This window comes from Legionella genomosp. 1, from assembly GCF_900640215.1.
Classification (GTDB): domain Bacteria; phylum Pseudomonadota; class Gammaproteobacteria; order Legionellales; family Legionellaceae; genus Legionella_C; species Legionella_C quinlivanii_A.
On sequence record NZ_CAAAJH010000019.1, the window covers coordinates 1 to 51,568 of the forward strand.

Below are 51,568 nucleotides of genomic sequence, written 5' to 3' on the forward strand. Positions count from 1 at the left end.
GAGCGTAATGAGTGACCTGCAACAGCAATATCACTCATTTATTGAATCTGGCGCTTTGAGTTGTTCAAAATAATGACAGGATCACTCAGCGCCTTCGCGGGAATGACAAGATTTTCGTAACTTAATTTGAGAGAGAGGTTTAAAACCAGGCTCTTAATTTCCAAATGGTTTTAAGCCCCATATTCTCTGCGATAATCTTCAAGGCTCTTCAACTCGACACCCATCTGTTTTTTCTTAAGGTAATCTACCAGGTCATGAAAGTTGATCACTGAGACTACTCTTATCCCCTGCTTTTCAATTTCCTGAAGAGTGGATATTTCTCCCTTTCCCCTCTCACAGCGATCAAGTGCAATAATTACAGTCTCCAGGCTGCCGCCATGTGCGTTAATGAGTGCCTGTGATTCTCGAAACGCGGTACCGGCAGTGATGACATCATCAACCATTATTACCGGACCATTTAATGGGGCGCCAATTAATTGACCGCCTTCACCGTGATCTTTAACTTCCTTTCGGTTAAAGGTCACGGTGGCGTTCACATTTTTTTCAGAGAGGGCGATAGCAGTGGATGTCGCAAGAGGGAGGCCTTTATAGGCGGGGCCAAATAGCTGACGGCAGTCAATGTCTTCTTCAATCAGTCTATTAGCATAGAACTGGCCTAAAGTACGAAGAGTTGCACCATGATAAAATAGCCCGGCGTTAAAAAAATAGGGGCTAAGCCGGCCGGATTTTAATGTAAAACTGCCAAACTTCAATACTCCGCAGCTTAAGGCAAACTCAATAAAGTGGTCTTTGGAAAAATTATCTATTGTGTTCAAAAAAAAGTCTCCGCCAATGTTTTTAAAAAAAATCCTTAACAATCAATAAAAAACTGTTATGCTAAGACAAGCCAAATTGCTTTTATATCAAGTAGTATTCTAGCTTAAATGGCTCACACAAGATATTTATTCTAAGCTATAAATGTGGTATGTCTATTATAGAAGTAGACAGATATGACAGAAAGGGGATTGTGATGTCGCAAAGAGAAAGTGGAACTGTAAAATGGTTCAATGAGAAAAAAGGATTTGGCTTTATTGTTAATCAAAATGGTGACGACATATTTGTTCATTATAAAGATATACAAGGCGCAGGATTCAAAACACTTCATGAAAATGATGCAGTGACCTTCGTTCTTGATAAAGGGCCAAAAGGATTGAAAGCTCAGGACGTTATGGTTACTTCTGAATAATATCTCTGGCAACAAGGATTGTTCAGCAAACTAATCAAAGTTCATTACCTGGCGAGGGATGACTGTTCCCTCGCAAGAGGCTTGGTATTTCCTTAATATTGTAACCCAAATATAATTCTCTGCGTCCAGGTTTTTATTTATTTCTTGACCAATATCTTTGGTAGTCGTTATCATCTTATCCTAATAATTTCGAGACTTTCATCTATCCCTATTTGCGGATTGTGACGCTTGCATTATCAACAGTTTCCTGAATACCCCTATAACCAGAGGAGAAATTGAATGGACTCCGAAAAGCGAGTAGCAGTGATCACTGGTGCTGCCAGCGGAATTGGATTGGCATTAACTGAAAAATGTCTGGCCGAAGGAATGAATGTGGTAATGGCTGACATATCCGTGGCGACTTTATGTGATAAAGTTGAACAATTAACTGCAAAGTTTGATTCAGATATCCTTGGGGTTGTTTGTGATGTCAGCCGCCCGGAAAGTCTTCGACATCTTGCCAAACAGACGATCGAGAAATTTAATCGGGTTGACTGGTTATTTAATAATGCCGGGATTAGCGGCCATCTGGCTCCATTATGGGAGTTGACCAATGAGCATATTCGCAAAGTGATGGATATCAATCTCTTTGGAATTATTCATGGTGTTCAGGCTTTTCTGCCTTTTATGTTCAAGCAGCCGCATCGAGCGCATATAATCAATATGGCCAGTCTTTATGGGTTATGCAGCGGTTCCCAGATGACAGCTTATGCCATGTCGAAACATGCTATCGTGGCTTTATCCGAATCTCTCCACTTTGATTTGCAAAGACTATCCAAACCAGTAGATGTTTCTGTAGTATGTCCTTCATTTGCAAACACTCAATTACTAAGCAACTCGTCTCCTTTGCATAATGATGTATTTCATGACATGTTGAGCGAGCTAATAGCACGGAGCCGGCCTGCAGAGGATGTTGCTGAGCATATTGTGAAAGAAATAAAAAATAATGTCTTCTACGTATTGCCAGATCGAGAAGTGAAAGACTACTGCGAGCAGCGTACTCAGGCAATATTAGAACAAACACCTCCACACCAGCATAGTCTGGAAAAAATTCTGGCCTCTCTCAGTCGAAGAGCAATGACAATTGAATAAGGAAGCGATTATGAAACGTATCTTAGTACTTACTTTTGCCTTGTTGTCAGGCATTACACATGCCCAGGAGTTTAAAATTTTCTGGCGCTGTGCGGATACACATCTGGAGGCCATTGAGTCGCAAGCCAATCTGAACGGTAAACTTAGCGATCTCTATATTAATTATGCTTCACCGGGAAATAACAGTTTTAATTTTTCACCGGTGAGCAAAAAAAGCCTTGTTGAGCTTCCCAAAGAAGTGGTGCATGGTAACTATCTGATGCTGGGTATAAAGGGGGAGTGGTTAATGAATTGTGTCGGTCAGGTTGTTGTAAGTCCCAATTATCATTATCCAAAAGTAGTGTTTGATGCGGGTAAAAATGCCTATGGTTGTCCGCTCATACCCAAAAATTGTGCCGGAGAGGGCAGCGTGGTGCTTCTCGACTATTAATTTACTCACACCTGCAGAGAGAGGGTCTTAGTCTCTGCAGGTGCAATTCATCTACGAGCTTTTAGGTGTGCCACCACGATGCTGCGATAATATGCTGGTTTGTGCCTGTTGTTCAGCGGGCCTGGCACTGGGTTTGAAAAACTGTTGTCTGGCTCCCGGGTTTGCTTCTGGCTGCTCTGAATGTGTGGAAGTAGCGGCCTGCTGCGAAGGCATTAAAGGATCAGATTGGGTCACATCATAGTCGGGATCACTAACTACAGCTGGTAAGCTATTTGTTTTTCCCAACAGGTTACTAGCTGATTCGGAAGGGGGAGTGGGGAATGACTTGGCTTTATACTTTGATCCTTTTTCAGATTCTTTCTCTTTATTCTTACTCCGTACAACATTTGGCAGATTAAGCAGGCTGCTGCCCATTCGATCCAGAAAACTTTTTTTGCTCTGCGCTGATGACTCAGCAGCCGCTGGTGCAACTGATGCAGCGGGCTCTGTAAAAGGAGTCTCATCGACAACCGCCTTATCACCTGGCAGATAATGTTTTACACATTCAAGATGCCCCATCTGAAACCTTGCCTGATAGGCAGACAGATAGTCCCGAATGGGCTTCCCCTGCGTTGGCTCCGACAGCTCTCCTGGTGTTCGCCCCAGTTTGGTAATAGTAACCGCCACGATATTTTTCACATGGGCGATATGATCAATATCCAGACTACCTTCGCCGGCTATGGGTGTATAACGATTAAATAATTCAGAATTTTGGGTACCATCCGGCTTTAGCGGGCCCTCATAACCAATTATATGAAGATTGATGTTTTGGGGTATCATTTGCGGATATTTCGACAAATAACTATGTAAGTCATTCAATATTTCCGGATTATCATCCAGGATATAAAAATCGTGTGTTTCAGAATCGTTGCGGTACTTTAATGCAAATTCATACATCTCCCAAATGGCAATTATTAATTTGCTTTTATCATGGGCCCATTCAAGATGCTTATATTGTTGTTTGCGCGCTTCACCAATTTTTTTAGTATCGTATTCATTCGCAGGATTAACAAACTGCTTTATTGCCTCCATTGCAGTTCCATAAGGCTGTTTATTAAAAACATCTGCCATGAGCATGTAATTTGGAGTGGCATCAATTGCTTTACAGATCAAATTAAAATAATAAAAGCCGGACCCGCTTTTATTAGTGTAAGAGTTCAACAGATCATCAGTATAACATTGCCTGTTGCTAAACACATAAGCATCAGAGGATGCGTACTCAGAAGCATTGTCATTAAAAAGCAGGATCAGCTCTCTATTCACTTTATAAAAGATGGCCGTTAATTTTCCCAGATGCTCCTGATAAATTGCGTCTAACTGTTCTGTGTTATTTGAGTTAATTGCTTCTTCTTCAAGCGAGCTTAGCTGTTTCTGCAGGTTTTTATAACCTTCTTCTGCTCCCTGGACATAACGATAAAAAGCAGCGTTTAGCAGGCAATTATCGATATCAAATGCAAAGCCGCGTCTTTTGGGCATAATTTGTTTCTCAAGAAAACGGATGTTGTGCTTAGATTAAAGCACAGATTGAACAAAATGTCATCATATTGCGTGGTTTGTGTATACGCTGATAAATGCCGAATGTTGCCTGAGTTTGACATCACAGCGCTTTGTGATTAACTTAGCGGGTTTATATCATAAAATCAAATAAATAGAATGAGATGGTACGAATTATTAGCTAAAAGAAACTTTCTTCCCCTGTTTATTACTCAGTTCTGTGGCGCATTGAATGATAATGTGTTTAAGCTGTCAATGCTTACGCTAATCAGTTACCATCTTAGTACCTCTCAAAGTCAGTCCGAGCATTTTCAGGCCTTGGCCGGTGCCTTATTCACACTTCCTTTTTTTCTCTTTTCAGCGACCGCAGGACAACTGGCCGACCGCTACGACAAAGCAACAATTTCAAGGGTTGTTAAATTATTGGAAATTGTTTTAATGATTGTTGGGAGTATTGCGCTTTATCGAGGGAGTATAGTTCTGCTCATGTTAACTCTTACCGGAATGGGAATCCACTCGACTTTTTTTGGTCCTATCAAATATGCCATACTTCCCGATCACTTACCTAAAAGCCAATTACTGAATGCCACCGCATTAATTGAAGCCAGCACCTTTCTTGCCATTCTACTGGGCACAACCCTGGGCGCTTTATCGATTGGCAATACAGGCTCCAAGGTTCATCTGGCCGTGTTTATCATTAATTTTACTGCAGTTACTGGTTTGATTTTTAGCCTTTTTATTCCTAAAGCACCTGCTTCTGCAAGCCAGTTCACTGTAGACTGGAACGTTTGGAGAGCAACAAAAACCATGCTTCGGGAAGTTGTGCATAACCCAAAAGTATTACCCGCAATACTTGCAATTTCCTGGTTTTGGCTTATTGGGGCAGTTGTGTTAACCAAGCTACCGGATTATACGCATTATATTTTACGTGCGGATACAACCGTTTTCGCATTGTTTCTTACACTATTTTCAATCGGAATAGCACTTGGTTCAATGGCGATCAGCCGATTTCTTGCTGGACGAATTACCATACAGTTCGTGCCTTCAACTATGCTGCTTATGACCTTGTTCGCCGCTGATCTGTATTGGGCTACTCCAGCGCTCAATAGTCAATTGCCTTTGCAAAGCTTAATCCAGTTTATGTTAAAGATACAAAACTGGCGTATTATTTGTGATTTCTTCTTTTTCTCTGTATGTGGCGGATTATTTGTTGTTCCTCTGTATACCTATCTGCAAATCTGTAGTGAGGAAGGGCAAAGGGCGCGCACTATTGCTGCCAATAATATTTTCGGAGCGCTGTCAATGGTTCTTGGGAGCCTGCTTATCATGGTATTGCTGCAATTCAATATCAATATCGCTTCGATATTTATCATTCTTGCTGTGCTTAATGCCTTGGTTGCCGCCGCGTTCTGGGGCACATTAATTTATAGTAATCGAAAAATTACGATGGGGGCGTGAAAAACCAGGGCATGTCCATTCGCCTGGTTTGAATTAGCCACGCTGTTGTTTCATTTTTTCAGCCAATCTTTCGCAGGCAGAAAATCACTATACAAAGCAGCCTCCGGAGTACCGGGTTGTGGTTGCCAGTCATAGCGCCAGGAAACCTCGGGAGGCATGGACATTAGAATAGATTCCGTACGCCCGCCTGATTGGAGTCCAAACAGGGTGCCTCGATCATATACCAGATTAAATTCCACATATCGCCCTCGGCGATAAAGTTGGAATTCTTTTTCCTGCTGGGTGAAAGTACAGTTTTTTCTGGCTTCCACTATCGGAAGATAAGCTTTTAGAAAATGATCCCCAATGCTTTTCATCAGTCCAAAACTCTCTGTAAAACCCAGCTCATTGAAATCATCAAAAAACAGGCCGCCGATTCCGCGTGCTTCCTGACGATGCTTGAGAAAAAAGTAGTCATCACACCATCTCTTGAAACGTGGATAAATATCAGTTCCAAAAGGGTCGCAGGCCGCTTTGGCCGTTTGATGCCAATGGATACAGTCTTCTTCAAAAGGATAAAAAGGCGTTAAATCAAAACCGCCGCCAAACCACCAGAAAGCTTCATTCTTTTGATTTCTGGCTATGAAAAATCGAACATTGGCATGGGTAGTGGGAATATAGGGATTATGGGGATGAATCACTAATGAAACACCAAGGGCATCAAAGTGGCAGCCAGCTAACTCAGGACGCTGGGCGGTAGCGGAAGGAGGCAGCTGATCCCCATTGACATGGGAGAAATTGACGCCTGCTTTCTCGAAAATCTCACCGTTAGTCAATACACGCGTCATACCGCCGCCGCCCTGGGGCCTTTGCCACTCATCATTGATAAAAAGAGCCTTTTCATCAATGTGCTCCAATGCGTCACAAATTTCATTCTGTAGATTAAGAAGATAATTTTTTACCAGTTCAATACCATTGGATGGAAGTTCATGCTGGTTCATTATTCTGACCCCCCTGATGGACAACTCAAATTGGCACATTAATTGCTTGGGCATTAGCAGTTAATGAAGGAGTTGCTATGGTTGATTTGGATACTTATTTTGGCACGCATTCCAAAGCCTTGTTACTAAGAGAGCAGCGCGCTGCTCAGCTGGCTACCAATATCACAAATGCTGATACCCCTAACTACAAGGCAAAAGACCTTGATTTTAAGAGCGCCCTGGAGAATGCAATGGGTTCTTCGCCCCGTCAAATGGTAACTGACCAGCCCGCCCATATCAATGCTTCCACTGATTTTTCAGCTCAATTAAAATTTCGCCAGCCCAATCAGATTTCATTGGATGGAAATACTGTGGATAAGGATTTGGAAACGACCGAATTCGCAAAAAATGCTTTATCCTATCAGGCATCCCTGTCTTTCCTCAGCGGTAAAATCAAAAGCATGCTCATGGCATTAAGAGGGGAATAATGTCTTTAGGTAAAATATTTGACATAGCTGGCACTGGACTCGCAGCCGAGACAACACGGATGACCGCCAGCGCCAGCAATATGAATAATGCCAATGTGGCAACTGGCAATCCTGACGAAACCTATCGTGCTCAGTATCCTGTCTTTAGTACAGTTCAGGAGCAGATGAGTGGTCTGGCTGGATTAGAATCAAGGCCCGGGGTTAAAGTGACAGGAATCTATGAAAGCGAAACCCCGCCGATACAGCGTTATGAACCGAATAATCCCCTCGCTGATGCGGATGGATTTGTTTATGCACCCAATATCAGTTATGTTGAGGAGATGGCCAATCTGATTTCTGCCTCACGTTCCTATCAGATGAATCTGGAAATGATTAACACCACCAAGCAGCTAATGCAGCGGACACTGCAATTAGGTGAATAGTGTAAGGACAAAATTATGTCAATGGATCAAATTAATGGCATCAATTCAGTAGGCAGTAACATGACCACACCGGGTAATAATCTGGGGCAGAAGGATTTCTTAAGGCTCATGATTGCTCAGTTTAAAAATCAGGATCCCACCAGCCCTAAAACAAATGGCGATTTCCTGGCTCAACTTGCTCAATTCAGCACCAATGACGGGATAGGAAAAATGCAAGAATCAATACAACAGCTGGCCAATTCCTTACAATCGAATCAGGCACTCCAGGCTTCATCCCTGGTAGGAAGAAAAGTATTGGTGAATAGCAATACTGTCAAATTAGCGACAGAAGGGGAGTCAAAAATATCCGTCGATCTTCCCGCGCCGGTTAATAAAATAACAGCTTCAATTTACTCGGAAACAGGTGAGCTGATCAGGCAAATTCCTCTAGGTCAACATGGAATGGGCTTATTTGATTTTAGCTGGGATGGTATGAATCAGCAGGGTGAGCGTGTTCCTGCGGGCAACTATGCGATTAAGGTAAATGGAATTTTTGACGGAAAGGAAGTCGCGTTAAGAACAATGACTGCCGCTAATGTGGATAGTGTAAGCCTTGGACAAAATGGAGAAGGTGTTAAACTGAATGTAGCCGGTATAGGTTCATTAACGCTGGATCAGGTCAGGCAAATTACTGCTTAAATCAGCAATATGACTTTTGAAATGGTCAGTGATGACCTGTTAAATAATGCAGGAGGCAAATATGGTTTTCGGAACAGCGATCAGTGGAATTCAAGCCGCTTCAAAAGACCTGGAGGTTACCGGTAATAATATAGCCAACGCCTCTACATACGGATTTAAAAGTTCGCGTGCAGAATTTGCAGATGTCTATTCTACCGGAAGTTTTGGCGGCGGACGTTATGCAATCGGCAATGGAGCGCGACTGGCGCGTGTCCAGCAAATGTTCGGGCAGGGCCAGTTCGTTTTCAGTAATAACAGTCTGGATCTTGCAATCAGCGGCTCTGGTTTTTTTGTTTTGAATGATCAGGGCTCAAGAGTTTATTCGAGAGCAGGGGCATTCGGTGTTAATAAAGACGGATATATTGTGAACAGCTCTAATCAGCGTCTTGTCGGATACACCGCTGATGATAATGGACAAATTACCACACTAAGCGGCGATTTAAAGGTTCAGACTGCTAATATTAATCCTAAGGCAACTTCCAGAGTGACTGCTGGCTTTAATCTGTATGCCAATGCGACACCGCCCTCTGTGGACTGGGCTGGCGGCAGCAATCCAGCCACCGACACTTACAATAATGTCGCCTCGTCAACTATTTACGACAGTTTGGGTAACTCACATGTTCTGTCAATGTATTTCATCCGAGCCAATGCGGATGCTGCTGTCGGTGATCCCAATGCGTCTTCACCTGCAGGAACTGCTAATCAATGGTATATCGCCTTCCAGATTGATAATCAGAATGTTCCAGCCAATGTGGGGAGTCAGAATATTGACAATTTATATCGTGTCAATTTTAGTTCTGACGGATCGTTTGCCGGGGTTAGCGATACTTCCAATACTCCCTTAGCCAATAACCTGATTCCATTGAGCATGGCCTTAAGTAATGGCGCAAATGCATTAAGTTTTGATGTGGATTTGTCTGATGCAACACAATTTGGCAGTCCTTTCGCTGTACAGGAGAATGTTCAGGATGGCTACACAACTGGTAGACTAGATGGTCTTGATATTAATGAGGAAGGGATTGTTTTTGGGACGTATACCAATGGACAGTCGCGTGCAATGGGACAGGTTCAACTCGCTAATTTTGCCAATCCGGATGGTTTGCAGAATCTTGGCGATACCAACTGGGCTGAGACATCGGGCTCAGGACAGGCACTAATCGGAGCGCCCGGGACCGCCAGCCTTGGACTGATTCAGTCCGGTGCACTTGAAAATTCCAATGTTGACTTAACGAGTGAGCTTGTCAATCTCATTACGGCACAGCGTAATTTTCAGGCCAATGCGCAAACCATACGCACAGCGGATGCTTTAGCGCAAACCATTATTAATATTCGATAAACGGAGTTGAGATGGATCCTCTTTTGTACAATGCAATGAATGGCGCTCTGCATAATATGGATCGCCAGTCCTTAATTGGGAATAATCTTGCCAATTCCAACACGCCGGGATTTAAGGCTGATATGGCTCAAGCCTCGAGTATGTATTTTAATAAAGAGAATCTGAATGGCGGAGCTCTGGTTGTTGCAGACGTGAACGCCAGCGATTTCACCCCCGGCCCCTTACTGACAACGGGAAGAGATTTGGATGTCGCTGTGCAGGGAGAAGGTTGGTTTGCTGTGCAGGATAGTTCAGGAAAAGAGGCTTATACGCGTGCAGGAAGTTTTCAGATTAATGAAAATGGCATGCTGATTACGTCCAATGGCAGGCCCGTTTTAGGGGATGGCGGCCCAATATCGATTCCACCCGCGCAAAAGATAGAGATCGGCAGTGACGGCACTATTTCAATCGTTCCGCTGGATGGGAAGCCTGATGAACTCGCTGTTCTCGACCGTTTAAAACTGGTAAGAGTCAAAAACAATGAGTTGATTAAGGGAGGCGATGGCTTGATGCGGCTTCAAAAAGGTGGCGTGGCCCCTGCAGATGCTGATATTATGATTACTCCCGGCGCATTGGAAGGCAGTAATATCAATGCAGTGAACGAAATGGTTCATATGATTGAGGTGGGAAGAGAATTTGATGCGGAAATGCAGATAATTCAGACAGTTAATGAAAATTCACAGAAGCTGGCGCAGATTTTGCAACTCTAGGCGGCTATGTGAACAGGATTTGAGGAAAAGCAATGGAACCTGCACTGTGGGTCAGTAAAACCGGGCTAGAAGCTCAGGATAAAACAATTGCCAATATTGCCAATAATCTGGCGAACGTCAATACAACCGGCTTCAAGAAGGGGCGGGCAGTATTTGAAGATCTGATATATCAAAACCTGCGTCAGGCAGGGGCTCAGGCTACACAAAGTACAGAAATTCCTACGGGTATAAATATGGGAACCGGTGTGCGGATGGCCGCTACACAGAAAGTGTTCACTCAGGGAAGCATTCAAAATACTCAAAACTCTCTCGACATTGCGATACAGGGACGAGGCTTTATGCAGGTTCTACTGCCTGATGGCACACAGGCGTATACGCGGGATGGCACCTTGCAGATTGATTCACAGGGCCAGATTGTTACGGCGGATGGCTATGTCATACAACCGCCGATTACCATACCCGAGCAAATGATAAGTCTCACCATTGGAACAGATGGTACTGTTAGTGCCTTGACTGCCGGAAATAATATACCGACACAGATCGGTCAGATTCAGTTGAGCGATTTTATCAATGCCACCGGTTTACAGCCCATTGGACAAAATCTCTTTTTAGAAACCCAGGCCAGTGGTCCGGCGCAGACCGACAATCCCGGAAATAATGGATTGGGAACCCTGCTTCAGGGATCGCTTGAAGCCTCCAATGTGAACGTGGTTGAAGAACTGGTTAACATGATTCAGGCTCAGCGTGCCTATGAAATTACAGCAAAAGGCATTCAGACTGTGGATAATATGTTGCAATATCTGACGCAAACGGTCTAATGGAACAGTAATGGGTTTATTACGCATTGTATCAACTGGTGTTTTAATCAGCCTCCTGGCAGGCTGTGAATTATTTCATCCACCAATTGCCGGTACTGATCCTGAGTATGCGCCCACTTATCCGGTGACCCCCGATGTCAAAAAAAGCAAATACATGAGTGGGGCAATTTACAGCGCTGAAAGTGCTTTGCCCTTATTTGAAACCCCCAGGGCCAGACACGCAGGGGATATTGTCACTGTACTGCTTATTGAAAAAACGGATGCCAAAAAACAAGCGACCACCCGACAACGAAAAAATGACAAAATGCAGATTCTGACCGCCAAATTTATGGGGCGGCCTATTGATTTTGGTTCTGGCTATAGCGCTGATTTTGACATTAATGCCAAGCGTCAATTTGACGGCGATGGGCAATCAGTACAAAACAATAAACTGGCAGGCAGCATCTCCGTGACGGTAGCCAAGGTACTTGCCAATGGCAATATGGTTGTCCAGGGTGAAAAATGGATCCAGATTAATCAGGGTAAAGAGTTTGTACGCCTTTCTGGAATTATCAGACCGCAGGATATCTCTCCGAATAATGTGATCACATCAGACCGTATTGCCAATGCGCGTATCTATTATGGTGGAACAGGACAGGTGAATAATACCAATGCTCAGGGCTGGTTTTCCCGTTTTCTATGGGGCCCCTGGTTTCCTGTATAGCGTCCTTCCGGTATGGGTTGATGGATTTGAATATGGATAGTACATGCTAAGAATTTATGCCTTACTTTTTTTATCATGCTTTGGCTCTGTTCATGCTGAACGCATTAAGGATGTCGCAACACTGGCGGGGGTACGCACCAACCAGCTGGTTGGCTATGGTTTAATGGTAGGTCTTGATGGCACCGGTGATCGAGCCGGCACCAAGTTTACAGAGCAAAGTTTCGGTAACATGCTGACGCAACTGGGAATTAACATTCCACCAGGCACAAAACTCAATTCAAAAAACATAGCCGCCGTAATGGTGACTGCCAACCTGACCTCGTTTATGAAAAAAGGGCAGACCATTGATGTCAATGTGTCGTCTATCGGTGATTCAAAAAGTTTACGGGGCGGCACCTTGCTGCTTACTCCCTTGAAAGGGGCTGACGGCCGGGTTTATGCGATGGCACAGGGTAACGTGGTGGTTGTGGGGCTTAGTGTTACCGGAGAGGATGGTTCCAGTGTCACAGTGAATGTTCCAAGTGGCGGACGAATTCCCAATGGAGCAACCGTTGAGGTGGATATTCCAAACCCCTTCTATTTTTCGAGAACGCTTACCTATAATCTGCGGGTTCCTGATTTTACAACAGCAAAACGTATGAGTGACGCAATCAATGAGATGATGGGTCCCGAAACGGCCCATCCTCTTGATGCCGCCTCTATTGAAATCACCGCGCCTCGCTTGATGTCACAGCGTGTTGATTATGTGTCGGTACTGGAGAATATTGAGTTTCTTCCGGGAGAAGCTGAAGCCAAGGTTATTATTAATGCGCGAACTGGTACTGTGGTGATTAATCAATTGGTAAAGGTCAAGCCGGCAGCTGTTTCTCATGGAAATCTGATTGTCACTATCAGCGAGAACCCCCTGGTAAGCCAACCCAATCCATTTGCAAACGGGCGGACTGTGGTTACACCGGAAACACAAATCAATGTACAGCAAAAAAATAACCGCGCCTTTGTATTCGCTCCTGGCGCCAATTTGCAGGATATTGTGAAAACATTAAATTCAGTAGGAGCAGCTCCCGGCGACATCATCGCTATACTGGAGGCTTTGAAACAGGCAGGCGCACTGAATGCCACATTGATTGTGATATAAATTAGTTGTCAGGTTCCGTAATTTAGGAGTGCTACGTCCCGCTATAAAGGAAGATAGGTGCTGCACAAAAAACCGTCTTTGCGAGCGTTAGCGAAGCAATCTAGCTCCATACTTTATTCAAGGTTAGATCTGGATTGCTTCACTTCGTTCGCAAAGACGACAGGCTATTAGCTTGGTTACATTTATGCAACAACGCCGGATAAACCGCAGAACGTAGAGATTAAGAATTCAAGCGTAAATTAAAGCAGGAAAAATAATGACGATAGAAGGGATTGCAGTTAGTGATTTTAAACAATTGAACGATTTGAGATATAAAGCTCAAACGGATTCGAGGCAAGCTCTGCCCGAAGTAGCCAGACAGTTTGAAGCAATATTTTTGCAGTCCATGCTAAAAAGCATGCGAATGAGCCAGCATTTCCTCGATGACAGTAATCCGCTAAGGGGAAAGCACCAGGAAACTTTCCAGGAAATGCTGGATGGTCAATATGTCAATAATATTACAAGCAGACAAAGTATCGGTCTTGCGAGCATGCTGGCTCAGCAACTGGAAAAAACCTTAGGCGGTGCTCAGGTGACGAATGCTGCTGACCCCACGCCAGGGATTTCAGCAGATCGCTATCTGAAAAACCTCCATCCAGCGACTTCTTCTCTCAAGCCTGAAAACGCAGGCAGTATCGATGATTTTGTAAAATCCGTCTGGCCTTATGCACGTCAGGCTGCCAGTGCGATCGGTCTTGATCCTAAAATTTTGATGGCGCAGGCAGCCCTTGAAACAGGATGGGGAAAACACATTATTAAAGATGAAAATGGCTTAAGCAGTAATAATTTGTTTAATATAAAGGGAGTACAGGGGGATAAGGAAAACTCGGTAGAGATAAGAACGACGGAATACATCGCTGATACGCCGATTAGGATGAATGCCTCTTTTAAACGTTATGCGACTCCCGGTCATAGTTTCAGTGACTACATTGATTTAATCAAAGGCGACAGCCGCTATGAGGCAGCTCTTGCGAATACCGCAGATCCCCAACGCTACATTAATGAATTGCATCAGGCGGGTTATGCAACCGATCCTTCCTATGCTTCTAAAATTTTGTCAATATATAATGGAGGAGAGTTGCAACAGGCTTTAGAACGTAATGGTTTATTGTAAAGTTGAATAGAGCCTGGTTCGCATTCACCTTGTAAACTGTCGGATAGGAGAAAGACAGCATGGCAAATATTCTGAATATAGCGACTTCCGGACTCCTGGCTTTTCAGCGGGGCCTGGATCTCACCGCCAATAATATTTCAAATTCAAAAACACCTGGCTATACCAGACAAATGCTGCTGTTAAAAAGCCTGCCCTCACAGCGGTTTGCAGGCTCGTTTATCGGAGCGGGCGTAAATCCGGCTGAAGTGAAGCGCAATAGCGATCGTTTTGCAACGCAGCAAGTCAGAGAAACCTTAACGACCAAGTCACAATACGATATTTTTTTCGAGCAGGCCTCTCAGATTGACAAATTGCTTTCCCAGGATGGCACCAGTATTTCGACCACGCTGCAAAACTTTTTTAATGCATTGGGGCAGCTTAATGAGTCGCCTGATAATATGGCCTCACGAGGTGTAGCCTTAAATCAAAGTCGTTTACTAGTTGATCAATTCAGAACAATGCAGCTTCGTCTGGATGAGTATCAGCACAACAATAGCCAGCAACTTGATGAAGCAGCCAATCAGATTAACCGTTTAACTGCAGATATAGCGAAGTTAAATGAAAAAATAAGTGTTGTCGGAAACTCCCCTGAGTTACTGGACACCCGTGATGAGTTATTACGTCAGCTTTCCCAATATACAGACGTTATTGTAGTTGATGATGGAAACGCAGGCATTAGTGTGGCTATAGGGAGCGGTGAGGTTTTAGTCAATGGAACCAACCAGCGAAATCTTGCAGTGCTACCAGGATTTAATGGACAAAGCGGGTCTCGTCTGGCAATTCAAAACGGAACTGCTTTCATTGATGTGACTGATAATCTTCATTCAGGGATGATTGGAGGATTGCTGGATTTTGAAGATACAGTGTTAAAGCAAGCCAGCGAGCTTTTGGGACAAATGGCAATAGGTTTGGCAAGCCAGTTCAACCAGCAGCAAAGACTGGGTATGGATATGAATAATGCAATTGGCAAAAATGTATTTACCGATTTCAATGATGCCATGAGTCAGATAGCCCGCGCCATACCCTCATCGCTAAACACCGGCACCGGTGTCATGTCAGTGAATCTCTCAGACCTTACTCAGCTTAAATTAAGTGATTATGAGTTATTTGTAACCGACACAGGAAGCAATGAGGTACGCATTTTAAGAAAATCAGATAATCAATCCTTTGTAATGAATTTAACAAGCTCACCCCCAGCACCTCCGGCAGGTCAATTGCAGATAGATGGGATGACCATTTCGATTGACAATCTCTCCAATATGGCGAATGGTGATCGATATTATTTTAATCCAACCAAAGGAGCGGCTGGCAAGCTGGATTTGGCTATCAGTGATTCCAAGGAGTTCGCACTGGCATCTCCAGTCCGTGTGCAGGCGGCACTTGGCAATTCAGGACAGGGAAAGATAGAGTTGGGCGATATACTTAATTCCAGCAATGTTAACAAGGATTTTCGCATTGAATTTATTTCAGATACCCAGTATAACCTGGTCAATCTAACTGATGCAGTGACGAGTGGTCCCTTTAGTTTTACCCCAGATTCCGATAATCTGGTGCAAATACCTGATGCGTTAAATCCTTCCTATTCGATCGTTCTTTCAGGCAGACCTTCTGCAGGAGATCAATTTAATGCCTCCTATAATAGCAATGGTTTTGGAGACAATCGCAATGGTCTTAAACTTGCGGCCATACAGAAAGCAAACTTGTTTGAAGGCGGAACTGAAAATCTCTCGGATCGCTACGCTAATTTATTGGCGCAAGTCGGTAGTAAAACCAATCAGGCTAAACTGCGCAGTGAGGCTGCCGATATATTGCATAAGCAGGCCCTGGATTTCAGAGACAGCAAGAGTGCGGTGAATCTGGATGAGGAAGCAGCCAATCTCATTCAATTTGAACAGGCTTACCAGGCGGCCAGTAAATTACTTACTGTAGCCAGTGAAATGATGGATGTCCTATTTGCGGCAATGAGGTAGATCATGCGTATATCAACTAATCAGATTTACAGACGCGGCCTGGATAATATCCTTGAGCAGCAACTACAGGTCTCCAAATATCAGGGCCAGCTGTCTTCTGGTAAAAAAGTTCAGTCGCCTTCCGATGATCCAATTGCCGCTGCCAAAATCAGTTTAATGAAACGGCGAATTGCTGCTACCGAACAACTTCAGAAAAATAAAGAAGGCGCGCAGGCGGCTGTCAGTCTTGAGGAGCAGGTTCTTGGAAATACAGTAAATGTAGTTCAGCGCATCAGAGAACTGCAGGTACAAGCTGGCAATTCTGCACTTTCAGAAGCTGATCGCCTTTCCATAGCCGGTGAAGCCCAAACATTGCTTAATCAACTGCTTGATCTGTCTAACAGTCAGGACAGTAATGGCTACTATATGTTCAGCGGCGGCTTAACTGGAACACAATCTTTTAGCAAAGACAGCAGTGGCCAGTATGTTTACAATGGCGATGACACCCAACGTTTTCAGAATGTGACAGACAGTATGGGTGTGGCACTGAATGACGCGGGTTCGGATGTGTTTATGCGTATTCGTAATGGGAATGGCTATTTTGCAATCAATGCAACTGGTGCGCCTAATACGGGAACCGGGGTCGTGAGTTCAGGAGGGATTGTTAACTCGACGCCTTATGTACCTGATAATTATACACTGCAATTCAGTTTGAACAGTTCTAATCAATTGGTGTATATGATAAGCGGTGCGGCTGTGGGTAATGTCATCCCGCCTACCGGAAATCCCGACGATGCGCCCTTATATTCAGACGGTGAGTCGATAAGCTTTAATGGAATCCAGTTTAAGGTAAGTGGAATGCCCAACCCTGGAGATGATTTCTTAATTACCCCCGCCAGAAACGAATCTGTTTTTTCTACTGTGGAGCGGATGATTAATAATTTAAAACAGCCAGTGACCACTCCGGCTAATAAGGCGGCTATTGAAACTGAAAATAACCAGATTTTAGAACAGTTAGACAGTAGTCTGGATAACTTGCTTGCTTTCCAGTCTCTAACAGGAACCAGGCTCAATCAGTTGAGTATCGTTGAAAAATTAAATGACGATTTATTGCTAGTCAGCCATAGCACATTAGACGGGTTGGAGAATGCAGATTTAAATGAAACTGCTGTTAATTTAAATCTCCAGCTGATATTTCTGCAAGCTGCCCAGCAAAGCTTTGCCCGCATTCAGGGGCTAACCGTATTTAATTACCTCTAATCAATATCACTTTAATATTGGGGTAAACTCTGGTCGTCTGAACGTCCTCCTGAACGCAGTGAAGGATCTCCTGAATCTGGATCAGCTCTAAGCAGTTTGAGATCCTTCGCTACGCTCAGGATGACGTACCTGGGGAGCAGGATGACGTACCTGGGAGTTACGTTAAAAGTAAGAATATAAGGAGGAGATATTAGGAGTGTTCAAAAACTATCTATTTCCTTGCCCCAACAGCAATGTGAATTTAGCGTAGCCTGGTTGTCGCCTTGCGACAACCGGGGTTTCTTGAAACTTATACTGAAAAAACCCGGTTGTCGCAAGGCGCCAACCAGGCTACATAGGATGGAGTCAAGCAACGGGGTGCTCATTTTGATTTTAAATTCATTACTTATCATTCCAAAGAAAGATTTTTAAATCAACTTTACCCTTTTCGACAATAACACCTTCTGCTTCTAGCTTGCTTTTCTGAGTCTCGAAAAGGGGAGAGGACTGTGGAAAAGAAAGTTGTCCGTTTGATTTGATAATTCTATGCCAGGGAAGATGGTGTTTATCAGTGCACGAATGAAGCAGCCAGCCCACTCCTCGAGCTCCTTGCGGACTACCGGCGAGCCTGGCGATAAGTCCATAAGTGGCAACACTACCTTCAGGTACCGAACGAATGAGTCTGATTACATTTTTAGAAAATTCGGTGCGATTGTCTTTCATGAATACTATTGTAGAAATCGTAGCAGATTATTGAATCCTACATTGATTTTAAATCATTTACAGAAGTTTGTATGCTACCAGTTTAGCAGGGACTTTAAGCCCCAAAATATAAACTATACTAGATGTACATATTTCTATCAGAGATTACAATGGGAAACAAGAAATCAGGTCATAGATTTAAAGATAAACTGATATCGGATAAAGAATTAGAAAATGTTTCTGGTGGTAGATCAGGCCCAGTAGCGCCAGGATTTTCACCCAGTCGTGCTTCTTCAAACTCCTCATCTACCAAAAGAAAGCGCCCTAAATAAAGTGCTTGAGAGGCGCGCTAATTCTGCTGCGCCATTTATTATGTACTGGAGTTCTAAAAGGTACAGATGGAGGAACCTAATCCTCTTTTTTTGTGGCAATGCTCGCTTTTCTTAACAGTTGTTCCATTGTCTCTGCGTTTAAAGGTCTGCTAAGCAGATAACCCTGAATTTCATCACATTCCTGATCTTTGAGAAAGTTCATCTGGTTTTCGCTTTCCACTCCTTCGGCCAAAACCCGAAAATTCAGGCTTCTTGCCATTGCGATGATCGCTTCGATAATGACTTCGTCGCTTCTGGATTTTGAAATATTCTGTACAAATGATTGATCGATTTTCAGGCGATCAATGTGAATTTGTTTCAGATAATTGAGGCTGGAGTTACCGGTACCAAAATCATCCAGTACGATTTTTACTCCAATTTTATTCAGTTCATGTATCATGCGCTGGACCTCAACATGAGTAATAATCACATTTTCTGTAATTTCAATTTCCAGATATTCTGGCGGGATTTGATATTCATTAAGAATAGATTGAACTGTTTCGGCAAAATTCCACTGTTTTAGCTGATGTGTGGCGACATTCACAGCCACTCGAACCAGTGGGAGCCCACGATCGCGCCACTCAATTATTTGTCGGCAGACTTCACGAATCACCCACTCACCAATAGGGATGATAAGCCCGGAGTCCTCGGCTACTGGAATAAAATCCAGGGGTAAAATAACACCTTTTTCAGGATGCTGCCATCGTATCAGGGCCTCTAATGCCAACAAGCGTGTTTCATTCATATCAAACTGGGGCTGATAAAGCAGGAAAAATTCCTGATTGTTTATCGCTCGGCGCAATTCATTTTCCTGTTTCAGGCGCTTCAAACTCTGATGATTTAACTGATTGATATAAAATTTGAGCTGGTTGCCGCCTTGCTCTTTGGCCATATACATAGCCAAATCTGCGTGTTTTAGCAGAGTATTTGCTGTTTTGCCATCAGTGGGATAAATACTGATGCCGATACTTGCACTGGTATTAATTTCCTTACCCAGAATCATGAATGGCTGAGTAAAGAGCATTAAAATCTTATGAGCGACATTGAGGCTTGCTTCCGATTTATTCAACTCAGGAATTAGCATGACAAATTCATCACCACCCAAACGTGCCAAAGTGTCCTCTTCCCTCACTAATGAAGAAAGCCGTTTTGCTACAGCGCATAACAATTCGTCGCCAAATTGATGACTATAACTATCATTCACCAGTTTGAAACGATCAAGGTCGAAAAAAATAATTGCGAAATAACGCTCATGCCTGGCAGAGGATGCAATTGCCTGCTGAATGCGATCATGGAGTAGTACCCGATTGGGCAGCCCGGTTAGGGGATCGTGTGTAGCCTGATATTCGAGTTTCTGTTCCAGTAGTGCCTGATCGGTTATATCGCGAAAACTCCATACCCGACCCACTGTTTCATAATTTATTCTGAGGGGTTGAGAACGGCATTCGAGAATCCTTCCTGTTTTAAATTTAACCACAATTTGACTAGTTTCATTGATGTTTTCAGCCAAATGGTCAATCTGGCTTAATAATTCACCCGCATCCTGCAGTTGCTCAACCATGTATTCCAGCATTAATGTCTGATTACCCAAATCCATGATTGATTCTGGTATTTCCCACATAGCAATAAATTTAGTATTGTAATCTATAATTTTTTTATCCAGATTGACGACCAGAATGCCATCAGCGGAAGATTCAATCGTTGCCCGCAATAGCGAAAGCGATTGTTGCAAGGACTCCGTTTTTTCTTTAACAATGCGATTTAAGGATTCTGTATGGCTTCTGGATTCTTTGGACAAGATCCATTTCTTGGTCAATGCACAGGCCAGTTGACGCACAGCTACTTTGTCGAATGGTTTTTTAAGAACAAGCAGATTATCTGTCATCCCCAAATTAGTGACAGTTTCTTCCCAGGAGTAATCCGAATAGGCGGAACAAATAACGACCTGAATTTCCCGGTCAATTTCCCACATGCGCTTAATTGTTTCAATTCCATCCCAGCCTGGAGGCATGCGGATATCTACAAAAGCGAGTGCATAGGGTTTTCCTGAGTAATAGGCGGTCTTTATTTTTTCAACACCTTCCATTCCCTGGGATGCTGTATCAATTTGAAACTCTGGAAGTAAATTAAGATTTTCTTTAGGCTGGGTTTCGCCAAATAATTCCATATCCAGTTTATCAAACAGTGGAGACCTTTTTTCTGTGGTCAGAACTTTGATGAAATCCTGATGAATGGCGGGATTATCATCAATAATAATAATGCGTAATTCGATGTCATTCATTGAAAATCCGTTTCGGTTGAAGATTATTTTTCTGAGAGGGTAGTGTTAACCTGAATACTGCCCCTTTACCCAACCCTTCACTGTAGGCCGTCAATGAGCCTCCCATTTCCTGAGTGGACAATCCCGAGCTATGCAAGCCGAAACCATGCCCCTCTGTTTTGGTAGTAAAACCAAAGGAAAATATTTTATTCAAATTCTCAGGGTCAATTCCCGTACCATTATCTTTTACAGTAATATGGATGCTGTCATTATGCTTTTGAGCGGTTACTTCAATTTCCTTATTGTTGTTAATATTGCTTAAAACGGCATCTTTTGCATTGCGAATTAAATTAACTAATATTTGAAGCAACTTGGATTTATCTGAAACGATAAAAACGGGCTCAAGATCTTTTTTAATTTCAATGAACGTATCTCGTGCTAAATTAATTGACAACTGTAAGGCAGTGTCGATGATATCCGGAATAAAAATTGTTTCCTGGACTCCGGGTACGCCGCTGAAACATTGCTGCATCGAAACGATATCTTTAATATGATGTAAATCCCTGCTGATATTAGCAATTTCTGCTTCGCATTTTTGATTGTTTTCAATAATAATCTCGCTTAATTTTAACAAGTACTGGGGGATCAATCTGCCCTTGGGATCTTCATCAAAGTAGTTGGCTAAATCTTTTTCGTTATTCCTAATCATTTCAATGACCTGCCCCAATTTCTGATAATAAGGTTGTTTAAACTCATCTCTTAAAATATTTATAGAAAGATTGGAGCTGTTTAAAATATTACCGATATTATGTAAAATTGATGTCGCTACTTCGGACATGCCTGCTCGTCTGGCGGATTGCATAAACTGCTCATGCAATTCTTGAATTTTTTCTTCTGCTTCTTTTTCTTTGTGAATATCTCTGATAATTCCGGTTAGTTGGCCAGGCTCTTCAAGACAGTGAGCAATAATGTGAAACCATCGGTATTCACCTGTAGAGTCTTTAATTTTAATTTCGCAGTCATAATTAATTTGCATGTTTATAGCATTGCTCACCAGCTTTTGAAGCAAGTCGTGGTGATCAGGGTGTACCAGCTTGAAAAACTCGTTGTAATCTGGAGCTCCATGCAAAGGGTCCAGATCAATAATTCTATAAAGTTCCTTCGACCAGATGGCATTACCGCTATTATTGTCATAAAACCAGTAGCCCATTTTTGCGATATGCTGAGCCTGCTCGAGTTTCTCGTTGAGCATCTGCATTTCCCGAGAGGAAATATCCATTGACCGTTCTATCAGATATCTGTCTTGATCTGCTTCCTGATAGGTTTTATTAATACGAGAAATCAACTCTTGCCATTTATCCAAATCAGGCGGCAACTCATCAATTTTCAATTGCAGTCGGTTTAACTGTCTGGCTAAGAGCTTATGAACTTCCATCGCATTTCTCTCTCATGTAACAGCGATTTACAATTAATTGCTTTCATAATACGTTGTCAGGGTCATGGTTTGATTATGTAATTCACAGCTTCCCAGATTAAAAGGACTAAGCTCGCCATAGGAATAAAATCCAATCTGCGTGGTCGTGGGAGGCAGGGCTTCCAAAGTAGATTCAGTTTCCTCTTCGATTCGCTCTCCTAACAATAAACGTCTTCCTACGCAACTTACGGCAATTGCCAAAACCGGACAATTTAATGGCTCTTCTTTGTCATAGAGCCTGTTTTTTGCCAATTCGCCAGCCTCATAAGCACTGGTGATCAAGCGATCGAAATTAGCCCGCATTAATTGAGCCTGATAGCCCATCGGCATGTCACCTGCAAATATCAGGGATTGAGTTTTTTCATCGACCCCCAGAATTGTTCTGACTAGCTGAACGGGATTTTTGGTACCTCCATCTTTTATAGCCAGGGGATACAGTAACCCTGAGGCAGGTAATTCAGCTGCCCGTTCACCGAGATATTCTTTATATAACTGCAGGGCTGGTTGATTATCCAGCTCGTATAAAATATTTCCTTCAGAACGCGTGATGCGCCTGGCCGGCCCAAAAATATCCCAGCCTCCCTGTGAGGCGTGGCCTACATGAATATGATTACCATAAAAACCCACAGCGACTACATAATTGTCAACGATTTCACCATTACATAATGTCCAGGTATGGCTGAAATGGCTGCCGTCTGCCGCCAGCCCTCCAGTAATAATTAAACCCTTCTGGGGATTGGCATTTAAACCTTTGACCAGGGCTGTACCATTAACGGTTAAGCCATCAGATAAAACAAAAATACTCCGCAGAGAAAGGCTTTGTAGCTCATTAGCAATTAACTCACCAGCCTTATAGGATTCTGCGGGTTGAGCTACCTTGGCTGTGCATAAGCGAAGTGCGGTTTTATCAAACTTTATAACAGCAACTGCCAGGCTTTCATCGACAATGTGAGAACCGAATATTTCTCCGGCTGTGGAGCATCCTATGATTTTAGATTTTTTATAAGTATCTGCTAACTGCCTTATAGGAACCTGATAATTAAGAAAAAAAGGGGAGGAAAACACTAATACCAAAGTATTTTCTGAATCAATTTGTGGGAAGCTTTCGACACTCCATCCTTTATTTTTTATATACTGAAATGAGTGAATTTGCATGCTTATACTTTTCCTGGTTACTATTCAGCGTCACTAGGAAAAGTATAGTTTATAAAATCAACAATTTCTCAGGCTAGACACCCACTTCCTCGTTTGGCACTTCAATATCATGGGCAAGAAGACGGCGATAAGCTCGAAAATAAGTGATAGGGGATTGAGCGAATAAATCAGTCAGTTTTTCCATATATATACAGGCGAAACGATCTACTTGATAGGCAAAATAACTCTCTTCAGCGCCAGCTCGAAATGTTCTGCCCCAGCGCTTGTTATAAAAGGTTTGCTGTTTTTGTAACAAGGATGAGATCTCGGTGTCAATGGACACAATTTTTTGTTGCAGTTCGCTTAAGAGTTCTTTTCCTTCCTCAAAATGCTCTTCGATAATTCTGGAGTGAAGTTCAACATATTGTTTCTCCATTTTTTTCTTTGAATTCATTGAGGCAATAATTTCCTCCTCAATCGGAAGAGAATTGACCTGTGCCTGAATTTCTTCGCCAAGCTCTTCAACAACCAGAGCAGTACGCCAGTTGCAATCTTTTTTCAGACGCAGGATATCGCCATAAATGTGATCTCCAATATAGAGAATTTCATCGCCATTTAACTGCAGATCGTCGGTAAATTTTCTGGCATTCCCCCCCTGATAAACACCATGACTAATCAAACCATTCGTGTTTGTCATCGTGCCATCCTGCGGGTTAACCGTCAGAAAGCGAAGATTGTCATAAAAAAAGCGGGGTTTATTAGCAAGCGTGATGACTATCTCAAAAAAATCCTGCCAGGTTTCGTTTTGGCCGAGGAAAGGATTGATGGCAAAATCAAGTAAAAGTTTGGAATAAAAATAATCGGAATTCGTCAGTATAAAAATCTTCTTACCATAGTGGACATAGCGTTTCAATCCAGCCACAAGTTCAGGATCCTTTTGGACGAAACTCTCGAGGTGCTGCGCGATATAGTTTTTGATACTGCCGTCCGAGTGGGCTGTATCGACACAATACAAAACGTCCCGGGCAATTTCTGAATAGCTGGGCAAATCATCCGGAGATTCATCCTTGTAATCCACTAATTGGCCATACAAAACGCAGAACGCAATTGAGAATGAGGTATCAATTGCCATGTAATTGCTATCTTTTAAATCCACATAGGTGCTGCGATAGATTTCTTTCTGCTCGGCAAAGCTGATTAGACGGGTGCCGTGATAGCTTTGTCGTATAGCACCATAACGGCTTAACTTAAGAATATTTCCATTTTTACTGTCTATAATCAGGCCGCGAATTGCATCTGAAAAGTTAAAGCTAAAATTCAAGACAGCTGATGGATATTTTTTTTGCTCAACCAGTTTCCTGACAACGATTTGATAAACGAGAGCCTCAAAGTTCTCTGTATTATATCGAATAAGTGTATGATCCATATCCAGACCAATATACTTAATCTTTTTCATATTCAATATTCGGTTCACAAACACAGGCTGAGACATCTGACTTTCCTTACCAGTTATTCAAATTGGGCAATCTGGTGCAATTATCCACAAAAATGCTCCTGCAAATTAACCAATTAATGTTTCTGCCACAAGAGGCGATGACAATGGCCTTTATAGCACTACAGAACAAATTATTCTACTTTTCCATCAGTTAGAAGAGAGGGGCTTATTCTTTTGCAGATTATTGTTTATCATTCTCGCAGGCGTTAAAGCTAGCTAAGGAGTACAGAATGACAATATCCTATGATGAATTTGAAAAAGTTGATTTACGATCAGGCACTATCGTAAAAGTTGAGCCATTTACAAGGGCCAGGAAACCGGCCTATAAAGTCTGGGTTGATTTTGGACCGGAGATCGGCGTACTGCAAACCTCCGCTCAAATTACAGTGCACTATACGCCGGAGTCTTTACCCGGGAAAACAGTGATAGGCTGTGTAAACCTGGGAGAGAAAAATATCGCGGGATTTACCTCACAGTTTTTGCTGGTCGGCTTCTCAGATTCGGAAGGGGCCATATGCCTGGCTACGATTAATCCCCTTGTACCCAATGGTAAGAAAATGCATTGATCTCAGTGCAGCCTTAATGGGATAAGGCTGCGAATCAATAAGCCTGTTTGACACAGATGACCTCTCAATTATCACTTTGTGTAGTAAATTTAATACGCTTACCCATGAACACATGGAACAAATCATGCAGATATTCGATACCAAAGCAAATGTGGAACACTTCGCTCAATCCATACCTTTTGGAACCATAGCTGCCAACCACTACAACTTGTCGGTGAGCAGCTATGTGAAAGCAAAAGACAATAGTGGAGTCATTGATATTACAAAGCTCAATGCCGAGATAAAAAATACCGTTGCTAAAATCAACCAGCACGTAACGATATTGATGCGATTGTGGCATATTAGACCGCTACATAAGCCTTAAAATAGCTCTGCATTCGCTTTAATGACTTATATTTAATTAATAGAGAATTGCTCCTGTCTTTTATACCTGTCACGATTATTCATAGAAATCATAACCAATTGTTTATTAATAATTATATTTCTCAAGTCGGTTGCTTGTTTCATTACTCCCCAAGAGCCTATAAAGAGCACGTTATTAAAATTATGCAAAAACGAGCGCGTGCTTTAGGCCTTGAATTAAAACCAATTCTAAAACCAGATCCAAAAATTCCCTAGAAGAGATTTCTTCTATAAAATGTAAACAGTTTCTACCCTACAATCATTATCGTCTGGCAAATAATTTTCTTTAAATTCTTTTAAAACTTCGTTAATTTCTGCACAAACTTTCTCATAACTCTCTGGAGCTAAATTCTTTAAAATGGCAAGCTTTAAATCATTACCATATACACCGTTATATTTCAGATAATCCTCATATAAAACCTGTTGATTTTCCGCCTTTAATTGCTTAAACGTTTTTTTGCATGAAAAATATTTCCTAGCTAGATCTACTTTATTATGAAGTTTCTTTAATTCTTTCAAATCAGGCCTTAGACTGAAGTTATGCTCTTCAAGAAAAAGACTGTCGCTTTTTTTTAAAGCTTCATATTGCTGTTTTGTAGTAACATACTTAAATAAAATGCTAAAATCATGGCTTTGCAAAGCAAATTCTTTATTTAAAATAGCTGTTATTCTTGTATTTATTTGATTGTATAGGTCTATAAGTTGCGAGTATATATAATTCATCCTCCTTGCTTGATGGTGCAGTGATAGTGTTGTCATGTTTAGTGAATTGATGCTAGCAATCTTATCCCAAATAGAATAAACCCATGCTGCTTCATACTTTTGATCTTGGTAAAAATATTTCAGGTAGGATGATTGAATCCTAGTCAGCGCTCTATCTAATTCTATAGAAGATAACAGAGGAGGAGGAGCATCACTAAAGAAACAAATACAAGAGTAAAAAATTGACTTATCTTTTCTTTCTTGTCGTTCTTGATCCTGTTTTTCTTTCATCAATTTTAAATTGACTTGTAAGATTTGTATTAAAGTTTCTTTTAACGGTGTAAAGTCTATTTGCCGCATATCACCCAGCTCTGCTTTTCCTTTCATTACATTCCACCTATATTTACACAAACTACTTTTTCTAGCTCTGTATACTAAGACTTTGAGTTATTGTCAATTATGGTGTACGCGTAAAATAGTAAGTTACATATCCGCTTGATTGTTCCTGCTAGTAAAATGAATGCGCGAACCACTACGCTCGCGCACTTTGGGTACTTTGACAGCCACATCTTCAATACCTGTTTGAATCGTTCTTTCTTGTAAATAACCATTGCGAACAACGCCTTGTCGACCATCTGCTAATTTTATCCGTATACTTAGAACGCATCGCACCCGGTCCGAAATATATTAAAATAGGTCGTTCTATTCGCTATTTAAAAGAAGATTTAGATATATGGTTAGATCAGCAAAGAAAGCCGTAATATATGCGGCTTTAATTTAACTTCGCTTTGCTACATAAAAATAGAGTGGTTATGCCTATAGATATTATTCATAATTGGATTTTTGAATTCTTACTTCATGCTAGCCACCCTCTAATAGTTTCTTGTATAAATCATCCGCTAACTTATCGTAATTAGTACACTCTTCTAAAAACTCGGGAGTTATTTTTATCTCAGAAATAACTCGCCATAAATCCATATTTCTACCCTGTTTTGGTTTCCAATATTTAATAATGATAAAGTCATTTAAAGGTTTGATGGTTAACCTATTGAGTTCATCATTAAAATCTATTTTTTCATTTTGGTTTGATTTTAGCCAGTCCAACAATATGTTTTTCATCATTATCACCTTTATTGAGGTACCTTTTCATATTAGATGAAATATGGGAGGCTATTTAAATATACGAAACATATTTAGCGAAGAGCTTCAGAAGCTTATTTAAAAAAACAGCTTTACTATTAAAGATTTTCGAATTACATCTTCTGGAGGGGTATTAGATAAAAAATTATCATCATACATTCAATTTGCACCCTGCATGCACCCTATAAACTTATTTTGGTCTAGAGTGGTTAACGTAACTCATTGATTCCATTGTCATCCCGGAGAGGATTCGAACCTCCGACCTGCCCCTTATGGGGTGCAAGATGTTAAATTTCATATTGTCCGATCTTGTCCATTAGAATTCATTGCTGTCTATAGATTTGGCTATACCAAATTCTATTAAATCCAACCTGGAGTGCAATATAATGGATTCGAAAAGCACCAACAAAAAAAGCAACTCAAGAACGTAAACAACGAGGAGGAACTGATCGCAGTGCAATGTTTCCTGTGGCTCCCCCAAAGATTGAGCTACCCGAAGATTATAGTCCCTGGCTTACCAATTTAAAACAGCGTATTCATTCAGAGCGATTGCGTATTGTTTTAACCAGTAATGCTGCGATGATGTTGCTGTACTGGGATATTGGTCATCGTATTTTAGAAAAGCAAGACATACAAGGATGGGGTAGCAGAATTATCGATCGCCTAGCATTTGATTTACGAGAACAATTTCCTGAAATGAAAGGATTATCTCCTCGTAACCTTAAGTATATGCGTGCTTTTGCCTCGGCCTGGCCTGATCGTGAAATTGTGCAACGTAGCGTTGCACAATTGTCGTGGCGTCATAATATTACACTTTTAGAAAAGCTTAAAACGCAAGAAGAGCGGCTCTGGTACGCCATGAAGGCGTATGAATTTGGTTGGTCATATAATATTCTTGCTATGCAAATAGAGGTTAAAGCCCATCTACACTTAGGGAAAGCACAAAACAACTTTCTTACAACATTACTCCCAACTGACTCGGATTATGCCGTACAGGTTTTTAAAGACCCATACCTTTTTGATTTTCTTGGGACAGATGCGCCACGTCGTGAAAGAGAGCTTGAACAAGGCTTGATTGATCATGTTCAAAAATTCTTATTAGAACTTGGACAAGGTTTTGCGTTTGTTGGTCGCCAAGTCCATTTAGAGTTAGGAGATCAAGATTTTTATGCAGATTTACTCTTTTATCATCTTAAATTGCGTTGTTATGTCGTTGTAGAGTTAAAGGCACGTGCATTTAAGCCTGGAGATGACACCAAACTGGGCATGTACATGCATGCAGTTGATAAATTGTTATCTCATCCAGATGATAAACCAACATTAGGTTTGCTCTTAGTCAGGGAAAAAAATCGTGTTTTGGTTGAATACGCTTTAAATAGTACAAGCCGTCCAATTAGCATAGCCCAATGGGAAACTCAATTGACTCAATCATTGCCTGATAGTTTAAAGGGAAGTTTACCGAGTATCGAAGAAATAGAAGCTGAATTGAGTAGTGATTTTGATGGATCGGTTGATTGGAGGTAACTTATGAAAGAGAGACTTTCAGAAAATAAACTGACTATTCGGAATAGTAGAGCAAAGTTGTTTGATGGTGATAGACGAACAATTGGTAAATACCTGCAAAACATCTATTCTAGCGGAAAATTACAAACAGAATCAGTTATCCGGCATTTCCGGGTAACTGCCTTTGATAATAGGAATTATAACACTCTGTTTTATAATTTAGATGCCATGAAAGGTTTAAATCAATTGTGCAACGTAACGTTGCACAATTTGTTTTGTAGGAAAAATAATTTATGGCTAAATTAAGAGCAAAATATATTGAGCATCAAACCAATCCAAATGATAAAGAATATCAAAAACCAGATGGCGAAGGGTTATTTCTTCGGATTCGCCCTAATGGTGCCAAAAGCTGGTTATTTTGCTTTCGAATAGGGAAAGACCCCAAAACAAATTAACCGCTACTTATCAAAGAGCAGTTTATGCACAAGAGCAGAAAAATATCTGGGAGCGTTTGGAATAGCTTTGTAGATCTGTGAAATTTATGGGATATGCGGCGCTTTTATATAGAATATAAAGATCACCCAAATCTGCGACAGCTTGTCGCAGAAATTCCATGGGGACAGAATCTACTCATTATTAATCAAGTTAAAAATAATGAGGCTCGCTTTTATTATCTTAGTGCGACAAAAGAACAGGTGTTCCCAAAAAGTATTGAAGAGGGCGTAATCATTAAGAATCTTTATCAAGAGCTACTAAAACAGCAGTTTAAAGAAGATGGTAAAGAACCACGTACAATAACTTTCAAAGACATTCTTGTTGTGACCCCCTATAACGTACAGGTCAATTACTTACGCTCTATTTTGCCAGAAGGGGCGCATGTAGGAACGGTGGATAAATTTCAAGGGCAAGAGGCGCCTATTGTTCCTGTTTCAAGGGTAACCTCCAGTGCTGAGGATTTACCACGCAATATTGAGTTTCTTTATAGTAAAATTCAGTTAAATGTAGCAATATCACGTGCTCAATGTCTATCGGTAGTTGTTGTGAATCCAAACTTAATGGAAGTGCCCTGTAAGACCGTGGAGCAAATGAAGTTGGTTAATATGAATCACTTTTGTAGTAATCACTTTTGTAGTAATCACTTTTGTAGTAGTTCAAACTTGATCTGACAGTTGCCGGTTTTTAGAAGTCTCAGTCAGGTCAAAGTTAGTTTATCGATTTTTCCATACAGATTGGTTTTCTACCATAGAGGCAGTTACATTGTAAAACTAACTTGGGAACGACCTCCTAAATCATTTTTTTCAATATCTTCATTACATAGTATGGCACGGGTGCTAATCGCAACTATAAAAATATTAATAGTATTCTCTGAGTTCATCGATGCTAAATCCTGTGCAGAAATCGCTTTTCTTTGACATACAAAGTTACCAGCTTCAATTAAATTAAGCTCATGTTCAAAACTAAACGTTGTGCCGTCATCATTTTCATAATTAGGATCAGAATCGATTTCAGCGTTTAAAAAGTCTTTTAATACCAGACTCAAATACTCTTTAGCCTCTTCAAGATGCTCAGCAAATAACATCATCTCATAATAAATATTGGTTGTTTTTACAATAAGTTTAAATGGTTCAAGTCCAGGCGGTTTAAGTTTAGACATATAGCTATCGATAATTTAAAGATGAAAATCATACCAATTTATCAATATTTTCGTCAAATAGATTATATGAGCTGGGAGTGATTAAAGTGTAGGGGTCTCAGTGCATCATCATATGCCGGACGAAATGGCCCGACATACGACAAAGATAATTTTTACATCTCCAATGTCTTGTTAGTGCTGGGAGATTCTTTAGGCTCATTGCGCGGCTTTTTAAAGAAACCTATTTGATGCTCTCTTTCATTAGGTTGTAAAACATCCTGATTACGTTTTTTGCTATTATTTTCTGAAAGAGTTGGCGATAGATTGCCCTGGAAAATTTCTTCACATCGAGCGCGTAAAAAAGCAGCTTGTGGTAATGGATTTCCTAGTAATAACTCATACACATGCCTTGCTCTCTGGTTCATAACTGGCAGATTTTTGCTTTCTTTTTCTCTTAATTGCTCTAGTTCTTTGGCCTGATCAAGTGTAGTGGGCTGCTGTCTGGCTCCAGAGGCTGCAAAATTGATACTATGATTCTCAAATAATATTATTTCACCTCTGTAAATTAAATCGGCCATTTCAAATTCCGCTTCATACTTACTGGGTGAGTTATTGCGCTTCACAATACTTTCATATTGTAAAAATGAACGAATAAAATCCCCTTGTTCCGCAAGGAACCTGGCAATGACAAAATCAGCTTCATCAGGATTGCCTGTATATTTATTAATTTCTTCCTTGATTAAATTAACTTCAGTGTAATTCACATTCTCTCTTGCGTATAGATGGCACAATACAGATTTCATAAATGCCAGACACATCTCCTTCAATTCTTTGTGCTGATTGATCAGTTGTCTATACTCTTTAAGCCAACTTAAAGCATTCCAGAAATTTCCGCTTCCTAATTGGCGCAGTTGATAGCGGAATATGAACTTAAGCACTTCTAAATCGTCAGAATTATTCAATAATGCTTTTTCAACGTTAAATGACTGTCCAAAACCGCCTTGAGAAACGGGTTTTATAAGCTCATTTAATATGCGAATTTTTCCAAGCCTAACCGCTAAGGATACAGGGGTAAAGCCGACAATATCTCTTGTATTTAGTGAAAGGCCAAAGCCACCCTCTGCGACAGGCTTTATTAGCTCACGTAACATTTCCACTTGATCACCCATGACCGCACTTAATACCAAGTCACCACCATTATGATCTTTGGTATTAATCGAGAGTCCAAACTTACCGCCCTCAGAATCAGGTCGCACTAACTCTCTAAGCATCGCAATTCGCCCATGCTTAGCCGCTGTAAACAGATGGTCCTCTGCTTTAAAAATACCAATATGCATTGGAAGATTAAGTCCACCTTCTTCCTTAGGATTAATTAGCTCGTGTAAAGCCGCCACATTTCCGGATGCAACAACGAGTGAAACCGCCTCTAAAGCGTCCAGTGGGCGAAAACCGTTTGGATGGGGATCTGCCAATCCTAAGCCTCCCTCAGCAGGGGCTTTAATCATAGTTTCAATATGTCGCTTCGTCCAAGGGATGCCGCTATCAATTTGGCATTAGGATGTATTAATTTTTTAGTTGCCAACCATTCCAAAGTATCTTGCCTGTCATTAAGAATTGCTATTGTCGTAGCAATCTCAGTAGCGCTTTTTAATTGGCTGTCATAGTAATTGAGATCAATTTTATCGATGAATGACTCTAACTTTTCAACAGGTACATTTCCTATCAAATAGAGATAGGCCGCTTGATGAAGGGGTTTAAGCGATTCTAAACTTAGAATATCAAACACCAGCTCTACATTAAGGGGTTTGTCGTAACATTCTGATGAACAAAAGGAGACTTGGCTTAAATGGGGTGAATTAGTTGAACGCATGGTCGCTAATGAACCCAGCAACTTGGTTTTATTTTCTAAAATAGTTTCGAGGTAGGGAGCAGTATGAAAAATCCGGTGATAGGCAATCAAAATTTAACTCAGTTATTGAAGGTCGATGAAGAAAGCAGTCGCCAACTATTGAGTGATGGGATCAAGGGTAATATTCCATTTTTTATTATGAACTCTAAAAGCAGCCAATTTCAATTGCTAACTCTGGGGCAATTGCAGCAGATCCAGAGTGTGCATCCTGCGAAGACGCGAATTTATTTAGAAGAATTCCAGATGACCATTTTTAATGGCAAAGTGGGTAATGCAGCGCATAGTCAGTTGTGCAATTTTAGTGATTTATGGATGAATAGCTGCTATTTAAAAGAGTCCCATTCCTTGGATAAAGAGGTATTAATACCAGGTGATGGACATTATGCATCTGAATTAGATATTGCCAACATAACGCAACGAGCACTTATCAACCAGAAGGTGAATGAAAAGGACTTTAAAAAGCAGGCGCAGAATTACTTGAAATTAAACTACCCTGAGTTATCTAAAAGTGCAGTTTCAAGAATTATAGCGATCATCAATCCTGATTGCCGCAAAGGTGGTGGGAGACCTAAAATAGACTAGAGAACCCTAATATGGTTTTCGCCCAGTATTTATAAGTAAATTCATAAACTATATCCCCGGTTTTTATCCAAACCCCTATAACTGTTTCACCTGTTTTAGCTTTTTATACCTTGTGAGACTACATGAGTCTTAAACAAACATAGGTAGCGATAACATGTATCAACTTCCCGAAAAAGGCTGTATTCGTCTTAAACACATTCTCCAATTAATTGATGTTAGTAAATCAACCTGGTGGAAAGGAGTGAAGGACGGTCGATTTCCACAACCCGTAAGATTTGGTACTCGTCTGACTATGTGGCGCGTGGAAGATATAAGAAGGCTAATTGAGCAAGGAAATTGTCAATGGAAATGATTAATGAGAGTACAGTTTCTAAAAGAAAAGGAATAAACGTTGAGTTAATCAGAGCCTCAACTATTAATCCTGAACCTGTCACTTGGCTTTGGAGAGATTGGCTCGCTGCTGGTAAGTTGCATGTGCTTGGAGGTGCGCCAGGTACTGGCAAAACGACCATAGCTTTAGATTTTGCAGCAGTAATATCTTCTGGCAGATGTTGGCCTGATGGCTCACCTGCACGTTGTGGCAATGTGGTGATATGGAGCGGTGAAGATGACCCCAAAGATACGTTAATCCCACGCCTGCTTCAAGCAGGTGCAAATATGGATAGTATATTTTTTATTGCTGGTGTCCAGGAGGGCAAAAAGAATAGATCTTTTGATCCTGCTATTGATATGGAACCACTATTAAAGAAGCTTGAAGAAATTGGCAATGTCCGGTTGTTAATAGTTGACCCTATTGTCTCTGTTGTTACAGGTGACAGCCATAAAAATGCAGAAGTCAGACGAAGCTTACAACCTTTAGTGGATTTGGCTGGAAGATTAGGTTGTGCCTTGGTGGGGATTACACATTTTTCCAAAGCAACCCATGGGCGCAACCCGGTTGAACGATTAACTGGGAGTTTGGCTTTCGGTGCGTTAGCACGTGTAGTTCTTGTAGTTGCTAAGTTACCCAAAGAGGATGACGAAGATGAAATGACTTGGTTATTAATGCGTGCTAAGTCCAACATTGGCCCAGATGAAGGTGGATTTGTATACCAATTACAGCAAAATGAGCTAGCAAACCATCCAGGGGTATGCGGATCATTTATCAAATGGAAACAGTTTGTCGAAGGCTCAGCACGAGATTGGCTTGCATCTGCTGAAAAGACAAATGAAGGTAAGTGTCAGGGGGCATTGGAAAAAGCAATTCAGTTTTTATCAGAATTGCTAATGAATGGGCCATTACCACAGGCGGATATCGAAGCGCAATATCTACATGCTGGCCATTCGCATTCAACGATGAGGCGTGCCAAATCTAATTTGGGGATTCAGTCAGTCAAAGCAGGTGGATATTTTGGTAGTGAAGATCAGCAATGGCTCTGGACATTACCAAACACTGTCACTGAAGATGAAGATATAGGTTGAAGGTGATCAAAAACTCCGAAGATGCTCAAAAATAATATTGATCATCTTCTATTAAATTGAACATGTTCTGCAGGTTTTCAATCATTGATTGAGATTCAGTTTCGAAATTTGAAAGATGGTGGGTGGGGGTAGCCGGGTTTTTTGGCTGGGTAGAGTCATCCGGTGGCATATAACTTTCTCAACATCTCTGCCAGTCAAAATTATAAGTGCTCCAAAATTCATCAACAATCTATTTTAAGTAACTTGAACTTTCATTCTTTATCTTTGATAATCATTACTATTATTTCTTGAGTGGTGAGTGTTCTATCTTGGAGACAACAATAGATAAATGGATTTCAGTAGAAGGCGTTGCTGAATATCTGGATGTTTCATCGGTGACCATCTACCGCTGGCTTGAAAAGGGGAAAATCCCAGCACATCGAGTAGGTAAACAATGGCGCTTTAAATCCAGTGAAATTGACGCATGGGTCATATCTGGAAATGCAGCAGAACAATCTACTGAAACAGAATAGAGATTTTTATGTTAGAAGATATCAAAAAAAAGCTATGGTCTACCGCTGACAAACTTCGTGCAAATATGGACGCAGCCGAATATAAGCATATAGTGCTGGGGTTAATTTTTTTAAAGTACATCTCCGATGCCTTTCAAATGCGCCGTCAAGAGTTAAACAAGCGCTTCATGGACTCAAGCGATGAGTATTTTCTTCCTGATGCTGATGCAGAAATGCTTGCTGAAGAATTAGAAGACCGTGACTATTATAAAGTAGTGAATGCCTTTTGGGTTCCAGCAGCCGCTCGTTGGGAAAGTATTCGTGCGCGAGCCAAGCAGGCCGATATTGGCAAATTAATTGATGATGCGCTGTCACTGATAGAGGCAGATAATCCCAAGCTTAAAGGGATACTGGATAAACGCTATGCTCGTGCGCAATTACCCGATGGCAAGTTAGGTGAATTAGTTGATGTAATCTCCTCCATTGGCTTTGGTGCTGCTAACCAAAATGCAAAGGATTTACTGGGGCAAGTGTACGAATATTTCCTTGGCCAGTTTGCTAGCGCTGAAGGTAAAAAAGGTGGACAGTTTTATACCCCTGCAAGCATAGTACGAACATTGGTTGCTGTTTTAGCCCCTCACGAAGGCAAAGTATACGACCCATGCTGTGGTTCGGGTGGTATGTTCGTGCAGTCTGAAAAGTTCATTGAATCTCATGGAGGCAAAATCGGTGATGTCTCTATTTATGGGCAAGAATCAAACCCAACTACCTGGCGTTTGGCAGCAATGAATCTTGCTATTCGTGGTATCGATTTTAACTTTGGCAAAGAGCCTGGCGATTCCTTTACTAAAAACCAACATCCTGATTTACGTGCTGACTTTGTCTTAGCTAATCCACCCTTTAATATTTCTGACTGGTGGCATGGTAGCCTCGAAAGCGATCCTCGCTGGGTATACGGCACACCCCCACAAGGTAATGCAAACTATGCTTGGCTACAACATATGCTCTATCATCTGAAACCTAATGGTCGGGCAGGTATCGTATTAGCGAATGGTTCCATGAGCTCAAGCCAAAATAGTGAAGGTGATATTCGCCGCAAAATGGTAGAAGCAGATGTAGTGGAATGCATGATTGCTTTACCAGGCCAATTGTTTTTTAACACTCAAATTCCAGCCTGCTTGTGGTTTCTAGCCAAACAAAAATCAACCCGCAAAGGAGAGGTATTGTTTATCGACGCTCGTAAATTGGGAACGATGATTAGTCGCTCGCAGCTTGAGCTCACGGATACCGACATACAGAAAATTGCAGATGTAGTACATGCTTGGCGTGCAGATGGCGAAACCAATGCAGACTATGCTGATATTCCAGGTTTTTGTCGTAGTGTCACCTTAGCTGAAATTGCAGAGCATGGTCATGTATTAACACCTGGCCGTTATGTAGGTGCTGAAGTGATTGAGGATGATGATGAAAGCTTCATGGAAAAAATGCAGCATCTAACGGAAAAATTAGGTGAGCAAATGGCAAAGGGAGCCGAATTAGATGTCGTTATTCGTAACAATTTGGCCAAGCTTGGATTTGAGATCTAAATCATGAATGAACAGAAGAATATAGCTCATAATGTTGAATATAAAAAATGGATTACGGATTTAAGATCCAAGTTAAAGCAAGCCCAGCTTAAGGCGGCTGTTACGGTTAATCAACAGTTATTAATGTTCTATTGGGATCTCGGATCAGACATTATTGAGAAGCAGAAGATCACTGCTTGGGGTGAAGGACTTCTCAAGCAATTGAGCCAAGATTTAATGAGCGAATTTCCCGATATGAAAGGATTTTCAGAGCGAAATCTTAGACTGATTCGCCAGTGGGTACAGTTCTGGATTGAAAACTCTGCAAATTGGCAACAAGCTGTTGCCGAATTAACGCAAATCCCTTGGGGGCATAATCAAGTCATTATTAATAAATGCAAAAATGTTGAGGAAGGGCTTTATTACATTAGAAACACAATCGAATATGGCTGGAGTCGAAGTGTTCTAACGCATCAAATTGAAAGTAATCTCTGGCAACGTGAAGGTAAAGCACTATCTAACTTCACTAAAGCCCTCCCATCTCCTCAGTCTGATTTAGCGCATCAAACCTTGAAAGATCCATATGTCTTTGATTTCTTACGTCTAACCAAAGGCTATGATGAAAGAGATTTAGAGCAAGGGTTAATTGAACACATTACCCAATTCCTTTTAGAACTCGGCGCAGGTTTTGCCTACGTTGGCCGACAAGTACCTCTTCAGGTTGGTGAGCGTGAATTCTTTATAGACTTACTATTCTATCACACTCGGCTTCATTGTTATCTGGTCGTTGAATTAAAAAATGTAGACTTTGAACCTGAGCATGTGGGTAAGTTGAATTTTTATATTAAAGCTGTAGATGCTCAATTGCGACGTGAAGGCGATGAACCCACGATTGGCCTTCTGCTCTGCAAAAGTCATGATAAATTGGTCGTAGAATATGCCCTTAGCGATGTTAACAAGCCCATAGGAGTATCTGAGTATCAGATTACTCAATCGTTGCCTGAAGAGCTTAAATCTAGCTTGCCTACTGTGGAAGAGATTGAGGCTGAGTTTGGTGGGGATGCAACAGATGAGTAAAAATTGGCCGAAAATAAAGGAGATGTTAATTGTGCAGGAGGCGCTTGCACAATTTATGCAACGTAGCGTTGCAAAATTAGGTGGGTGTAATTATGAACCATAGATGGTTAATAACAAAGTTATCAACTCTAGGTACATTTGACAGAGGTAAGTCAAAACATCGACCTCGTGACGCTAGCCATTTATATGGAGGACAATATCCCTTCATTCAAACAGGAGATATTACTGCTTCTGGAGGCCGTATCACATGTTATAAGCAGACCTATTCTGAAGCTGGTCTAGCGCAAAGTAAATTATGGCCAGCAGGTACATTATGCATAACTATTGCAGCTAATATTGCTGACACGGCTTTATTAACCTTTCCTGCATGCTTTCCAGATAGTGTAGTAGGATTTATACCATATGCAGATAAAGCCGATGTACGTTTTATTGAATTTATGTTCCGTGCATTTCGTGCCAATGTAAAAAGCAAAGCCTATGGTAGTGTGCAAGAGAATATTAATTTAGAGGTCTTACGAAATCTTGCGTTTCCTATTCCTGATTTTGCGACACAAAAAATAATTGCTGATTTTTTAACAGCATTTGATGATCGTATCGCTTTACTTCGTGAGACTAACGTAACCCTAGAATCCATTGCTCAAGCCCTTTTCAAATCATGGTTTATCGATTTTGACCCCGTACACGCAAAAGCAGAAGGCCGTGAGCCTGAAGGAATGGATGCAGAAACAGCAGCACTTTTTCCTGATGGTTTTGAGGAGTCGAGTTTAGGATTGATACCCAAGGGCTGGCATGTAACCAATTTAGATAACGCTTATCAGATCAATCCAATTAGAAAATTAAAAAAAGGTGAATTAGCGCCCTATTTAGATATGGCAAATGTACCGATAAGGGGGCATCATGCAGACAAGATTACCATGCGTGAAATGGGGTCTGGTACAAAGTTTATTAATGGAGATACTCTTCTCGCGCGTATTACACCTTGTTTAGAAAATGGTAAAACTGCTTTTGTTGATTTTTTAGATGATAATCAGGTTGGCTGGGGTTCAACTGAGTTTGTAGTGTTGCGACCTAAGGAGCCTATTCCGCTATATCATGGATATTTACTGGCTCGTCATAGTGCATTTCGAGAATTTGCAATTCAAAGCATGTCGGGTACTAGCGGACGACAACGAATACAAAATAATGTTCTTGGCCGTTATTCAATAGTAGTTCCAGATTATCGTGTTTTAAAACTTTTTGGATCTATTGTGTCTTCAATCCAGCAAAAAATCTCATCAAATTCTAGACAGGCAAAGTTTCTTGCCTCTCAGCGTAATATATTATTGCCTCAGTTAATTTCGGGCCAAGTATCCTTAGCTAAAGAAGAAATGAAGGTGTATGAAGCATGAGCAAAACTAGGGATCGTAAAGTTAGCTCAATTAAATCAGAGCTTGTAAAAAAATCGAGAGAGGCCGTACTAGCTGCTGTACAGATATTCAACAATCCTAATATTAGTTTTAAATCTGAATCGTATATCATTTTAATGATTATAGGTTGGACATATCTTTTGCATGCGTATTATAGAGGTAAAGGCATTGAATATCGCTATCATAAAGAGTCAGGCAAAAGACGACAGTTTGAAAAAACAAAGCATGGTGCTGATAAATATTGGGAACTCGAATGTTGTCTTAATGAAAAATACTCTCCTGTAGATAAAGACACCTGTAATAATCTTAAATTTCTGATCGGTCTTCGCCATGAAATAGAGCATCGTATGACATCGCGCATAGACGACTTGCTTAGTGCCAGGCTCCAAGCTTGTTGTCTTAACTATAATAAGTATCTGAAACAATTCTTTGGAGATAAATTAGGAATTGAGCATCATCTTTCATTTAGTCTTCAATTCTCCTCTATTGGTCAAGAACATATAGATTTGCTTAAAGAGCAAAGAAGCTTACCAAAACATATTCTTTCTTATATTGCTAACTTTGATGAGCTGCTTTCATTGGAAGAATTTTCTAGTCAACAATACGCCTACAGGATTATTTTTGTTCCCAAGCTCGTTAATAGAAAGGGACAGGCTGATCGCTTAATAGAGTTTGTCAAAAGTGATTCCTCATTGGCTAAAAACATTAATAAAGAATATGCAGCTATAAAAGAAACCGAAAAAACAAAGTACTTACCGGCTCAAATTGTAGCATTAATGAATAATGAAGGTTACTTGAAATTCAAAATTAATAATCATACTGATTTGTGGAAGAAATTTGATGCTAAGAACCCAGCAAAAGGATTTGGAACAATGGTGGCAAATAAGCAATGGCACTATTACGATGTATGGGTCGATATAGTTAGGACGCATTGCAAAGATCTGGGGAGTAAATACAAGTGATGACCGAAGACAAACTCGAGCAAGAGATGCTAACCTGGTTATCTGAAATCGGCTATAACCATGTTTATGGCCCTATCATTGCCTGTGATGGCGAGGCACCAGAACGCAGCAACTATCAAGATATATTGCTAATAGAGCGCTTGCGAAGGGTTATCAACCAACTCAATCCTGAAATTCCCTTAACAGCTCGCGAAGATGCTTTACAACAAGTGCGTGATTTAAACACGCCCATTCTACTATCAGCCAACCGCCGTTTACATCATTATTTAGTAAATGGTGTCCCCGTACAGTATCAGAAAGACGGTGAAACTCGGGGTGATTTTGTTCGTTTAATTGATTTTGAAATACCATCGAATAACGAGTGGTTGGCAGTTAATCAGTTCTCTATCAAAGGTGAAAAAAACACTCGACGTCCAGATATCCTTTTGTTCATTAATGGACTTCCATTGGTATTAATTGAATTAAAAAATTCCGCTGATTTAAACGCTGACATAGGAAAGGCGTTTAATCAAATCCAAACTTACAAAGAACAAATTCCAGATATTTTTCAATACAACGAAATTTTAATCATTTCAGACGGGAGTGAAGCGCGTATGGGCTCACTTTCTGCCAATATGGAGCGCTTTATGTCATGGCGCACGATTGATGGAGTGACGCTTGATCCATTAGGCCAATTTGGCGAGCTTGAAACGTTGACCCGAGGCATACTTTCGCCAGTTTACTTTTTAGATTACATACGGTTCTTCATCTTGTTTGAAGATGATGGTGAGCTTGTCAAAAAAATTGCTGGATACCATCAATTCCATGCGGTACGAGCTGCTATCCAACAAGTAATCACTGCTTCGCGACCAGATGGCAATAAAAAAGGTGGCGTTGTTTGGCATACTCAAGGAAGCGGTAAAAGTATTACCATGACTTGCTTCGCAGCACGAGTGATGCGCGAAGTGGCGATGGAAAATCCTACTATTGTTGTTATTACTGATCGCAATGATTTAGATGGTCAGTTATTCGGCGTATTTTCTCTTGGTCAAGACTTGCTGCGTGAACAGCCTGTTCAAGCTGAATCACGGCAAGATTTGAGAGCAAAATTAAGCAATCGCCCATCGGGTGGAATTGTGTTTGCCACTATTCAAAAATTCATGCTGGGTGAAGATGAAGATGTTTTTCCTGTCTTATCGGATAGACGTAATATTGTTGTCATCGCTGATGAGGCACATCGGACTCAATATGGCTTTACAGCAGAGCTTAAAGGTAAATCTGGTCAAGAGAAGTATAATGTGGGATACGCCCAGCATTTACGCGATGCTTTGCCCAATGCCACCTTTGTTGCTTTTACCGGAACCCCTGTTTCAAGCGAAGATCGCGATACTCGAGCGGTGTTTGGTGATTACATCCATATCTATGACATGCAGCAAGCTAAAGAGGATGGGGCAACAGTTGCTATTTATTATGAATCGCGACTTGCCAAGTTATCTTTAAATTCAGATCAAATCCCAAGACTTGACGACGATATTGATGAGTTGGCAGAAGATGAAGAGGATAGCGAGCAAGCCAAACTGAAATCACGTTGGGCTGCTTTAGAAAAAGTAGTCGGTGCTGAACCTCGGATTAAACAAGTAGCTGCTGATTTAATTGATCACTTTGAAGAACGGAATAAAGCGCAAAATGGCAAAGCCATGATTGTGGGCATGAGCAGAGATATTTGTGTTCACCTTTATAATGAGATTATTGCGCTACGCCCAGAATGGCATAGTGGCGATCCAGCTAAAGGGGTAGTAAAAGTCGTTATGACTGGTACCCCTAGCGATAAAGCTTTATTACGTCCTCATATTTACTCTAAGCTGGTACGTAAAAATCTGGAGAAACGCTTTAAGAAACCAGATGATGATCTGCGCTTGGTCATTGTCCGTGATATGTGGCTAACGGGTTTTGATGTTCCTTGTGCACATACTTTATACATTGATAAGCCAATGAAAGGCCACAACCTTATGCAAGCCATAGCACGCGTGAATCGTGTTTTTGGAGACAAGCAAGGCGGTTTGGTGGTTGATTATATTGGGATCGCTAATGATCTGAAAAAAGCCCTGAAAGATTATACAGCAAGCAATGGCCACGGCAGACCAACTGTTGATGCCTATGAAGCCTATGCCTTATTAGAAGAAAAATTGGATGTACTGCGTTCAATACTACATGGATTTGATTACAGTAGTTTTCTAACCAGTGGCCATAGCCTCCTTGCAAAAGCTGCCAATCATATATTGGGTGTAGATGATGGTAAAAAGCGTTTTGCAGATACAGCACTGGCTATGTCGAAAGCCTTTAGCCTCTGTTGCACTTTAGATGAAGCGCGAGCTGTTCGTGAAGAAGTAGCCTTTATGCAAGCGGTAAAAGTAATCCTGACGAAGCGTGATATTTCGGCTAAAAAGCGCACCAATGAAGAACGGGAGCTAGCTATAAGGCAAATAATCAGCTCTGCAGTGGTGTCTGATGAGGTCGTCGACATCTTCGATGCTGTGGGTTTAGACAAGCCGAATATAGGTATTCTTGATGATGAGTTTCTCGCAGAAGTGCGCGAATTGCCCGAGAGAAACTTGGCAGTTGAGTTGCTTGAGCGTTTACTTGAAGGGGAAATTAGAACCCGTTTTGCTACTAATGTAATACAAGAGAAGAAATTCTCGTACTTATTGGTTAATACCATAAAACGTTATCAAAACCGTGCTATTGAAACAGCTCAGGTGATGGAAGAACTATGTGATATGGCCAAAAAATTCAAAGAAGCAGTTAATCGTGGAGAAGAGTTAGGTCTTAATGAGGATGAATTGGCTTTTTACGATGCCCTGGCTAATAATGAAACATCAGTCAAAGAGTTAGGCGATGAAACACTGAAGAAAATAGCGCATGAACTCACAGAGAATCTACGCCGAAATGTAAGTGTCGATTGGTCGGTACGGGAGAGCGTGAGAGCTAAATTGCGTTTGATGGTTAAACGTATTTTGCGTAAGTATAAATACCCTCCTGATAAGCAGGAAGAGGCCGTTGAGTTGGTTTTAAGGCAGGCTGAATCATTGAGTATGGCATGGAGCTAAAAGAAGATTATATGACGGATAGTTATTTAAAGACTGATGCCTTTTCTTATATGGGTTTACATAAAAAAGCTCAAAGAGAAATAGACAGGTTAATTACGTCTGAAAATGGTATGGACATAATCTCTAGCGTGGATCATGCCCTTAACGCCGCGTTTTCCATCTTTCATTTATTGGAATGGAAGGATAATTTAAACCAATCTGCTAACGCTCAAGCCAAAAAACCCAAAGCCAGATATCTATGCGAAAAGAGCAATAATAAGTCACTATTATTGCTGCATGATGTGGTTACACGGAATAAGCATGTGACAGTTTCATCTCCTTTGCATTCTAGTGACATTGAGCCGAAGATCGAAGAAGATTGTAACTTTCTTTGTACTCAATCAGGGGATTATTTGGTAACTGAAGATAATCGGAGATTAGTTACCGAAGGATCAAAAATTATAGTTTATTTTGGGGACGAAATAGCCACTAATGTCTTAAGCGATGCATTGGGGTATTTTAATGCAGAAAATTAAAGAAGATACACTCTTCTCAGCGTCAGATTTGGTTGTTTTCTTAAGCTGCCATCATGCAACATACCTTGATTTAAAATGGCTGGGTGGCGAGATTAAACCAGCAGAAAATAGTACTTCAAATAAGTTACTACAAGACAAGGGGTATGAGCACGAAAAGAATTACCTTCAATCGCTGAAAGATAACGGTAAAGTCATCGTTGAAATCCCTAAAGATCAGCCTTCAGAAGTTCGCGCACGCCTAACTACTGAAGCATTGCAATCTGGGTCTGAGATTATTTATCAAGCAAGGCTTACTGATTATCCTTGGTATGGTAATGCCGATTTTCTAATTAAGACTGATACTCCCTCCAAATTAGGCGCGTTTAGCTATGAAGTACTGGACACAAAATTAAGTAGATCGCCTGAGCCAAAACACATTATGCAGTTATGTGTCTACAGCGACCTTCTGGAGAAAGCACAAGGAATTCGCCCTAAACTAATGCATTTGGTTCTGGGCGATAGATCGCATATTGAATTTAAAGTGGATGATTTTTTTCATTATTACCAAAAGGCAAAGCAACGATTTGAAGTCTATTCAAATAATCCGCCCACCAGCTCTTATCCAGAACCTTGCGCACATTGTCTCTTATGCCACTGGCGTGATCGCTGCACGGAGCAATGGCAACAAGATGATCATTTAAATTTGATTGCTAATATCCAGCGGTCTCAAATTGATAAGCTATTAAAAGCGAGTATTCATACCGTAGCTGATTTAGCGGCTTTGCCAATCGATAGTAAGATTGAAGAATTAAATCAAGATGTACTCTTAAGGCTTCGTTCTCAGGCCATGTTGCAAGCTTATAAGCGCAATACGAATCAAAACAAGTTTGAAATTCTTAAGCCTATGGTTGGTAAAGGATTTGAGCGCTTACCGCTTCCAGAAAAGGGTGATCTATTTTTTGATATGGAAGGCGATCCTCTATATCAAGGTGGGCTTGAATACCTGTTTGGAATATATTATCTCAAGGATGGAAAAGAAACATTTCTTCCATTTTGGGCACATAATCATCAAGAAGAGCGATTGGCTTTTGAGCGATTTATGGCATTTCTTGAACAACATCTCACTCAATATCCAGATGCTCACATTTACCATTACAATCATTATGAAACCACTGCTTTAAAGCGCTTGGCTTGCCAATATGGGGTTTGTACTGAGCAGTTAGATAACTTGTTGCGTCAGAAAAAATTTGTCGATTTATACAAGGTTGTGCGCGAAAGTATCCGTACCTCTGAGCCTGGTTACTCCATTAAAAACCTTGAAACTTTTTATATGGAAAAAAGAGACAATGCCGTTGCTACTGCTATGGATAGTATTGTGGTTTACAACCAATGGCGTGAGTCTGGTGATGATGCGCTTCTTCAAGAAATAGCTGATTACAATGAGGTGGATTGCATCTCAACTGCGCGCTTACGTGATTGGCTTATAACTTTAAGACCGGAAGGGGTTGAATGGTTTAAGTGCCAAGAGCAAGAAGAGACGACAACACCATCAGCACGTAAAGATTGGGAAATTGAATATGAGAAATATCATGATCTTTTGAAAGTGGATGAAGATAATGATAATGCTCTTTTGCGACAGAGGATATTGGATTTATTAGAGTTTCATAACCGTGAAGCTAAACCACAATATTGGGCTATGTTTGAACGTCAGGATAAATTTGAAGATGAGTTAATTGATGATACGGATTGTATTGGCGGATTGATTCGGTTTGGAGAGCCTGAGGAAGAAAAAAGTTCATTTGTTTATAGCTATCACTTTCCTGCCCAGGAATACAAAGTGAAAGTAGGAGATGGGGTAATTGACACCTCTACCTTGGATTCTGTTGGAACAGTCTTTGCCATTGATGAAGATGAGGGAGTCGTTAAGCTTAAGAGAGGCAAAAAACAGGCACCACCGCCAGATCGATTTTCAATTGGCCCTGGTCGGCCTATTGATGCTACAAGTATGAGAGCTGCCATTTACAATGTTGCAGATAACATTATTGAAGGAAATACTCATTGCTATCAGGCAATTAAAGATATATTGAATAAATCATTACCTCGCATTCGTGGCAAAGTTATTGGTTCATCTTTAATTACTTCAACTGATCTCCAAAAAGAGGCGCTGGAGATAATAAATAATTTGGATAACAGTTATCTTTTCATCCAAGGCCCACCTGGAGCTGGAAAGACTTATACCAGCAGCCATATTATCGTTGAGCTTATGCGGCGAGGCAAAAAGATAGGTGTTGCAGCTAATGCTCACAAAGCCATTCATAACTTGTTAGATAAAATTGAAGGGGTTGCCAAGGAGCAGGGATTTCAATTTGAAGGAGCAAAAAAGGCAAGCAAAGGAAGTGTGGAATCTTACTATGAAGGACGATGTATAAAAAGCATCGAGAAAACAGAAGCACTCACTTTGAATGAAAGTCTAGTTGCAGGTACAGCGTGGTTTTTTTCAAATGACTATTTGAAAGAGCAACTTGATTATTTGTTTATTGATGAAGCAGGTCAGGTTGCCGTCGCTAATGTTGTTGCTATGGGAATAGCTGCCAAGAATATTATATTAATCGGCGATCAAATGCAGCTTGGGCAGCCTATACAAGGAACTCATCCTGGCGAAGCAGGTCTTTCGATTCTTGATTTTCTTCTAGGTGATCATGCGACTATTCCACCTGAGCAAGGTGTATTTTTAGATAATACGCGAAGAATGCGCCCAAGCGTTTGCCAGTTCATTTCAGACGCTTTCTATGAAGGTAGACTTCACGCGCACGAATCAACCTCTAATCGATCTTTGCTATTTTTTAATGAGATTGCCTTGCCTGAAGAAGGAATCCATGTGATTGATGCTAACCATGAAGGATGCTCTCAAAAAAGTATTGAAGAAGGAGTAATCATTAAGCATCTTTATCAGGAGCTACTTAAACAGCAGTTCAAAGAAGATGGTAAAGAGCTACGTACAATAACCTTCAAAGACATTCTTGTTGTGACTCCCTATAACGTGCAGGTCAATTATTTACGTTCTATTTTGCCAGAAGGCGCACAAGTAGGTACGGTGGATAAGTTTCAAGGACAAGAAGCCCCCATTGTTCTTGTTTCAATGGTAACTTCCAGTGCAGAGGATTTACCGCGCAATATTGAGTTTCTCTATAGTAAAAATCGGTTGAATGTAGCCATATCCCGCGCTCAATGCTTATCGGTGGTTGTGGTGAATCCAAACTTAATGGAAGTGCCCTGTAAGACTGTGCAGCAAATGAAGTTGGTGAATACTTTTTGTTGGCTTAACGGAATGAGTAGCAACTGATTTGGCTATACCTGTGGCTATACCCGAAGTGAAAAATCAAACTAAAAATTCAAATTTAAAATTGTAATCCATTGATAAATATGGCGTCCCGGAGAGGATTCGAACCTCCGACCTGCCCCTTAGGAGGGGGCCGCGCTATCCACTGTGCCACCGGGACTGAGTTACAGAGAGCAAGTCTACTCTCTGATTTGATAAATGACAATGAGATTTACATTTCACTGTAATTTGGGCCGCCACCGCCTTCTGGAGCTACCCAGACGATGTTTTGTTTGGGATCTTTTATGTCGCAGGTTTTGCAATGAATGCAGTTTTGCGCGTTAATTTGTAAGCGTGGTCCTTTTTCTTCCTCAACAATTTCATAGACGCCGGCTGGGCAATAGCGTGTTTCAGGAGAGGCGTATATTTTATAATTGACGGATATGGCGAGCTCGGGATCTCGAAGCTTAAGATGGACTGGCTGGTTTTCTTCGTGATAGGTATTGGTGAGATAAACTGACGACAGTCTATCGAAGGTTAGTAGTCCGTCTGGTTTGGGATACACAATTTTTTTGCATTGATCAGCCGGCAGAAGGGCGCTGTGATCTGCATGGTGCTTGAATGTCCAGGGAGATTTTCCGGCTGTAATATAGGTTTCCACAAATGCATTTGCAAGACCAATCCATAGTCCATGTCGAAAAGCGGGGCGTATGTTTCTCACTGAATATAACTCATCGCTTAGCCAGGATTGCTTCACTTTTTCGGGGTAAATGGTTATTTCCTGGGGAGATGAAGTTTCATTCGCAAGAAGGCTAAAACAGGCTTCGGCTGCCAGCATACCGGATTTCATTGCGGTATGAATTCCCTTGATTTTGGGAACATTGAGAAAACCGGCAGCATCGCCAATCAGTGCGCCTCCTGGGAATGTTAATTTAGGCAATGCCTGCCATCCACCTTCATTTATGGCACGAGAGCCATAGGCGATACGCTCTCCATCTTCAAGAAGCGGGCGAATCAATGGATGTGTTTTAAAACGCTGCATTTCATTAAAAGGGCTTAGCCAGGTATTTTTATAATCGAGTCCGATCACAAAGCCCAGGGCTACCTGATTATTTGCCAGGTGATAAACAAAGGAGCCTCCGTAGGTTTTCGTGTCCAGAGGCCAGCCAAATGTATGGATGACCTTTCCAGGCTGATAATGAGAAGATTTTACCTGCCAGATTTCTTTAATCCCAATCCCATAGGTTTGTGGCTGCACACCCTCACGAAGTTGGAAGCGGTTCATTAAATTCTGGCTTAGCTGACCACGACAGCCCTCTGCAAAAAGGGTTTGTTTAGCCAGTAAATGCATGCCTGGCTGATAGTTGGGTGTTTGCCTGGACTCTTTATCTATACCAACATCACCGGTGGCCACACCAATAACTTCACCCTGATCATTATAAAGGATTTCAGAGGCTGGAAAGCCGGGGTAAATTTCGCAGCCCAGATTTTCGGCCTGAGTGGCCAGAAAGCGGCATAATTCCCCAAGGCTGATGATATAATTTCCTTCATTTTTCATAGGAGGAGGAGTGGGCAGGCGAAAGCTCTTTTTAGCGGTCAGAAAATAGAATAAATCCTCTGTGACTGGCGTATTGAATGGTGCCGTTTGCCATAGATCAGGCAATAACTCTTTGAGGCTTCGTGGTTCAAGTACTGCGCCTGATAGAATATGAGCCCCCACTTGCGCGCCTTTTTCCAGGATACAGACACTGATTTCTTTGCCCGCCTGTGCGGCAAGCTGCTTAATTTTAATGGCTGCTGATAAACCAGCAGGTCCTGCCCCTACAATGACTACATCATATTCCATCATTTCGTGATCCACACCGAATTCCTTATACAAACAAAAAAAGAATGATCGCCTGTCTGATTCTCAAGATCAAGCTTTCAGGGCAATGAGAGAATGATTTTTATAGCTAAAGTGTTCAAATTTGCGCCATATTGTAGTATGATCGTGAATCTGCAGATAAGAGGATGTTTAGATGTCTCTTGATAATTGTTACGCTGGTGGTTTAACACTTGATTTTTTCCCTTCTCGTGAATTAGAAAACGTAGATCCTTCTAACGAAGAACAATATGTTCTGGCGCAAGCTCGAAATGTGCTTCGTATTCTTATGATGGGCTGGCAAAAGGATTGGAAGAAACTGTTATCATGGCGTGCTTTTAATGCCGTTTTTGTAGAACGGGATCATCAGCTGACCAGGGCCATGCGTCGAGGTTTTCAGGAGGGTTTCGATTATGTGTTTGAGCAGCTTAAGAGTCAAAAAGAATTATCGAAAGAGCAAATAAGACAGGCTCAGTTATATATCAGTAATTGTTTATGCCTGCTTCCCTATGGTGATATTACTCCTTACGAAAGTTTCCATATTCCTCAGTTTGTGAATGGCCAATGGATCAAGGTGGAATATAAAGTCACACAAATTGAATTAACACCGACCTCCGGCCTAAAAAAATTATTTCTAAGCGACAATGACCGTGTTTTTGCTTATGGGCTTACCCCGGTTAATAATAAAGATGCAGAACCCCACTTAGTATTTATGGGTACTACTTATCCTGCAGGACAAGGATTCTGGCAGCAAGTCAAAACCGACCTGGAAGACGTTGAAACCGCAGGGAAGGAGTTATACCGCTCAGGAAATAAAAATGTAATTCGCTGGGCAGAAAAGCAAGATAAGAAAGTACATGTTTGCGGAACGAGTTTGGGGGGAGCACTTTCACTGATATTCGCATGCCACCGAGGCGATTTAATTTCTAGTGTGGATGCTTTAAATCCGCCTGGCCTTTATAAAGGACTTAGAAAAAGCCGTTATGATAATTGGGATACTCTGGTCGCCGAAGGGAAAGCCCCTGAGGTACGTGTTCAAAAGCAAAAAAACGATCCGGTATCCAAATTTGGGGAATGGAAAAATGAATGGATCATTCTGGAGGTTGACCCGCCAAAGGAACTGGAAGGCCCGAATTCGGTTGCGGCTCATGCCTTGAATTATGCTGGTTTACCCGGAACTGAATTTCATAGGATCGATACTGAAGAAGATAATCGTGAGCGCAAGCGAAGAAACTTCTGGTTATATATTTTGGCTCGCAGTTTGTTTTCCTATTTTGTCATGCAGCCATTCAGATATCTGGTACTCCCAACGGTTCGTTTTCTATGGGAGCATAAATTACAGCTGTTATTTTTTATTCCTCTGGTGGCCATATTTTATATGTTTCCTCCACTGGGTGTAAGCCTCACAATTACTTTGCTCGGAGCGTCCACTCTATTGCTGATTAATGCAGTGATTTCAGCGGCAATAACCAGCTATTTTATCGATGCGGTTTTACGTTTTATAGGTGATCAGGTCTCAGGTAAAAGTACGACACTCTTATCGCGAGCACTGGATTGGTTTGGACAGCATCCTTTTCTTAAAACCGCAGCGTATTTTGCAATCGGGGCTTCGGTGGTTGGTCTGCTTGCAGCGGCTGTTTTCTTTCCCCCATTTTTACCCGCAGTAATTCCTTTAATAAAACCGGTTATTATCCTAAGTGTTTTAAGTATCCCATTAGTTATCAGTATCGCTTATAAAGCCGTCACTAACTTTATGCTGCTATTTGGTTTGAAAAAGCCGGAGCCAGCCGCCTGCCATGATCCTGCGCTTCCCAGAAATAAAGAAATGGATATTTACGCTAATAAACAGGAAGGAACCTTCACTATGAAGGAAATACATGATTATTATCATGTAACGCGCTGCCTGTTAAAAAATAAGCCCTTAATTAAAGCTGAAGATGGTTCGTCAACCGAAGTGGATCTTGAGTCTGGGAAACCACAGAAACTGAGTAAAAGGCAAATACTTACGAAGGGAATTAGCAAGGAAAATGCTAGTACAGAAGTGAAATGGACAGTTAGTAAAGCCAAGCTCTTTCACATAAAAGAAACTGTGAATATCTACAATAAATTAAGTAATCAGCCGCAACGATTAATGGATGAACTACATGAAGAAAAAGAAAATTATCGACTAGGAAAGAATAGATAATTGCTGTGATGACAGGATCCCTCGGACAAGTCCTGAGGAATCCCCCTCATTATTTCATTCAAAAATACGTAGCTTCAGGTCAAAATGACTTTAAATAGTGTCGTTTCCGCGTAGGCGGAAATCCATCTTGCAAACAAAGTTAGGAATTATCTTGAGAAATAGATTCCCGCCTACGCGCTGAGGAATCCTGTCATTTAATTGAGCAGTTATGTTTTTAAGGTTTGCTCAATAAGGACGAGAAAAGAATTGAAGTGCATACGAATTCATGATCAAATTTGTTTACGAAGCAAAACCGACCGGAAAA

The 51,568-nt window shown here is 41.3% G+C and carries 46 protein-coding genes, 1 tRNA gene and 1 pseudogene; 32 read left to right on the forward strand and 16 right to left on the reverse strand.

Annotation, left to right across the window (positions count from 1 at the left end; all coding sequences use genetic code 11):
• Positions 1-170 precede the first annotated feature (170 nt).
• Complete coding sequence (pyrE, locus tag E1O89_RS14025; protein ID WP_133140741.1) at positions 171-806, reverse strand: orotate phosphoribosyltransferase; 636 nt, start codon at positions 804-806, stop codon at positions 171-173.
• 203 nt (positions 807-1,009) lie between these two features.
• On the opposite strand from pyrE, the gene E1O89_RS14030 reads away from it, so the two are divergent.
• The 3 genes from E1O89_RS14030 to E1O89_RS14040 all read left to right on the forward strand — a co-directional run bounded on the left by E1O89_RS14030 (position 1,010) and on the right by E1O89_RS14040 (position 2,786).
• The gene (locus E1O89_RS14030; RefSeq protein WP_112218527.1) at positions 1,010-1,225 is read left to right on the forward strand and encodes a cold-shock protein; all 216 of its coding nucleotides are present in this window, start codon (positions 1,010-1,012) and stop codon (positions 1,223-1,225) included.
• A 279-nt stretch (positions 1,226-1,504) separates the two neighbouring features.
• Positions 1,505-2,356 (forward strand): SDR family NAD(P)-dependent oxidoreductase, encoded by an 852-nt coding sequence (locus E1O89_RS14035; protein WP_112218526.1) that lies wholly within the window; start codon positions 1,505-1,507, stop codon positions 2,354-2,356.
• Positions 2,357-2,366: 10 nt separating this feature from the next.
• On the forward strand, positions 2,367-2,786 hold the full coding sequence (locus E1O89_RS14040; protein WP_133140703.1) for a hypothetical protein: 420 nt from the start codon (positions 2,367-2,369) through the stop codon (positions 2,784-2,786).
• 51 nt (positions 2,787-2,837) lie between these two features.
• On the opposite strand, the gene E1O89_RS14045 is transcribed toward E1O89_RS14040, so the two are convergent.
• Positions 2,838-4,301: a hypothetical protein gene (locus E1O89_RS14045; RefSeq protein WP_133140704.1), complete on the reverse strand. Its 1,464-nt coding sequence runs from the start codon at positions 4,299-4,301 to the stop codon at positions 2,838-2,840.
• A gap of 177 nt (positions 4,302-4,478) precedes the next feature.
• Between E1O89_RS14045 and E1O89_RS14050 the strand changes: the two genes are divergently transcribed.
• Positions 4,479-5,777 (forward strand): MFS transporter, encoded by a 1,299-nt coding sequence (locus E1O89_RS14050; protein ID WP_133140705.1) that lies wholly within the window; start codon positions 4,479-4,481, stop codon positions 5,775-5,777.
• Positions 5,778-5,827: 50 nt separating this feature from the next.
• Here E1O89_RS14050 and hemF read toward each other — a convergent pair whose 3' ends face one another.
• Complete coding sequence (hemF, locus tag E1O89_RS14055) at positions 5,828-6,757, reverse strand: oxygen-dependent coproporphyrinogen oxidase (protein WP_133140706.1); 930 nt, start codon at positions 6,755-6,757, stop codon at positions 5,828-5,830.
• A 77-nt stretch (positions 6,758-6,834) separates the two neighbouring features.
• Between hemF and flgB the strand changes: the two genes are divergently transcribed.
• From flgB to flgL, 11 genes are all read left to right on the forward strand, one after another.
• Positions 6,835-7,224 carry a flagellar basal body rod protein FlgB gene (gene flgB, locus E1O89_RS14060; protein ID WP_112218521.1) on the forward strand — a complete coding sequence of 130 codons (390 nt, stop codon included), beginning with the start codon at positions 6,835-6,837 and terminating at the stop codon, positions 7,222-7,224.
• Positions 7,224-7,646 (forward strand): flagellar basal body rod protein FlgC, encoded by a 423-nt coding sequence (gene flgC, locus E1O89_RS14065; protein ID WP_058507441.1) that lies wholly within the window; start codon positions 7,224-7,226, stop codon positions 7,644-7,646. The genes flgB and flgC overlap by 1 nt, the downstream gene beginning before the upstream one ends.
• 15 nt (positions 7,647-7,661) lie before the next feature.
• Positions 7,662-8,324 carry a flagellar hook assembly protein FlgD gene (locus E1O89_RS14070; RefSeq protein ID WP_112218519.1) on the forward strand — a complete coding sequence of 221 codons (663 nt, stop codon included), beginning with the start codon at positions 7,662-7,664 and terminating at the stop codon, positions 8,322-8,324.
• 61 nt (positions 8,325-8,385) lie between these two features.
• Positions 8,386-9,699, forward strand: a complete 1,314-nt coding sequence (flgE, locus tag E1O89_RS14075; RefSeq protein WP_133140707.1) for a flagellar hook protein FlgE — start codon at positions 8,386-8,388, stop codon at positions 9,697-9,699.
• Between the two features lie 11 nt (positions 9,700-9,710).
• Positions 9,711-10,448 carry a flagellar basal-body rod protein FlgF gene (gene flgF, locus E1O89_RS14080; RefSeq protein ID WP_133140708.1) on the forward strand — a complete coding sequence of 246 codons (738 nt, stop codon included), beginning with the start codon at positions 9,711-9,713 and terminating at the stop codon, positions 10,446-10,448.
• Positions 10,449-10,480: 32 nt separating this feature from the next.
• Positions 10,481-11,266, forward strand: a complete 786-nt coding sequence (gene flgG / locus E1O89_RS14085; RefSeq protein ID WP_112218516.1) for a flagellar basal-body rod protein FlgG — start codon at positions 10,481-10,483, stop codon at positions 11,264-11,266.
• A gap of 10 nt (positions 11,267-11,276) precedes the next feature.
• Positions 11,277-11,969, forward strand: coding sequence for a flagellar basal body L-ring protein FlgH (locus E1O89_RS14090; protein ID WP_112218515.1), 693 nt, complete (start codon positions 11,277-11,279; stop codon positions 11,967-11,969).
• A 43-nt stretch (positions 11,970-12,012) separates the two neighbouring features.
• The gene (locus tag E1O89_RS14095) at positions 12,013-13,104 is read left to right on the forward strand and encodes a flagellar basal body P-ring protein FlgI (protein WP_133140709.1); all 1,092 of its coding nucleotides are present in this window, start codon (positions 12,013-12,015) and stop codon (positions 13,102-13,104) included.
• A 256-nt stretch (positions 13,105-13,360) separates the two neighbouring features.
• Positions 13,361-14,257 carry a flagellar assembly peptidoglycan hydrolase FlgJ gene (gene flgJ, locus E1O89_RS14100; protein WP_133140710.1) on the forward strand — a complete coding sequence of 299 codons (897 nt, stop codon included), beginning with the start codon at positions 13,361-13,363 and terminating at the stop codon, positions 14,255-14,257.
• 59 nt (positions 14,258-14,316) lie between these two features.
• Positions 14,317-16,266 carry a flagellar hook-associated protein FlgK gene (gene flgK, locus E1O89_RS14105; RefSeq protein ID WP_133140711.1) on the forward strand — a complete coding sequence of 650 codons (1,950 nt, stop codon included), beginning with the start codon at positions 14,317-14,319 and terminating at the stop codon, positions 16,264-16,266.
• A 3-nt stretch (positions 16,267-16,269) separates the two neighbouring features.
• Complete coding sequence (flgL, locus tag E1O89_RS14110) at positions 16,270-17,505, forward strand: flagellar hook-associated protein FlgL (RefSeq protein WP_133140712.1); 1,236 nt, start codon at positions 16,270-16,272, stop codon at positions 17,503-17,505.
• 381 nt (positions 17,506-17,886) lie between these two features.
• On the opposite strand, the gene E1O89_RS14115 is transcribed toward flgL, so the two are convergent.
• From E1O89_RS14115 to E1O89_RS14140, 5 genes are all read right to left on the reverse strand, one after another.
• On the reverse strand, positions 17,887-18,207 hold the full coding sequence (locus E1O89_RS14115; RefSeq protein WP_133140713.1) for an MGMT family protein: 321 nt from the start codon (positions 18,205-18,207) through the stop codon (positions 17,887-17,889).
• A gap of 387 nt (positions 18,208-18,594) precedes the next feature.
• Positions 18,595-20,838 carry an EAL domain-containing protein gene (locus tag E1O89_RS14125; protein ID WP_133140715.1) on the reverse strand — a complete coding sequence of 748 codons (2,244 nt, stop codon included), beginning with the start codon at positions 20,836-20,838 and terminating at the stop codon, positions 18,595-18,597.
• Positions 20,831-22,252, reverse strand: coding sequence for a sensor histidine kinase (locus E1O89_RS14130; protein WP_133140716.1), 1,422 nt, complete (start codon positions 22,250-22,252; stop codon positions 20,831-20,833). Before E1O89_RS14130 ends, E1O89_RS14125 begins: the two co-directional genes overlap by 8 nt.
• A 33-nt stretch (positions 22,253-22,285) precedes the next feature.
• A complete protein-coding gene (locus E1O89_RS14135) occupies positions 22,286-23,446 on the reverse strand; it encodes an FIST signal transduction protein (RefSeq protein WP_133140717.1) in 1,161 nt (386 codons plus the stop codon).
• Positions 23,447-23,519: 73 nt separating this feature from the next.
• Positions 23,520-24,917, reverse strand: a complete 1,398-nt coding sequence (locus tag E1O89_RS14140; protein WP_133140718.1) for an HAD-IG family 5'-nucleotidase — start codon at positions 24,915-24,917, stop codon at positions 23,520-23,522.
• Positions 24,918-25,150: 233 nt separating this feature from the next.
• Here E1O89_RS14140 and E1O89_RS14145 point away from each other — a divergent pair, with 233 nt between their 5' ends.
• Positions 25,151-25,486, forward strand: coding sequence for a tRNA-binding protein (locus tag E1O89_RS14145; protein ID WP_133140719.1), 336 nt, complete (start codon positions 25,151-25,153; stop codon positions 25,484-25,486).
• 124 nt (positions 25,487-25,610) lie between these two features.
• Positions 25,611-25,850, forward strand: coding sequence for a hypothetical protein (locus E1O89_RS15815; protein ID WP_410054775.1), 240 nt, complete (start codon positions 25,611-25,613; stop codon positions 25,848-25,850).
• A gap of 266 nt (positions 25,851-26,116) precedes the next feature.
• On the opposite strand, the gene E1O89_RS14155 is transcribed toward E1O89_RS15815, so the two are convergent.
• The 3 genes and pseudogenes from E1O89_RS14155 to E1O89_RS14170 all read right to left on the reverse strand — a co-directional run bounded on the left by E1O89_RS14155 (position 26,117) and on the right by E1O89_RS14170 (position 27,712).
• Positions 26,117-26,977 (reverse strand): hypothetical protein, encoded by an 861-nt coding sequence (locus tag E1O89_RS14155; protein WP_133140720.1) that lies wholly within the window; start codon positions 26,975-26,977, stop codon positions 26,117-26,119.
• Between the two features lie 120 nt (positions 26,978-27,097).
• Positions 27,098-27,235: pseudogene (locus E1O89_RS15820) on the reverse strand (IS256 family transposase); the annotation flags it as partial.
• A gap of 216 nt (positions 27,236-27,451) precedes the next feature.
• Positions 27,452-27,712, reverse strand: a complete 261-nt coding sequence (locus tag E1O89_RS14170; protein WP_133140722.1) for a hypothetical protein — start codon at positions 27,710-27,712, stop codon at positions 27,452-27,454.
• A gap of 477 nt (positions 27,713-28,189) precedes the next feature.
• On the opposite strand from E1O89_RS14170, the gene E1O89_RS14175 reads away from it, so the two are divergent.
• The 3 genes from E1O89_RS14175 (at position 28,190) to E1O89_RS14185 (ending at position 30,399) form a co-directional block, all read left to right on the forward strand.
• A complete protein-coding gene (locus E1O89_RS14175; protein WP_133140723.1) occupies positions 28,190-29,254 on the forward strand; it encodes a YhcG family protein in 1,065 nt (354 codons plus the stop codon).
• A 272-nt stretch (positions 29,255-29,526) separates the two neighbouring features.
• Positions 29,527-29,688 carry an Arm DNA-binding domain-containing protein gene (locus tag E1O89_RS14180; protein WP_133140724.1) on the forward strand — a complete coding sequence of 54 codons (162 nt, stop codon included), beginning with the start codon at positions 29,527-29,529 and terminating at the stop codon, positions 29,686-29,688.
• Between the two features lie 93 nt (positions 29,689-29,781).
• Positions 29,782-30,399: an AAA domain-containing protein gene (locus E1O89_RS14185; protein ID WP_133140725.1), complete on the forward strand. Its 618-nt coding sequence runs from the start codon at positions 29,782-29,784 to the stop codon at positions 30,397-30,399.
• Between the two features lie 86 nt (positions 30,400-30,485).
• Here E1O89_RS14185 and E1O89_RS14190 read toward each other — a convergent pair whose 3' ends face one another.
• The 3 genes from E1O89_RS14190 to E1O89_RS14200 form a co-directional block, all read right to left on the reverse strand.
• The gene (locus tag E1O89_RS14190) at positions 30,486-30,887 is read right to left on the reverse strand and encodes a hypothetical protein (RefSeq protein ID WP_133140726.1); all 402 of its coding nucleotides are present in this window, start codon (positions 30,885-30,887) and stop codon (positions 30,486-30,488) included.
• 152 nt (positions 30,888-31,039) lie between these two features.
• Positions 31,040-32,371, reverse strand: a complete 1,332-nt coding sequence (locus E1O89_RS14195) for an ankyrin repeat domain-containing protein (RefSeq protein WP_133140727.1) — start codon at positions 32,369-32,371, stop codon at positions 31,040-31,042.
• Positions 32,368-32,826 (reverse strand): hypothetical protein, encoded by a 459-nt coding sequence (locus tag E1O89_RS14200; protein ID WP_133140728.1) that lies wholly within the window; start codon positions 32,824-32,826, stop codon positions 32,368-32,370. Before E1O89_RS14200 ends, E1O89_RS14195 begins: the two co-directional genes overlap by 4 nt.
• Here E1O89_RS14200 and E1O89_RS14205 point away from each other — a divergent pair.
• The 11 genes from E1O89_RS14205 to E1O89_RS14255 all read left to right on the forward strand — a co-directional run bounded on the left by E1O89_RS14205 (position 32,800) and on the right by E1O89_RS14255 (position 47,242).
• Positions 32,800-33,357, forward strand: coding sequence for a hypothetical protein (locus E1O89_RS14205; protein WP_133140729.1), 558 nt, complete (start codon positions 32,800-32,802; stop codon positions 33,355-33,357). The two genes, E1O89_RS14200 and E1O89_RS14205, sit on opposite strands and share 27 nt — an antisense overlap.
• Before the next feature lie 154 nt (positions 33,358-33,511).
• Complete coding sequence (locus E1O89_RS14210) at positions 33,512-33,709, forward strand: helix-turn-helix transcriptional regulator (protein ID WP_133140730.1); 198 nt, start codon at positions 33,512-33,514, stop codon at positions 33,707-33,709.
• Positions 33,700-34,818, forward strand: coding sequence for an AAA family ATPase (locus E1O89_RS14215; RefSeq protein WP_133140731.1), 1,119 nt, complete (start codon positions 33,700-33,702; stop codon positions 34,816-34,818). The genes E1O89_RS14210 and E1O89_RS14215 overlap by 10 nt, the downstream gene beginning before the upstream one ends.
• A gap of 308 nt (positions 34,819-35,126) precedes the next feature.
• Positions 35,127-35,330 carry a helix-turn-helix domain-containing protein gene (locus tag E1O89_RS14220; protein ID WP_262337535.1) on the forward strand — a complete coding sequence of 68 codons (204 nt, stop codon included), beginning with the start codon at positions 35,127-35,129 and terminating at the stop codon, positions 35,328-35,330.
• An 8-nt stretch (positions 35,331-35,338) separates the two neighbouring features.
• Complete coding sequence (locus E1O89_RS14225; protein ID WP_133140733.1) at positions 35,339-36,895, forward strand: type I restriction-modification system subunit M; 1,557 nt, start codon at positions 35,339-35,341, stop codon at positions 36,893-36,895.
• Between the two features lie 3 nt (positions 36,896-36,898).
• Positions 36,899-37,951, forward strand: coding sequence for a YhcG family protein (locus tag E1O89_RS14230; RefSeq protein ID WP_133140734.1), 1,053 nt, complete (start codon positions 36,899-36,901; stop codon positions 37,949-37,951).
• A gap of 92 nt (positions 37,952-38,043) precedes the next feature.
• Positions 38,044-39,339 carry a restriction endonuclease subunit S gene (locus E1O89_RS14235; protein WP_133140735.1) on the forward strand — a complete coding sequence of 432 codons (1,296 nt, stop codon included), beginning with the start codon at positions 38,044-38,046 and terminating at the stop codon, positions 39,337-39,339.
• Positions 39,336-40,319, forward strand: a complete 984-nt coding sequence (locus tag E1O89_RS14240; RefSeq protein ID WP_133140736.1) for a DUF3644 domain-containing protein — start codon at positions 39,336-39,338, stop codon at positions 40,317-40,319. The genes E1O89_RS14235 and E1O89_RS14240 overlap by 4 nt, the downstream gene beginning before the upstream one ends.
• Positions 40,319-43,405: a type I restriction endonuclease subunit R gene (locus E1O89_RS14245; RefSeq protein ID WP_133140742.1), complete on the forward strand. Its 3,087-nt coding sequence runs from the start codon at positions 40,319-40,321 to the stop codon at positions 43,403-43,405. The genes E1O89_RS14240 and E1O89_RS14245 overlap by 1 nt, the downstream gene beginning before the upstream one ends.
• Positions 43,396-43,920: a hypothetical protein gene (locus tag E1O89_RS14250; protein ID WP_133140737.1), complete on the forward strand. Its 525-nt coding sequence runs from the start codon at positions 43,396-43,398 to the stop codon at positions 43,918-43,920. The genes E1O89_RS14245 and E1O89_RS14250 overlap by 10 nt, the downstream gene beginning before the upstream one ends.
• Positions 43,907-47,242: a TM0106 family RecB-like putative nuclease gene (locus E1O89_RS14255; RefSeq protein WP_133140738.1), complete on the forward strand. Its 3,336-nt coding sequence runs from the start codon at positions 43,907-43,909 to the stop codon at positions 47,240-47,242. Before E1O89_RS14250 ends, E1O89_RS14255 begins: the two co-directional genes overlap by 14 nt.
• Before the next feature lie 81 nt (positions 47,243-47,323).
• On the opposite strand, the gene E1O89_RS14260 is transcribed toward E1O89_RS14255, so the two are convergent.
• Both E1O89_RS14260 and E1O89_RS14265 read right to left on the reverse strand, forming a co-directional pair.
• Positions 47,324-47,399, reverse strand: a tRNA-Arg gene (locus tag E1O89_RS14260).
• 51 nt (positions 47,400-47,450) lie between these two features.
• Complete coding sequence (locus E1O89_RS14265; RefSeq protein WP_133140739.1) at positions 47,451-49,079, reverse strand: electron transfer flavoprotein-ubiquinone oxidoreductase; 1,629 nt, start codon at positions 49,077-49,079, stop codon at positions 47,451-47,453.
• Between the two features lie 157 nt (positions 49,080-49,236).
• Between E1O89_RS14265 and E1O89_RS14270 the strand changes: the two genes are divergently transcribed.
• Positions 49,237-51,264, forward strand: a complete 2,028-nt coding sequence (locus E1O89_RS14270; RefSeq protein ID WP_133140740.1) for a hypothetical protein — start codon at positions 49,237-49,239, stop codon at positions 51,262-51,264.
• Positions 51,265-51,568 lie beyond the last annotated feature (304 nt).

Excerpts from the sequence above, each read along its gene's own strand:
- E1O89_RS14245 (WP_133140742.1), top strand. The coding sequence starts at position 40,319 with ATGACCGAAGACAAACTCGAGCAAGAGATGCTAACCTGGTTATCTGAA.
- flgG (WP_112218516.1), top strand. The coding sequence starts at position 10,481 with ATGGAACCTGCACTGTGGGTCAGTAAAACCGGGCTAGAAGCTCAGGAT.
- flgC (WP_058507441.1), top strand. The coding sequence starts at position 7,224 with ATGTCTTTAGGTAAAATATTTGACATAGCTGGCACTGGACTCGCAGCC.
- E1O89_RS14255 (WP_133140738.1), top strand. The coding sequence starts at position 43,907 with ATGCAGAAAATTAAAGAAGATACACTCTTCTCAGCGTCAGATTTGGTT.
- E1O89_RS14125 (WP_133140715.1), bottom strand. The coding sequence starts at position 20,838 with ATGAATGACATCGAATTACGCATTATTATTATTGATGATAATCCCGCC.
- E1O89_RS14115 (WP_133140713.1), bottom strand. The coding sequence starts at position 18,207 with ATGAAAGACAATCGCACCGAATTTTCTAAAAATGTAATCAGACTCATT.
- E1O89_RS14140 (WP_133140718.1), bottom strand. The coding sequence starts at position 24,917 with ATGTCTCAGCCTGTGTTTGTGAACCGAATATTGAATATGAAAAAGATT.
- E1O89_RS14170 (WP_133140722.1), bottom strand. The coding sequence starts at position 27,712 with ATGATGAAAAACATATTGTTGGACTGGCTAAAATCAAACCAAAATGAA.
- E1O89_RS14155 (WP_133140720.1), bottom strand. The coding sequence starts at position 26,977 with ATGAAAGGAAAAGCAGAGCTGGGTGATATGCGGCAAATAGACTTTACA.
- flgL (WP_133140712.1), top strand. The coding sequence starts at position 16,270 with ATGCGTATATCAACTAATCAGATTTACAGACGCGGCCTGGATAATATC.
- flgJ (WP_133140710.1), top strand. The coding sequence starts at position 13,361 with ATGACGATAGAAGGGATTGCAGTTAGTGATTTTAAACAATTGAACGAT.
- E1O89_RS14175 (WP_133140723.1), top strand. The coding sequence starts at position 28,190 with ATGTTTCCTGTGGCTCCCCCAAAGATTGAGCTACCCGAAGATTATAGT.
- E1O89_RS14050 (WP_133140705.1), top strand. The coding sequence starts at position 4,479 with ATGAGATGGTACGAATTATTAGCTAAAAGAAACTTTCTTCCCCTGTTT.
- flgB (WP_112218521.1), top strand. The coding sequence starts at position 6,835 with ATGGTTGATTTGGATACTTATTTTGGCACGCATTCCAAAGCCTTGTTA.
- E1O89_RS14195 (WP_133140727.1), bottom strand. The coding sequence starts at position 32,371 with ATGATTAAAGCCCCTGCTGAGGGAGGCTTAGGATTGGCAGATCCCCAT.
- E1O89_RS14130 (WP_133140716.1), bottom strand. The coding sequence starts at position 22,252 with ATGGAAGTTCATAAGCTCTTAGCCAGACAGTTAAACCGACTGCAATTG.
- E1O89_RS14225 (WP_133140733.1), top strand. The coding sequence starts at position 35,339 with ATGTTAGAAGATATCAAAAAAAAGCTATGGTCTACCGCTGACAAACTT.
- E1O89_RS14135 (WP_133140717.1), bottom strand. The coding sequence starts at position 23,446 with ATGCAAATTCACTCATTTCAGTATATAAAAAATAAAGGATGGAGTGTC.
- E1O89_RS14205 (WP_133140729.1), top strand. The coding sequence starts at position 32,800 with ATGAAAAATCCGGTGATAGGCAATCAAAATTTAACTCAGTTATTGAAG.
- E1O89_RS14070 (WP_112218519.1), top strand. The coding sequence starts at position 7,662 with ATGTCAATGGATCAAATTAATGGCATCAATTCAGTAGGCAGTAACATG.
- E1O89_RS14145 (WP_133140719.1), top strand. The coding sequence starts at position 25,151 with ATGACAATATCCTATGATGAATTTGAAAAAGTTGATTTACGATCAGGC.
- E1O89_RS14215 (WP_133140731.1), top strand. The coding sequence starts at position 33,700 with ATGGAAATGATTAATGAGAGTACAGTTTCTAAAAGAAAAGGAATAAAC.
- flgK (WP_133140711.1), top strand. The coding sequence starts at position 14,317 with ATGGCAAATATTCTGAATATAGCGACTTCCGGACTCCTGGCTTTTCAG.
- hemF (WP_133140706.1), bottom strand. The coding sequence starts at position 6,757 with ATGAACCAGCATGAACTTCCATCCAATGGTATTGAACTGGTAAAAAAT.
- E1O89_RS14095 (WP_133140709.1), top strand. The coding sequence starts at position 12,013 with ATGCTAAGAATTTATGCCTTACTTTTTTTATCATGCTTTGGCTCTGTT.
- flgF (WP_133140708.1), top strand. The coding sequence starts at position 9,711 with ATGGATCCTCTTTTGTACAATGCAATGAATGGCGCTCTGCATAATATG.
- E1O89_RS14090 (WP_112218515.1), top strand. The coding sequence starts at position 11,277 with ATGGGTTTATTACGCATTGTATCAACTGGTGTTTTAATCAGCCTCCTG.
- flgE (WP_133140707.1), top strand. The coding sequence starts at position 8,386 with ATGGTTTTCGGAACAGCGATCAGTGGAATTCAAGCCGCTTCAAAAGAC.
- E1O89_RS14180 (WP_133140724.1), top strand. The coding sequence starts at position 29,527 with ATGGCTAAATTAAGAGCAAAATATATTGAGCATCAAACCAATCCAAAT.
- E1O89_RS14210 (WP_133140730.1), top strand. The coding sequence starts at position 33,512 with ATGTATCAACTTCCCGAAAAAGGCTGTATTCGTCTTAAACACATTCTC.
- E1O89_RS15815 (WP_410054775.1), top strand. The coding sequence starts at position 25,611 with ATGCAGATATTCGATACCAAAGCAAATGTGGAACACTTCGCTCAATCC.
- E1O89_RS14040 (WP_133140703.1), top strand. The coding sequence starts at position 2,367 with ATGAAACGTATCTTAGTACTTACTTTTGCCTTGTTGTCAGGCATTACA.
- E1O89_RS14230 (WP_133140734.1), top strand. The coding sequence starts at position 36,899 with ATGAATGAACAGAAGAATATAGCTCATAATGTTGAATATAAAAAATGG.
- E1O89_RS14235 (WP_133140735.1), top strand. The coding sequence starts at position 38,044 with ATGAACCATAGATGGTTAATAACAAAGTTATCAACTCTAGGTACATTT.
- E1O89_RS14240 (WP_133140736.1), top strand. The coding sequence starts at position 39,336 with ATGAGCAAAACTAGGGATCGTAAAGTTAGCTCAATTAAATCAGAGCTT.
- E1O89_RS14250 (WP_133140737.1), top strand. The coding sequence starts at position 43,396 with ATGGAGCTAAAAGAAGATTATATGACGGATAGTTATTTAAAGACTGAT.
- E1O89_RS14270 (WP_133140740.1), top strand. The coding sequence starts at position 49,237 with ATGTCTCTTGATAATTGTTACGCTGGTGGTTTAACACTTGATTTTTTC.
- E1O89_RS14190 (WP_133140726.1), bottom strand. The coding sequence starts at position 30,887 with ATGTCTAAACTTAAACCGCCTGGACTTGAACCATTTAAACTTATTGTA.
- E1O89_RS14185 (WP_133140725.1), top strand. The coding sequence starts at position 29,782 with ATGCGGCGCTTTTATATAGAATATAAAGATCACCCAAATCTGCGACAG.
- E1O89_RS14035 (WP_112218526.1), top strand. The coding sequence starts at position 1,505 with ATGGACTCCGAAAAGCGAGTAGCAGTGATCACTGGTGCTGCCAGCGGA.
- E1O89_RS14030 (WP_112218527.1), top strand. The coding sequence starts at position 1,010 with ATGTCGCAAAGAGAAAGTGGAACTGTAAAATGGTTCAATGAGAAAAAA.
- E1O89_RS14045 (WP_133140704.1), bottom strand. The coding sequence starts at position 4,301 with ATGCCCAAAAGACGCGGCTTTGCATTTGATATCGATAATTGCCTGCTA.